The sequence below is a fragment of the Citrobacter sp. TBCP-5362 genome (assembly GCF_005406305.1).
Lineage (GTDB): Bacteria > Pseudomonadota > Gammaproteobacteria > Enterobacterales > Enterobacteriaceae > Citrobacter_B > Citrobacter_B koseri.
Genome location: NZ_CP040234.1, coordinates 2,304,593 through 2,362,263, shown reverse-complemented (window position 1 = coordinate 2,362,263; position 57,671 = coordinate 2,304,593). Strand labels below are relative to the sequence as shown.

The following is a 57,671-nucleotide window of genomic DNA, read 5'->3' as shown; positions in this document are numbered from 1 at the left end:
GATCGGCATGAAACCAGCTTTCAAAGTGACGGCGATAAGAGCAGTTTGCGCGAAAGGCGTAGATATTGCTGCCATTCACGTCTTTTGCCCGCCGTACGGGGGAATGCCCATGAGGGGCGACAATCATCATCTCTTCACGGTATACCGGCATACCTTCAAGACCCGGATGAGTAATCGGGCCATCAACAAACGCTGCGTTAAGTCTGCCTTCCAGAACGCCTTCGAGCATTGTCCCGGAAGGCCCGGTAGAGAGGGCGAACTGGATTTTGGGGTAACGCTGATTGTACCCGGCAAGCGTGGCCGGGATGCGTACCGCAGCGGTGCTTTCCAGCGCGCCGAGTGAAAACAGTCCCTGAGGTTCATCACCGGCGACCACCATTCGCGCTTCATCAACCAGCGCCAGGATCTGCTGGCTGTAGCGCAGAAAGTTATGTCCGGCGGGCGAAAGGCGCAGCCGCTGACTTTCACGAATAAACAGATCCACGCCAAGATCGGCCTCAAGCTGGCGGATTCGCGTAGTGAGGTTCGACGGGACGCGATGCACCTTCGCCGCCGCCTGCGTAATACTGCCGGTTTCGGCCACGGCATTGAACATTTCCAGTTGAGTCAGATCCATAGTTTTCTCTTTTTGTGAACGCAGTGCTTAATATTATTCATTTTTCAGAAAGAGTAAATGCGCCCATTATGCAGGCATATCCCGCAACGTAGAGAGACAAACCGATGACGATGACACCTGCTACACATGCGATTTCCGTGGACCCGACAACCGGTGAAACGCTGGCGATGATGCCGTGGGCCAGCGCTGATGATATTGAAAATGCACTCACTCTGGCTGCCCGTGGATTTGAGGAATGGAAACGCACGACGGTGGCATACCGGGCGCAGAAACTTCGCGATATCGGGCAAGCGCTGCGTAACCGTACAGAAGAGATGGCGCACAGTATTTCCCGTGAGATGGGAAAACCGATCCGGCAGGCGCGCGCCGAGGTGGCGAAATCTGCGGCGCTCTGTGACTGGTATGCAGAACATGGCCCCGCGATGCTTAACCCGGAACCGACGCTGGTGGAAAATCAGCAGGCGGTGATTGCATATCGTCCGCTGGGGACAATACTGGCGGTCATGCCGTGGAACTTTCCGCTCTGGCAGGTATTACGCGGGGCGATTCCCATCCTGCTGGCGGGTAACGGCTATTTACTAAAACATGCGCCGAATGTGATCGGTTGTGCTGAACGTATTGCGCAGATCTTCGCCGATGCCGGTATTCCGGCGGGCGTTTATGGTTGGGTGAATGCCAGTAACGACGGCGTTAGCCAGATGATTAACGATCCCCGTATTGCCGCCGTGACGGTAACGGGCAGCGTGCGTGCCGGGGCCGCGATTGGCGCGCAGGCCGGGGCTGCGCTGAAAAAATGCGTGCTTGAACTGGGCGGTTCCGATCCGTTTATCGTTCTTAACGATGCCGATCTGGATCTGGCTGTTAAAGCCGCTGTCGCCGGTCGCTATCAAAATACCGGGCAGGTATGCGCGGCGGCGAAGCGCTTTATTGTTGAAGAGGGGATTGCCGGGGAATTTACTGAACGGTTTGTTGCCGCCGCCAGCGCACTGAAAATGGGCGATCCGCTGGCGGAAGAGAACGATCTCGGCCCTATGGCGCGTTTTGATCTACGGGATGAGCTGCATCAGCAAGTGGAGGCATCAATAGCAGAAGGCGCGCGTTTATTACTGGGCGGTGAAAAGCTCGCCGGGGAAGGCAACTATTATGCCGTGACGGTGCTGGGCGATGTGACGCCTGAGATGACGGCGTTTCGTCAGGAGTTGTTTGGGCCCGTGGCGGCGATTACCGTGGCGAAGAACGCCGAACATGCCTTGCATCTGGCTAATGACAGCGACTTTGGGTTGTCGGCGACGCTGTTCACTGCGCGTGATGCACTGGCTCAGGAGATGGCATCGCGCCTGGAATGCGGCGGGGTATTTATCAATGGATACAGCGCCAGCGATCCGCGTGTGGCATTTGGCGGCGTGAAGAAAAGCGGCTTTGGTCGCGAGCTCTCCCATTTTGGCCTGCATGAGTTTTGCAACGTACAAACTGTCTGGAAAAACCGTCTGTGATCATTCCGGCGTCTTCTTGAGGCGCCATGTCACATTACTGCAATAGTTCTGTCATTTTCTCTCCGTACACTCGCGCATAACGCATTGATACAGAAGAATATCATGAACTTAACGCAAATTTTTCGAGGCTTAATTCGTCGTTTCACTCCCCGCCAGTTTGGTCTGTTAACGGGAATATTTTGCATTATCGCGCTGTTTTCTATTTTGCAGGTTGCGTCATCCCTGATGCTGTCGTTTTCCGTGCGAGACGCTCAGCGTAACGAACAACGTAACCAGCAGGCACTGCTGCAACAAACGAAGGTGGATGAGGCGAGGGTAGCGCTGTTGTCCGCAAGCGATCTGCTGAACCGGGCGGGCGTTTACTTTATGCAGGATGCCGCAACGGGATCAGAAGGCAGCTGGCGCCCGTTGATGGATGAAGCTCAGCAGGCGCTGGTGCAGTCAAAAACGGCCTGGGATGCCTGGCTTGCAATGGCCCCTCATAAAGACGACGGCCTGATTGAGAGTTATCAGCATTTTTATAGCGGTATTCAGGAACAGGCGGACGGCCTGAGCCAGACTAACGCCATCGACGCGTTCTTTGCTGTTCCTGTTCAGGCGTTTCAGACAGATTTCAATGAAAACTATGCTCGCTTTCAGCAAGAGAGTGGGCGTCAGACAGAGGGTGGCAGGCAGCAGCTGATTGCCAGCCTGGAAGGGTTGCAGCACCTCTTTTTGTTCATCCCGTTTGTGCTGGTGGTGATTGCCCTGCTGGTCTGGAGCGGCATGTCTCGCTGGGTTATTTCTCCGCTGCGCCGCCTGATCGCCCATATTAATATTCTGGCCGCAGGCGATCTGTCCGAACCAATGCCGAAGGTGAGCGGGTTTAACCGCGAGGTCGCGCAACTCAGCTCACGCATTGATGCGATGCAACAGGGGCTGAGGCAGTTGGTGCAGCAGGTGAGCGATGCCACCACCGCAATGGTCGGCAACATCGATCAGCTTGCGCAGAGCAACAAACAGCTTTATCAGCAATCGGCGAAACAGAGCGAAGAGTTAAGTAGTGTCACCTCGCATATCTCGTTTCTGGAAACGCATGTCGAGGACAATAGCGGCTTTGCCAGACTGGCTAATCAACGTGCAGCCGAGGCGCGTCAGGTAGCGGCTGGCGGCGATCGTATGATGGAAACCGTTAACCGTTCGATGCAGGCGATTGTTGAACGATCGTCAGAAATGCGCGGGATCATCTCTCTGATTGACAGCGTCGCGTTCCAGACCAATATCCTGGCGCTGAACGCGGCTATCGAAGCGGCCCATGCCGGAGAACAAGGTCGCGGATTTGCCGTGGTGGCAAAAGAAGTGGGGCTGCTGGCCCGTAAAAGCAGTCAGTCCACGCAGAACATACAGGAACTTATCCACCACTCCTTGCAGGGAATCGAGGAGGGTTCACATGCGGTTAATCGGCTGGAAGAAAATTTACAGCAGGTGATTTCGTTAGTAGACAATCTGGGCATACTGTTGAATGACATCTCTGGCGCCACGTTAAGCCAGGGGGACAGCATCCACCAGATGACGGGGCAGCTACAGGCGCTTAACCGTGCGGCGCAAGAGACCAGCAGCCTGGTGAATACTGCATCGGAGTCATCGCTGCAACTGCATCATGAATCTCATCAGCTTCTGAACGCGGTGGCGCGATTTCGTCTTTCTGCCTGACGCCGCACATTCAGCTCTGTTATACTCGCAGGCCTTTTCAGACCTGCGAGCAAGGAGCACATTGTGGCCAGGGCCATGGACAATTCAATTTTAGAGACCATCCTTCAGCAGGTGCGCCCGTTGATTGGACAGGGGAAAGTGGCTGATTACATCCCTGCGCTGGCCTCTGTCGATGGGTCAAAACTGGGGATCGCCATTTGCACCGTTGACGGGCAATACTATCAGGCTGGTGATGCGCAGGAGCGCTTCTCAATACAATCCATATCAAAGGTGCTGAGTCTGGTGGTGGCGATGCGTCACTACCCGGAAGAGGAAATCTGGCAACGTGTCGGAAAAGATCCCTCCGGGTCGCCATTCAATTCCTTGGTGCAACTGGAACTGGAGCAAGGGATACCGCGTAACCCCTTCATTAATGCCGGCGCGCTGGTGGTTTGCGATATGCTGCAAGGGCGACTGAGTGCGCCACGCCAGCGTATGCTGGAAGTGGTCCGGGCGCTTAGTGGCGTGTCGGATATTGCGTATGACATCACAGTTGCCCGTTCTGAATTTGAGCACTCCGCACGCAATGCCGCTATTGCCTGGCTGATGAAGTCATTTGGTAATTTCCAGCATGATGTCACTACCGTTTTGCAAAATTACTTTCACTACTGCGCGTTGAAAATGAGCTGTGCAGAACTGGCGCGTACATTTGTTTTTCTGGCCAGACAGGGGCAGGCGTTTCACCTTGATGAACCGGTTGTCACGCCGATGCAGGCCCGACAAATCAACGCGCTGATGGCGACCAGTGGAATGTACCAGAACGCAGGCGAATTTGCCTGGCGAGTAGGATTACCTGCCAAGTCAGGCGTTGGCGGCGGGATTGTGGCGATTGTCCCGCACGAAATGGCGATTGCGGTATGGAGCCCTGAACTGGACCCGGCGGGCAACTCCCTGGCGGGTATTGCGGTACTTGAACAACTCACCCAACAATTAGGTCGTTCGGTTTACTGATGAACGCGCTTGATCCACTTTTTTCTCGCCTGTCACGCTCGCCATTTCGCGCGCGGTTTCGTCTTGGCGCAAAAGAAAGGCAGTATTGCTGGGATAAAGGCGCGCAGGTTATTGATCAACATGCCGCCGAGTTTATTGCTAAGCGGCTGGCCCCGGCTTTTCCGCGCAACGATGGTAAACAAACGCCGATGCGCGGCCACCCCGTATTTATTGCCCAACACGCGACGGCGACCTGCTGCCGTGGTTGTCTGGCGAAATGGCACAACATTCCCCAGGGAGAATCGCTGAGTGAAGAACAGCAGCAGTATGTTGTTGCCGTCATTCACCACTGGCTGGTTATCCAGATGAATCAGCCGTAAATCTCCGCGTCGTGAGAGATGTTAAAGCATAAAACAGTTTTGATTAATCGTGACTACTTGATCAAAACAGGGTTTCAATATCATAAAGTTTGCTAACCTGTTCTACCAATTCAAACAGGTTGTATGACTAATTAAGAAGGGAACCCATTGTGAAAACTCTAAACCGTCGCGATTTTCCCGGTGCCTGCTATCCTGAGCGCATCATTCAGTTTGGTGAAGGAAACTTCCTGCGCGCCTTTGTTGACTGGCAAGTTGATCTGCTGAACGAACATACCGATTTGAACGCCGGAGTGGTCATTGTTCGCCCTATCGAAAGCACGTTTCCGCCGTCATTGAGTACCCAGGACGGGCTCTATACCACGATTATTCGTGGTTTGAATGAAAAGGGCGAGGCGGTTAGCGACGCGCGTTTGATCCGTTCTGTTAACCGTGAAATCAGCGTCTATGAGGATTACGATGAATTCCTGAAACTGGCGCATAACCCGGACATGCGTTTTGTTTTCTCTAATACCACAGAAGCCGGTATTAGCTACCATGCCGGTGACGCATTTGATGACACGCCCGCGGTCAGCTACCCCGCGAAGCTGACGCGGCTGCTGTTTGAACGTTATACCTGTTTTGACGGCGCGCTTGATAAAGGCTGGATTATCATTCCTTGTGAACTGATTGATTACAATGGCGAGGCGTTGCGCGAGCTGGTACTGCGTTACGCTCAGGAGTGGAGCTTGTCCGCTGCGTTTGTGCAGTGGCTGGATCAGGCGAACACCTTTTGTTCCACGCTGGTTGACCGGATTGTGACCGGATATCCGCGTGATGAAGTGACGCAACTTGAAGCGGAACTTGGCTATCACGATGCTTTTCTCGATACTGCGGAACATTTTTATCTGTTTGTGATTCAGGGGCCAAAAAAGGTAGCGTCTGAGCTGCGTCTTGATAAGTATCCGCTCAACGTGCTGATTGTTGATGACATCAAGCCGTACAAAGAGCGTAAGGTCGCGATCCTGAATGGTGCGCATACGGCGCTGGTGCCCGTTGCGTTCCAGGCCGGGCTGGATACCGTTGGTGAAGCCATGAATGACCGCGACATTTGCGCCTTTGTTGAAAAAGCCATCTATGAAGAGATTATTCCGGTGCTGGACTTACCTCGCGACGAGCTAATGTCGTTCGCCAGTGCGGTGACGGGGCGTTTCCAGAATCCGTATATTAAACACCAGTTGTTGTCGATTGCGTTAAATGGCATGACTAAATTTCGCACCCGTATTTTACCGCAGCTACTGGCAGGGCAGCAGGTCAGCGGCGTTTTACCGGCGCGCCTGACGTTTGCGCTTGCGGCGCTGATCGCATTTTATCGTGGTGAACGTCGCGGCGAGACGTATCCGCTCCAGGATGATGCGCACTGGATTGAGCGCTATCAACAGTTGTGGCATCAACATAGCGACGGTCTTATCAGCACACAGGATTTGGTTCATACCGTGCTGGCCGTGGACGCGCATTGGGAGCAGGATCTGACACACGTTGCAGGTCTGGTCGAACAGGTCACGACCGACCTGGATGCAATCCTGACGAAAGGGATGCGTGAAGCGGTAAAACCGCTGTGCTAATCATCTGACCCGGCTGCGGCCGGGTTTTGTTTTCATGTTATTTAGTTACAACATACTTTTGAGGGGAAAGTTAATCGCTGTCTGAAACTTCCGTGCGTTTACCCGTCAGGCAGAAAAGGGAGGACTGGCGAAACAGGCAGACAGGGTGAGGGCGATGCGCTTAATGCGCATGAAGATCTTCATCCTGAGGCTCGTCAAATACACCAGTTAACAACGCAACGGTAGGCGCATCATCAATTGCGCCTACTGAACTTCCGCAGTGAGAACAAAATGCCCGACTGGAGATACCCGAAGAGCGCCAGACCGCAGGCTTGTCTCCTTGTCCTGTCCACGTCACATCCTGAGCATCGAATTCGATCCAACTGACCAAATATGCACCTGTATGTTTTTGGCAAATCGAGCAGGAACAGGTATGTGGATTTTTCGGCGCTACCGCCGAAAAACGGATAAAACCGCACAGACAGCCGCCAGTATAGACTTTGCTCATCGTCATTTCCGTTAAACATTCATTTCCCGACACTATCAGATGATCCCACACTCAACCAGTGATGAATGGCAGAAAGGAGAACAGACGCAGGATCATAATGACAAAGCGGGATCTGTGTTACAACGGAGGCTAAACAGATATCTCAATGGCTGGAAAACCGTGTCTATCTGTCTATTGGAATTTGCCAGCGACAGCGCATTTGTTGCGTTTTTCCGTCAACACACGGGATTAACGCCAACGCGTTATCCACAGAAAGTTTTGGACGGAATGAGTGGATAACTCAGTTACAATAGAAGTAACGTAAGCATAATGAGTGGAAAATAATGTCTGCTATCGTCACGGAAAGATTCATTTTGCGCCCTCAAGTCATCACAGATTATGATGTATGGTATCCGATGTATTCAGACCCTAAAATATTTCATCTGGTTAATGCCCCAGGCTTTACGCCAGAAGAGGCATGGAACCGCCTGTTGAGAAACATCGGGCATTGGTCTGTTTTTGGTTACGGTATATTTTCTATTTTTCAAAAGTCTGACGGCACGTTTTTAGGCGAAACAGGGCTGGCTAATTTTCATCGTGGCATTGATGAAAACTTTGAGAACTGTGTCGAGGCATCATGGGTTATTTCACGTTCAGCTCAGGGGGCTGGCGTAGCAAAGGAAGCCGCCGTCGCTGCGCATCAGTGGTTTGTCCATTTGTTTTCACCCTCGAAGACAATTTGTCTTATCGCAAAGAATAACATTCCGTCCATTCGTGTTGCTGAGCATGTGGGCTACCGTATTTATGATGAATGCTTATACAAAGGCGCTGAGTGTTTAAAACTTGAATGCTTATGGGATAAATAAAAGCATGGGCCGTCGTCACGGCCCCGTATTCCTGATTACACTTCAGGCTCCGCCAGATAGTGCCGTAAAGGGTGAATCTGATGTCCACGTTCGTCGAGATTTTCCGTTCTTAGCCAGACAGATATCGCACTGGATATCTTCGGCCACTCGGCGCTAATAATTGAATATGTTGCGATATCCACGCTCCTTGATTTTATGATTTGCTTATCACGTAAGATACCTTCTTTCCGAAACCCAATTCTTTCAGCAGCATTCATTCCAGCATGATTAAGCGTGTCTGTTTGCCACTCACAACGACGATATTTAAGGACATCAAAAACATACATCAGTAAAAGATAAATTGCTTCCGTGCTTAAAAAGGTGCGTTTTATCGCTGGCGTGAGATGTACATATCCTATTTCCGCAACGCCATTATTCTTGTCTATATTAAAAAGGGCGAGGGTGCCTCGGGCTTTCGCAGATTTATTTTCTATTATGGCATAATATGAAATTCCGCCCTGACTGATGATGCGTTTGATATAGTCAAAGGTTGCTTGCCTTGTCTCGGGGCGTTCATCAGGAAGATAAGTCCAGTCCCGTGGGTCTTCTATGCTATGCCAGCCCTGATAAAGATCATCACAGTGGTAAGTCGCAAGGGGTTGTAAGTGACAGTAACGGCCTGACAACTGGCGCGTGTCAGGTAAAATAAAATCAAGGTTACCCTCAAGATGTCTGCCTACATATTGACCGAAGATATTAAGCTCTTTCATACTCTTCTCCTTAAAATAATAACGACAAGGATTTAAACGAGTAATATCGGTATGTTTATGTGAGTAAGCGACAGGTTCCTTAGTATGTTAACAACAACTGATGGATGTACCCGATGAAAACATTATATATTAACCATAGCATATTTTAATCTTGCTACAGCACTTCTGAGCGCTTTGTGATAAATATCATATTCAGCATTATGTTGTGCGTTAACTTAAATTTAAGCCATTTCAGGAGAGTGTATGAACTTGACCATACGTTATGCTGTACCTGCCGATACCCCGATATTGCAAACGCTGGGGAAGTCAAGTTATTACCATCATTTCAAAGAGTTATGGGATTGTCCTGTAGAGCTTCGACAATTTATTGACAGTGAGTACGCGCCGGACCAACTTGAAAATAGTTTAAATGATCCGTCAGTCACCTGGCTCATTGCGGAAAGCGATAAGCCAGTAGGTTTTGCAAAGATAAGCTGGGACCGTCCAGTTAGCGGTGGTAATCACTCAGGAGCGCTCTTAAACAAACTGTATTTTGCACCCGGAGAAACCGGGAAAGGATATGGCCGAATTCTTTTCGAAAAAGCTATCGAGATAGCAAGGCATAAGGAGCAGCATTTTTTCTGGTTGCAGGTTCTTAAGGGTAACGACAGCGGGCGTCGGTTTTATGAATCCCTGGGGATGCAGCATCTTGCGGATGAGGAATTCACAACGCCTAAGCAAAAAAGCGTGTTACATGTATTCGGAAAATGTATTTAGACATCGCGGGAAGTGCCGGAGCTGTGAAACAGAGCCCCAGAATCAACGGAGTCGTGCTGGAGAAAGTGCTTCAGAGACTATAGCGACCAGCACAAGGATGACTACAAAACCACAGATTCTCCCTTTATTCTCTTTGGTGCGCATAATGTATATTATGTTAAATTGAATTTATGACGCCCAATACGGGCTTACTCCCTTGACTCATAATGCATCCCTCGCCTTTTTCTGCATGCCTTCCATCGTGTCCTGTGTGAATTCTGCAAACTGTTGGCGGTTATCCTGCGTCAGATTTCATGTAGCGCATGCATTAAAAACCCGGCCACTGTGACCGGATAAGCCAATGGGATCTGCGTTTTTCACTATCTGGCGGCAATTACCGCATCTGCAATTTCCACAAAACCAGCACCTCCCGGGCCACGGGTAATCCACTGCGGAGGTTTCGGGATTTGATCAAGGTAATCTGATACCGTGCTCACTCCAACCGTATGTTCAAAGAATGAAAACATCGGCGCATCATTCGTCGAGTCGCCGCTATACAATACGGCAGAACGTTCGGCATCAATGTCGAGATCGTAAAAATCCCTGAGCACTCGTCGGGCCATAGATAACTTGTCATATTCTCCAGACCAGCCAAGAATCCAGAGATTGTTTACGGTGGTTGTAGCGCCTGCTTGCGTCAATGCGTTAAGTATTAATGAACACTGATGGGCTTCTGGCGGTTTAGCAAAGGCAATGGACGTCATCCTGAAAGGTTGATCGTCGGCAAAATGAGCGGCAGGAATTTCCCTTTTTATCTGTTCCCCAATTTGCGTCAGGCGCTCAGCGACGTCAGGATATTTTTCTGTGCCGTGCCAGAAGAAACGCTCAATGCCATGACCGTCATTTCGCCTTCTGAAAAACACACCGCCATTTTCACCAATGACGCCATCAACTGGCCACATCCGTGCCATCTGGTCGCACCAGCCTGCGGGCGCGGCTGTGACCGGTATCACTTTTACTCCCGCGTTCTGCAACCGTTCCAGCGCCAGATAGGTTTCAGCCGCAAGGCGCCCCTTGTAAGTCAGCGTTTCATCCATGTCTGTGAGAACAAAACGCACATGTTTAAATGTTGACGAATCTGCGGAACAGATCTCTTTCATAAGCACACTCGAAGACTTGTAGATACAATAACTGTCTATAATTAAACGACTTATGGAATTGTTAAAGTCAAAATCGTACTAAGTTATAATTTTTATTGCGTTATTTCCGCCGCAGATTTCGTTGACTACCCTCTCCTTCTTCGCGATCCATGCGCAACAGATTTACTTCTCATTGATTTCCGCCTGAACCTGCTATACGCTTATTCACAAGGTGATGGTGTTCCACCTTTCCCAACCGCCGGTTCGCTCGAATCGGATGATGACGCCTGATATACAACTGTTGCTGTTTTTCTTAGGCATGTATGTCGGGTATCGCTATGAATAGTAAAACAACCACTTCATTACTTCCTGAATCTCATCTTTTTGAAAAGAAAGATGTTATCCATGCCTTTGACTATCACAACATCAGTAACAACGTAGCGCTCACCGGCTCTTGTTATGTCCATCGGCCCGTCTGCAACACATTGTTCATTTGCGATGCTGAACGTTTCTCATTACTTGAGAGGTGGCGTATGCATATGTACAAACACGCATTATTACTGGTCCAGAATGAAATCGATGGTGTGCTGTTGCTGCACCATGCTGAACGTCTGGCAAAAGAAATGGGGACTCAGATCACCCTCGGGCATATCAGTTCTGATTACCGGGAGCTGGATTACACGAGTGATGCTTTAACCCGGGATCGGCAATCACATGAAGTGATCGAGGCCAAAGCGATGCTCAGTCGCCTGGCGGAATCCAGCAGTATTCATGTGCAAGTGAAATCAATTATCAGTATTCAACGTTTCAAAGATGTTGAAGCGGTTATCCAACATGAGGATATCGACCTGGTCATGCTGGGTCATAAGAATCGCCTGTTTGGGGTTTTTTCCTCGTTCTCTTTTGAGTTCATCAATCATCTCTCGGTTGATGTGCTGATTAAACATATATCCACTCCATAAAATAAGGTCATTTCTATGAGCTATGAAATTGAACGTGTGATCGCAAGAGAAATTCTGGACTCCCGAGGTAATCCGACCGTTGAGGTCGAAGTCTCCGCCATCGGCGGCGGTGTTGCGCGCGCGTCAGTCCCTTCCGGTGCCAGTACCGGTTCGCGCGAAGCCATTGAGCGCCGTGATGGAGATAAGTCACGTTTTGGCGGCAAAGGTGTATTGGGCGCGGTTCAGAGTATCAATACTGAGATCGATAATGCGCTACGGGGATATGATGTCCGCCGCCAGAAAGATATCGATAACTGCCTGATAACTCTTGATGGTACGGAAAATAAAAGTCGTCTCGGGGCCAATGCTATTCTCGGGGTATCGCTTGCCGTGGCGCGTCTGGCCGCGCAGCTATCAAACACTCCGCTGTATCGTTACCTCGGCGGCGTTGGCGCTAACCTCCTCCCGGTTCCTTGTATGAATATCATCAATGGCGGCGTTCACGCTCGCTGGCAAGGCGCCGATTTTCAGGAGTTCATGATTGCCCCCTGGGGCGCAAGCTCTGTTCGGGAAGCCATTCTCTGGGGTAGCGAGGTGTATCAGAATTTACGTCAGGTCTTACTGGAGAAAGGCTTGTCTACTGGCGTGGGCGATGAAGGTGGATTCGCGCCAGCCGTCTCGTCAAACCGGCAACCGCTGGAATTGATTGTCGAAGCGATCGAAAAAGCCGGTTATAAATCCGGCGAGGATATTGTTATTTGCATGGACCCTGCATCCAGCGAATTTTATTCAGATGGAAAATACACCCTGCGCAGCGAAAATGCGCAATTCAGTGCGGAAGAGATGACGCGCTATTATGAGCGGCTGGTCAACGAATTCCCCATTGTTCTGATCGAAGATGGCCTGGCCGAAGATGACTGGGCTGGCTGGCGAATTCTGAGCGATACGCTTGGCAATAAGATTGAACTGGTGGGTGACGATCTTTTTGTGACTAACGTGAAATATATCCAGCGAGGAATTGATGAAAATCTGGCGAATGCCGCACTGATCAAATTGAACCAGATTGGTACGTTAAGCGAGACAATCGAAGCGGTTCAATTGTGTCATGATCATCACTGGGGCAGCTTTATCTCACACCGTAGCGGAGAAACAATAGACAGTTTCATTGCTGATATGACGGTAGGCTTACGCGCTGGACACCTCAAAACGGGAGCGCCAAGCCGTGGAGAACGCATCGAAAAATACAATCAGCTAATGCGTATTGAAGATGAACTTGGTGATGCCGCCGTTTTCGCCGGTAAATCTGCCTTCAGAAAAGGTTAACGCTCTGAAACCTCTCCCGTATTCCGGTATACGGGAGAGGCATCAAAAACATCCCGGTACAGATCTTCGCCATAACTGATATCCAGAGGCACGCCTTCTGCTATTTTGTATGTCCTTTCTCCATCGTCGCGTCGTTCGGCGCACAGGTATACCGTATCCTGGCGATCCTCCTGATAAAACGAACATGCAAATTCCGCAGTATGCGTAACAAAAAAGAGCTTCACGTTGCTTTCTGCCAGTGCGGTTACCACGCCTCTGATGATTTCGGCCCCTTCCCGACTGTTTGTCGCAGAGAACGATTCGTTAAACAGCACCAGGTCATCACGTTGTAGAGAATCAACAATGTCACTCATTCGTCGGAGCTCTTCATCCAGCTTTCCGCTGACCATATGGCTGTCTTCTTCACATTTGTAATGCGTGAATATCTGTCGACAAAGATCTGCGCTATAACATTCAGCAGAAACGAACATCCCCGTCTGCATCATTATCTGCGCCAGCCCGATACTGCGTAAAAACGTGGATTTCCCTCCCTGGTTTGCGCCAGTGATGATAAAAGTATTTTTATTATCCGTTTTTAATGTGTTGCTAACGATTTCCCGATCCGATGTCAGTGCAAGACAGGGATCAAAGAGCGCCTCAAACACATGATGGCGCTCTCTTTGATATATCGGGACAGGAAAGCACAGTGGAATATTGCGTTTGTTTAAGGCCTGCGCAAGATTAAGGCATGAAATATAAAATCCTAATTCAGTGCGCAGTGACTTTAGAAAATTAAGCAAATGCGCGGTGGATTGCGCCATTGCATTGGCGATCAATACGAGCCCTTCGTCCTTTAAGTCGCTTAATGCCCTGAAGCCATTTTCATCACGCGCGGCTAGCTGTACGGTGTAATGCGTTGGCCTTTTTGTCCAAAGACGCCGAAACCATCCTTTTTGCGGGGGATTGGGCCGCCTGAGTACATAGTCTTTGCCCTGATTACCCTGCCCTAATCGTGCGCTGATTAATACGCCTTTTTTGAAAGTCATCTGCTTCAGATGTCTTTCAATAGTGCTCATATAATCATCGTTTAACTCCTGAACAAGCATCGAGAAAAGACGAACCATTCCCGGAGATTCAACGTGATGGATATTTTCTTGTGCGATAATTTTTATTTTCTGTAAATAGGTCATCAGGAATTGGGTAAACGAAAGAGACTGATGCAGCACAGCGGAAGGATAATGACCAAAAACCCCGTAGTGAAGTTTCTCCTTTTCCATTTGCAGACATTCAACCACCACGTTATAGAATGTTCTGATAACGTCCTCATTATACAGGCAATCCCGCAGAATAGCCTGCCTGTACTCAATGTCAGGAATGCCCGATAGCAGCACAGAACATGCCTTCCTGACGACGGAATAAAGAAAATCATCTCCATCAGACAACGCATTAAACAACACCGCCAACTCCAGATCTTTCATGGCAAATTTGATGTTCTCTGGGATATTATCGTCAACGATAAAATCGTTATCTTTATACATCAGATACGCGTTCATCCGTTTAACCTCGTTTTTATCTGCTCATATGTCAGCCCATGCTTTATCACCAGCGTCGTTGACCATGCGATGCCATCGGCCGGTTTCCTGGTGATTTTATAGGTTCTTAATGCCGCATTATTATGCTCAACCGTACTCATTAAGCTGACGATGGACGGGTCTAATGCCGTAAGCTCGTCGATAAACGTTACGCAGACACAAAGCGCATCGAGCATGACTATTTTCTTGATTACCCGTGTTCCCAGATAAATGGCGTCCCGCGATGTGGTTGACGTAAAAATCTCATTCATGATAATCAAACTGTGTGATGTGGCAGCATCAAGGATCGCTTTTATTCTCACCAGGTCGTCATACAGTTTTCCCCGAAGGTTATAAATATTTTCGCTTTTCTCAAAATGCGTAAAAATAGTGTCTGTCAGAAAGAGCTTTGCCCGCCTGGCAGGGACATAAATGCCCAGCAAGGCAAGAAAATGCAGTTGCCCTATCATGCGGGCAAAGGTGGTTTTCCCACCCTGGTTGGGGCCCGATATGACGAAAATACGTTCATGCTTCTGGAAGCTGAAATCATTGCAGACAACCTTCTCCTTTTTCTCAAGGATGACCTCTGCAAGCGCGAGATCGAAAGCCGCAACAGCCGAAATAGCTTTTTTATCTCGTTGTACCTCCGGGATACAAAATGGCAGCCCTTTCTGCCGAAATTTTTCAATGTATTCCACAACAGCCAGATAAAACTGCACTTCACGTTCAAAAAGATCCAACGTGTTATCTCTGTAGCGTTTGTTGGCATCTATAAACACATCAAGTTGATGAAACTCGGTGGGAAATAGTCTGGCAACACAATCCAGAACTTGTGCTTCAATATGGTTCATCCCGAAGCTGTGATGTCTATTCTCCATCTCGACATTCACATCATGCTGCTTAAACTTTGAGAACACATCGAGGATCTCATCGCTATAGTTTTTCTCGTGGTGATACTGTTCAACAATAATGGTGTCGCCTTTAATTTTCAGGCCGTACTGAACCGCCTCCAGACTTTTTCTTATCATAGTGGCGGTTGAATATAACCCGGTAAAATTTTCACTCTCGATATACTGACGAAGATAATGCCTGAAATTAATCATACCGTCGGAAGACAAAGACAGCGGCGCTATACGCTCATACAGCGCCGTAACGGCCTGGCAATACAACAAAATGCACTCAAGCTCCCAGCGCCGCTGTTGATAGAAGTAAAACCGGTTTGTTTTTTCTTCTGAAATCTCCCTGATATTCTTCATCTCTGCGGAATATGCCATTAGCGCCTTATAGAGCGCGTGTATTGTCACATCCTGAATAATTTCCTGTCGATAGAGGATATCCTCCAGACATTCGAGCGGTGAATAAAAGAAAGCACTGATGCCGTACTCTTCCCGCCCCTGAACAATGCGATCGACGATTTTATCAAGATTCAGATCGACAAAATATGCAGGAGCACGATCGCCCGAAGGGGGTGTATGACGACGACCAGAGGCATACAAAACGGTAATAAATTGCAGCAATGTTGTTGAGGTACGGCGCATAATGACTCCTACACAATACACGTTGACTTGTCCACGCGGGGCAACGTCCAGAATGTGCAGGCATCATCAGCCAGAGGGCGGTTATGAGGAGGAATGCCATCTCCTGTAAAAAACGTAGCAATGAACTCTGTAATTAGCCAGATCTCGTGTAAGATTTTTTGGATTAACCAAACGGAAAATTGGCAAATATGATCATCAGCTCTCGTCACGCTCGTCTTGTCAGCAAAGTAAAAAAACGGGCTACGCTTGTCGCCACCGCGTTTTTACTTGCCAGTTGCGCCTCAAAACCTCCCGTTTCTCTGGTTACGCCCCCTTCTTCCGCGACGCCAGCTTCATCCCAGAAAAATCAGCAGCCGGTTCGTGGTATCTGGCTGGCAACCGTTTCGCGTCTTGACTGGCCTCCGGTCAGTTCCGTGAATACGAGTAATGCGGCGGTTCGGGTGCGTCAACAACAGAACGCGTTGATCGAAAAGCTGGATAAGCTAAAAAGTCTGGGAATCAATACCGTGTTTTTCCAGGTCAAGCCGGATGGAACGGCGCTCTGGCCGTCAAAAATTTTACCGTGGTCAGATATGCTGACCGGAAAGATTGGTGAAGATCCGGGCTACGATCCGCTACAGTTTATGCTTGATGAAGCGCATAAGCGGGGAATGAAAGTACACGCCTGGTTTAACCCCTACCGCGTATCGGTAAACACCAAACCAGCAACGGTGGCGCAGTTAAATGCGACGGTGACGTCAAATCCGGCGAGCGTGTTTGTGCTGCATCGCGACTGGGTGCGCATCTCTGGAGACCGTTTTGTTCTTGATCCCGGCATTCCTGACGTCCGGGACTGGATCACCAGTATCGTGGCGGAAGTGGTCACACGTTATCCCATCGATGGCGTACAGTTTGATGACTATTTCTATACCGAAACGCCTGGCTCCACGCTTAACGACAATTCCACCTTTGCCCGATATGGTCAGGCGTTTGCCTCAAAAGCGGACTGGCGGCGACACAATACGCAACTGCTGATTGAGCAGGTGTCCCGCACGGTCAAAAACCTGAAACCGGATGTTGAATTTGGCGTCAGCCCCGCTGGCGTATGGCGTAACCGCTCGCATGATCCGGCAGGTTCGGATACGAGGGGCGCGGCGGCGTATGATGAATCCTATGCCGATACTCGCCGCTGGGTGCAACTGGGATTACTGGATTACATTGCGCCGCAGCTCTACTGGCCCTTTGCGCGTGACGCGGCCCGTTATGATGTGCTGGCGAAATGGTGGGCGGATGTGGTGAAACCCACGAATACCCATCTCTATATTGGCGTGGCGTTGTATAAAGTCGGCGAACCGTCAAAGAATGAGCCGGACTGGATGATTAATGGCGGCGTCCCGGAGCTTAAGAAGCAACTGGATCTGAATGAATCCGTCTCACAAATTAAAGGCACAATCCTGTTCAGAGAAAGCTATCTTGATCGGCCGCAAACCCAGCAAGCGGTGAACTATCTGAAAAGCCGGTGGGGAAGCTAACCTCCCCACACCCTCTTGTTCCGTGAGACTGACTCAGCCGTCATCCCTTCAGGCGGCTGATATTCCCATCAATTTGCTTTTGGATATAGTTCAGCGTGTCGCTCGTGATTTGCCCCGGGTAGAGGTCGGTAGCAATTGCGCTGAACGTCGCCGCAACGTCGCAAATAGTCGCGATGATCTCCGCGACTCTGGTTGCTGGTAATTCGGCTTCTTGTTCGCCCAGCGCCTGAAGATGCTTTCTTTCAATATCCAGTGCTTCACCCATCACATCCATCTGGTGATAGCCGCCAGGCCCATCGCAATAGGTCACATCATAGGCGGGCGCCAGGGTCCATTGTCCATCTGCGGACATCAGATAAGCGAAGTTCTTAGGATGATCGTCCCGGTTGTTGAACACGACATTAAAGACCACTCGCTCGAAGGCAAGCGCTTTTTCCCGAATATCGTTGGTGCATATTTGCGTCGCACGTAAAAAACTTCGGTAGTCGAGCGAACCCGGCGTCTGGTAATTCGCGCCAGTGAAGGCGGCCAGACTTTGCATGGGCACGCGCATCCCTTGTTCACGATCAAAACGGCGGGTGGCGAATGCCGCTTGCCCTTCCGGCAAGGCGAAATACGTAACGTCAGGCGTCTGGATGCCGCATTTGCGCAGACACGCTGAATAGACGGCTTCGATGGCGCAGACCTCGGCATGTTCCTGTCTGGCCGGGAATTTGACCAGCCAGCTTTCCGCGCCTGCTAACGGCGAGGTTGTGAATTTTGACGTGACAGTGTCACGATAGAGTAATGCTTTTGGCCGTGCCCCCTGTGGTGAACCGCCCATCTGCAATAATTTTTGCAGGAACTCCCCGCCTTCTCCGCTCAGAACCTCCTGCACCTCTGCGGCTAGCTGCACCAGCGGGATCTCTTCTTGCGAGGTAAGTTCGGCCTCAGCCTGTACCGGCTGGAATGTCATTGCCCCCATTGCGTTGCCGCCTACCCAGGTGAGCCGCTCCAGGGGGCCAATTCGGGCGGCATTGAGTCCTCTGCGTTTGAATAAGCGATCCATCAGCAGCATTCCCCAGCCATCAGGCAGAGCGTCGTAAACCGGCCCCGGAAGATGTAATTGATGAGCCGGAAAGTCCCTGCGTAATCGCGGCCCCTCAAGCGGTAATGTTAAGCGGGACAGCTCAAAACCTTTGCGAACGGCCTCGTCACTGTATTCAAAGGCGATGACTGGCCGACCGGTCAATGCCGTTGAGGAGACCAGCTTGCCCCAGAGCCATCGTTCCCCCCATCCTTCATAGAAGACGTCTATCTGCTCAGGCATCGCTATTTTTCCTCTTCACCCGCTGACGCGTCGCGCTCTTCTCATAACGTAAGATATCATCCAGGCTATCAATTTTGGGCTTGAACAGCGCTTTCAACGCGTCGCCATAACCTAATACCACCGCCACTCTGACCAGATTCTCGAAGCCCACATTTTTGCCTGCTTCAAGGTTTGAAACCGTATTGACGCCAACCCCCGCCCGGGCGGCCACGTCAGCCTGAGTCATCTGTTTTGCCAGGCGTTCTTTGCGTAACCGGTCGCACAGCAGCGTAACAATCTCGGCTGGAGAACTAAGGGTTAAATCCATCATAGTGTCCCTTATCGCAATATTTCTGACGTAATACACAATATTATAGAGTTAATGTGCAACGAAGGCAAAAAGCATAAACCACTATATAATGGATTTAGTTATCTGACTGACACAAGCAGAACGTCTGCAATTTGCAGACGTTCTGTGAGGGAGAGAGAGAATTATGCCGCAGTGGGTTCAGGCAATCTGAATGAAGAGACCAGCAGCGCCAGTTGTTCAGCCTCCTCTTTCAGGACTTGGGTTCGCGCAGCGGCATCATCAATCAGCGACGCGTTCTGCTGAACCGTACTGTCCATTTCGGTTACCGCCAGCGTGACCTCAGAGACACCTTTACGCTGTTCTTCACCCGCCACGCGAATTTCACCCATCAATTGTCTGACCTGACGCACGTTGCCGACCAACTCGCCAAGACGATCCCCGGCGTTATGGATCTGCTGACTGCTGCTGTCTACGTGTGAGACCGACTCATCGATTAACGCCTTGATCTCCTGCGCGGCAGTGGCGCTGCGCTGTGCCAGCGTGCGCACTTCAGAGGCGACGACGGCAAATCCGCGACCGGCATCACCCGCTCGTGCGGCTTCCACCGCCGCATTCAGCGCGAGAATGTTGGTCTGAAACGCGATGCTGTCGATAACGGCGACAATTTCCACCATCCGGCCGGACGACGCGCTGACGTTATCCATCGTGGAAATCACGCCCTGCATGACATCGCCACAGCGGTTAGCCGTTTGCGCCGTGTTTTCGGAAAGCTCATCGGCTAACTGTGTATTCCCGGTATTTTGATGAACGGTCGCATTTAATTGCTCCATCGCCGACGCGCTTTCCTCCAGCGCGGCTGCCTGCTGCGTTACGCGGGAGGATAACTCCATATTACTGTCAGCCAGACTGACGGCGTTATTCGCAACCACCACGCTACTGCTGCGAACGGTAATCAGGATTGCGGATATTTTGTCCACAAAGAGGTTAAAGGCCTGAGCAATATCGGAAATCTCATCTTTACCCCGGACGTCCAGGCGGCGAGTCAGGTCGCCTTCGCCCTGGGCGATATCATCCAGCGCGCGACGCGTATCGTCCAGACGAGAGATAAGACGGCGCACCACCAGCCAGGAACCCACCAGCAGAATGGCCATGATCGGAATCAGCACTTCCAGTACATCCTTCATCATCACTTTTGCCAGTCCGACAACGCGTTCTTCAGGCGTCACCAGCCCAACGATCCACCCGGTATCCGCCATCGGGAAAAGCATCACCCGGGAAGGCCCGTCCAGTATGCCGTCGTGTGCAAGGGGAATGGTGGCGACATCGGCCGAGGCATTCAGCGTTTTCAGCGATCCGGCTACCGGGGCGAGCCAGTCAGAGGCTTTGACCAGGTCAGTAAACGTTTTAAACTGCGCGTGATCGGCCTGCGGGAAATAGAGGATTTGCCCCTGTTTATCCACCACAAAGGCATAACCGCCTGTGCTGTTCCCCTGCTGTTGCATAAAGGTGGCGACGTTATCCAGTCGGATATCAGTTGTGGCGACGCCGGCAAATTTCCCTGCCAGTTGATAAGGAATGCTACAGGTCACCATGTTAACCCCGGAAATCGTATCCTGGTAAACATCAGACCAGACGCAACTGTTCTGTGAGTGCCCTTTCGCCTGGAGGTACCAGCTTTCGTTATGATAACCGCTTCCACCGGCAACGTTGTAGTCGTCGGAAAAGATCAATTTCCCTTCTGCATCACGCGCCCAGAAGAAACTGCGTCGTTCAATGCCGGGCGTAAAGGCATCCGGCTCCGGCCAGATGCCGCCGCCGGTAATGATGGAATCATTCTGTTCGCCAATAAGATGCGGAACGACATGCTGATATAGCGATTCGTCGTTTGGCAGCACTTCGGCAAGGCGCGACAGGCTTACCGTTTCACCTTCAATACGCGATAAAACAGTACCTAACTGGCGAGTCAGTCCTTGCCCTGTCTCCTCTATCAGGGCGGAGTTGATCTCAACAACGCGCGGCTGACCGCGCCAGAGCATAATGGCAACAATAACCAGCGTGGTCACTGCAAGCAGCGCAATCCCCCCAATCGTCAGACGGGTGGAAATGCGTGATGGATACCAGACCATACAAACCCCTTATGTAAACGACTCTCTTTTATTCAGTATCGGCACACAAATTTATATCTTTATGCAGTTTTATGGTTCGTTAAGAAATATTAACACGCTCTTAAATGTGACGTTGTCACTAATAACAAAATCCTGCACTTTCAGATGATTTAAATAGCATGATAAGTTTATTTTGAATATTATTTTTAATGCGTTGCTTTAATCACTTACGCGCCAGGCCTTGTGTTCTCCTGGTTGTAGCGCACTTCACAAGTCAGGGGGTTTTACGCTTCACCGCCTTCATACGTTGCTACAAACCTGTCTGTTATAAAAGAATAATTAATATCGTGTTGTATTTTAATGCGTAAAATGAACAGATTACTTGCCTGCTGAATATTTATTAAATCTACAAAAATAATACACTGTTCTTTCCGCCGATAAATAATGTGTCTCGCGCTTTTATATTTTTCTGCTATCCACGCTGGCGTTTGTCATTTTTGACCCTGCAATTTCTGGCATCACAATGTGATCCCTGCGACGGATTCGACACATTCATGCCCTCTCTGACGATCGCTGCACCAAAAGTGAACTAATCTGCACAAATGTTGATCATTCGTTAATTAAATATCACCTCAATTTAACAAAAAAGACGGCAATGCCGCGATCTCCAGGTTGGCATGCGTCCTGCATTGTTAATTCAGTAACAGCGGAACGTTCTCTGACAGCTTACTAACAGCGAGACGGTAATGACATCAAAACCTGAGTTATTTGCCCGAATTGAGAAGAGTTTTAGCCAGCATACGCCCAGCGAAAAGCGCGTTGCAGGCTGGCTGTTAGCGCACGCGGCGCAGATACCGTTTGAAACGGCAGACGGTATCGCCAGAGCGACAGGCACCAGCGGCATCACGGTGGGACGTTATTTACGGAAGCTTGGTTTTCGTAATCTTGAGGACGCCAAGGCCAGCCTGCGGGAACTGCCATCCGTGCCCTATCAGCCTTGGGGGATGAATGAACGCCTTGACTCCTGGCAACAGCAGCAGCGACTGCCCGACAGAGCGCGTCAGTCGCTGTCGCTGGAAATTGATGCCATCACCCACGTCTATCAGCTGGCGCAAAGTGAAACGTTCTTGCGAATCGCTCAGCAACTGGCGCATGCGGAGGCCGTGTATGTTCTGGGGATTCAGTCCACGCGCGGCATTGCTAACGCCTTTTTCAGCCACCTGGAATACCTGCGGCCCAAAGTCAGTTATTCCGAAGGGTTATCCGGGAGCTGGGTTGAGTCGCTGAATTCCGGGTTCGCACGGCCATATGTGGTGATCACGGATACCCGCGCCTATTCCGCCGCTGCCCGTCAGTATTGTCGCGTTGCCAGCGAGCGGCGCATTCCGCTGGCGTTAATCACTGATGTCTGGTGTCCGTGGGCCAGAGACTACGCCATCGACTTATTGCAGGTAAAAACCGACACCGGGCACTTCTGGGATTCACTCGCCCCCGTGAGCTGCCTGTTCAACTTATTGCTGTCAGGCGTGGTGGATCAACTGGGCGATACGCTTGCTGAACGGCTGCGAACCAATCGCCAACTGCAACAAGAGTTTGGTCAATTCGAACAATAAACAGGAAACGTGCTATGTCAGAAACCCCTGAACTGGTCGATCTGTCAGTGATTTTCCCCTCGCTGCATATCGATCTCAAATACGCCACCGCCGATAACCTCACCGGCGCGCCCATTTACCGGGAGGCCCGTTGCCTGCTGCATACGGATGCCGTCACCGTGCTGGCGAAAAGTATCAGCATCGCGCAGCTGGCAGGGCTGTCTCTGGTGGTATACGACGCCTATCGTCCCCAGCAGGCGCAGTCGGTTCTATGGCATGTCTGTCCCGATCCGCAATACGTGGTGGATGTAGCCATCGGTTCAAACCATAGCCGTGGTACGGCAATTGACGTCACTCTGATGGATGAGCATGGCAACGTGCTTGATATGGGGGCCGGTTTTGATGAAATGCACGATCGCTCGCACTCGTATCACCCTTCTGTTCCACCCGCAGCGCAACGTAATCGATTGTTATTAAACGCCATTATGTTTGGCGGTGGTTTTGTCGGCATCAGCAGTGAATGGTGGCATTTCGAATTGCCGGACGCGGCCAGCTACCCCTTGCTCGACGACTGCATTGCCTGTTTCCCGGCATCACGCACAACAACACAACCCTCCCTGTAAATGATGGAGCACGGTCATGAAGACAACACACGCTTTAACTTCGCTGTTTCGTCCCGCCCTGATTGCCGTGGCACTGGCTGTTGCCCTGCCCGCCGCTCAGGCGGCTGTACCCAAAGATATGCTGGTGATTGGTAAAGCGGCCGATCCGCAAACGCTTGATCCTGCCGTCACTATTGATAACAACGACTGGACGGTGACCTACCCGTCTTATCAACGCCTTGTGCAGTACAAAACCGAGGGAGGTAAAGGTTCCACGGAGGTTGAAGGCGATCTGGCGAGCGACTGGAAAGCCTCTGACGATCAGAAAGAGTGGACGTTTACCCTTAATAAAGATGCCCGATTCGCTGATGGCTCGCCCGTTACGGCAGATGCGGTGCAACAATCTTTTGCGCGTCTGCTGAAAATTGGACAAGGCCCGGCAGAAGCCTTTCCAAAAGATTTGAAAGTCGAAGCCGTCGATGACTATACGGTGAAATTTACGCTGAGCCAGCCGTTTGCGCCCTTCCTGTACACGCTGGCGAATGACGGCGCCTCCATTATTAACCCGGCGGTTCTGAAAGAACATGCCGCAGATGATGCGCGCGGTTTTCTGGCGCAGAATACCGCAGGTTCCGGCCCGTTTATGCTGAAAAGCTGGCAGAAAGGACAGCAGCTGATTCTGGTGTCGAATCCACATTATGCGGGAGCCAAACCTGCCTTTAAGCGCGTGTCGGTAAAAATCATTGGTGAGAGCGCTTCCCGCCGCCTGCAACTGTCGCGGGGAGACATCGACATTGCCGATGCTCTCCCGGTAGACCAGCTCAACGCGTTAAAACAGGAAGGGAAAGTCAACGTGGCGGATTACCCTTCGCTGCGCGTGACTTATCTCTATCTGAACAACAGTAAAGCGCCGCTGAATCAGGTGGATTTGCGCCGGGCCATTTCATGGTCAACGGACTATCAGGGTATGGTGACGGGTATCCTCAGCGGTAACGGCAAGCAGATGCGCGGCCCGATTCCTGAAGGTATGTGGGGCTATGACGCAAAGGCAATGCAGTACAGTTTTGATGAAGCGAAAGCCAAAGCCGCCTGGGAGCAAGTCGCGACCAAGCCCGACAGCCTGAGCTTCCTCTACTCTGATAACGATCCAAACTGGGAGCCGATTGCGCTTTCCACGCAGGCCAGCCTCAGCAAGCTGGGCATTAAGGTGAAGCTGGAAAAACTGGCGAATGCCACCATGCGTGACCGGATTGGCAAAGGTGATTACGACATTGCCATCGGCAACTGGAGCCCGGACTTCGCCGACCCGTACATGTTCATGAACTACTGGTTTGAGTCTGATAAGAAAGGCCTGCCGGGTAACCGTTCGTTTTATGAAAACGCCGGGGTCGATAAACTTCTGCGCAGCGCGCTGACCACCACCGATCAGGCGGCCAGAACGAAGGATTACCAGCAGGCGCAAACCATCGTGATTGATGAGGCCGCCTACGTCTATCTCTTCCAGAAAAACTACCAGCTGGCGATGAACAAAGAGGTCAAAGGCTTTGTCTTCAACCCCATGCTGGAACAGGTCTTTAACATTGGCGCCATGAGTAAATAAGCCACGTTGATGCGGGGCCGTTATGGCTCCGCAAGGGGAAGCCTATGACGTTCTGGAGCATTTTACGCCAGCGATGCTGGGGACTTATTCTGGTGGTCGCCGGTGTTTGCGTAATTACGTTTATTATTTCTCACCTGATTCCTGGCGACCCTGCGCGACTGCTGGCCGGCGATCGCGCCAGCGATGAGATTGTCGAAAACATTCGCCAGCAGCTGGGGCTGGATCAGCCGCTGTATGTGCAATTTTTTCGCTATGTCAGCGACGTTTTTCACGGTGATCTGGGCACGTCTATACGCACTGGCCGCCCGGTAATGGAAGAGTTGCGCGTGTTTTTCCCCGCCACGCTTGAACTGGCCTTCTGTTCCCTGCTGCTGGCGTTGGTGATCGGGATCCCGCTGGGGATTTTATCCGCCGTATGGCGAAACCGCTGGCTGGACCATCTGGTGAGGCTGATGGCGATAACCGGCATTTCCACCCCGGCGTTCTGGCTGGGGCTGGGCGTTATTGTTCTGTTTTACGGACATCTGCAAATTCTGCCCGGCGGCGGAAGGCTTGATGACTGGCTGGACCCGCCCGCCCACGTTACCGGGTTCTACCTGATTGACGCGCTGCTGGAGGGAAATGGCGAGGTCTTTTTCAACGCGTTACAACACCTTATTTTACCGGCGCTGACTCTGGCGTTTGTCCACCTGGGAATTGTCGCCCGTCAGATTCGTTCCGCCATGCTGGAGCAACTCAGCGAGGACTACATTCGCACCGCGCGTGCCAGCGGTCTGCCTGGCTGGTACATCGTGCTCCGCTATGCCTTGCCTAACGCCCTGATTCCGTCGATTACCGTTCTGGGGCTGGCGCTGGGCGATTTGCTGTATGGCGCTGTGCTTACCGAAACGGTCTTTGCCTGGCCGGGAATGGGGGCGTGGGTGGTCACCTCTATTCAGGCGCTGGATTTTCCGGCGGTGATGGGGTTCGCCGTAGTGGTCTCTTTGGCTTATGTGCTGGTAAACCTGGTCGTCGATTTACTCTATTTGTGGATCGATCCCCGAATCGGTCGCGGAGGTGCTGAATGATGTTAACGCAAGAGACGCCCGCCCCGTCGCAGACCGCCCGCCGCCGGATCGACTGGGCAAAACTCTTCTGGCTGATGAAAAGCAGCCCGCTGACGCTGACCGGCGGCGTGATTATCATCCTGATGTTGCTACTGATGGTGCTGTCGCCCTGGATAACGCCTTACGATCCCAATGCCATCGATTTGAGCGCGCGCCTGCTTGCGCCCTCTGCGACGCACTGGTTCGGCACTGACGAAGTGGGACGCGATCTGTTCAGCCGCGTACTGGTCGGCAGCCAGCAATCCATTGTCGCCGGGCTGGTCGTCGTAGGGATTGCCGGTGGAATCGGCTCCTTGCTTGGCTGTCTGTCCGGCGTCATGGGCGGGCGCGCCGACGCTATTATTATGCGCCTGATGGATATTATGCTGTCGATTCCTTCGCTGGTGCTGACGATGGCGCTGGCCGCCGCGCTGGGGCCGAGCCTGTTTAACGCCATGATGGCGATCGCCATTGTCCGTATTCCTTTTTATGTGCGCCTGGCGCGAGGGCAAACGCTGGTCGTGCGCCAGTTTACCTATGTACAGGCTGCCCGAACGTATGGCGCTTCCCGCTGGCACCTTATCAGCTGGCATATCTTACGTAATTCGCTGCCGCCGCTTATCGTGCAGGCGTCGCTGGATATTGGCAGCGCGATCCTGATGGCCGCCACGCTGGGCTTTATTGGCCTTGGCGCACAACAGCCCTCCGCTGAATGGGGCGCAATGGTGGCTATTGGTCGTAACTATGTCCTCGACCAGTGGTGGTATTGCGCCTTTCCTGGGGCGGCGATCCTGATTACCGCTGTCGGGTTTAACCTGTTTGGCGATGGTATTCGCGATCTGCTTGACCCTAAAGCCGGAGGAAAACAGTCATGACCCAACCCGTGCTGGAAATTGAGGATTTACACCTGAGCTTTCCGGGTTACAAAGCCGATGTTCACGCCCTTAACCACGTATCGTTGCGTATCGACCGGGGCGAAATCGTCGGCGTGGTCGGCGAGTCCGGGTCGGGTAAATCCGTCACCGCTATGCTGGCAATGCGGCTGCTGCCGGAAGGCAGCTATCACATTCATCAGGGCCGCGTATCGCTGCTGGGCGAGGACGTGCTGAATGCCAGCGAAAAGCAGATGCGTAAATGGCGCGGCGCGCGCGTGTCGATGATCTTCCAGGAGCCAATGACGGCGCTGAATCCCACCCGGCGCATTGGGCAACAAATGGTGGAAGTCATTCGCCATCATCAGGCGGTGAGCCGCCAGGCGGCGCGGGAAAAAGCCATCGCCCTGCTGGAAGAGATGCAAATTCCCGATGCGGCGCAGGTTATGGCGCGATTTCCGTTTGAGCTTTCCGGCGGGATGCGCCAGCGGGTGATGATCGCGCTGGCATTCTCCTGCGAGCCGGAGCTGATTATTGCTGACGAACCCACTACCGCGCTGGACGTCACGGTGCAGCTACAGGTTCTGCGTTTGCTGAAACTAAAAGCGCGAGCCAGCGGTACTGCGGTGCTGTTTATCAGTCATGATATGGCGGTGGTATCGCAGTTGTGCGATCGGCTGTATGTCATGTACGCCGGAAGCGTGATTGAGAGCGGCCCCACGCAGACGGTTATTCGCCGCCCCACGCATCCCTATTCCATTGGTTTGTTGAAATGCGCGCCGGAACACGGCGAACCTCGCGCGCCGCTGCCCGCGATTCCAGGGACAGTGCCTAACCTGACCTGTCTGCCAACCGGATGCGCCTTCCGCGAACGCTGTTTTGCCGCCGGGACGCTGTGCGAGGCTGTCCCGGCGCTGGAGAATCATGGCGAACCTGAACAACAATCCGCCTGCTGGTATCCACAACAGGAGATGACGCATGTCTGACATATTGCTCTCGTTACGGGATGTCCATATCACCTTCCCCGCCCGTAAAAACTGGTTGGGTCGGGTGACGGAGCGCGTACATGCCCTGAACGGTATGGATTTGCAGATTCGCCAGGGAGAAACGCTTGGCATCGTGGGGGAATCCGGCTGCGGGAAAAGTACGCTGGCGCAACTGCTGATGGGAATGTTAAAACCCAGCCACGGCGAGTGCTCGCGGCCTGGCGTTGCGCGCACCGGTGCCAACAGCGGGATGCAGATGGTCTTTCAGGACCCGCTCTCTTCGCTGGACCCCCGATTACCCGTCTGGCGGATTATCACCGAGCCCGTCTGGCTCCAGAAGCATAACAGCGAACGCGAGCGGCGGACGCTGGCGGAGGAACTGGCCTTACAGGTTGGCATCCGGCCTGAGTACCTTGACAGGCTTCCCCATGCGTTTTCCGGCGGACAACGCCAGCGCATCGCCATTGCCCGCGCCTTATCGTCCGAGCCGGACGTTATCGTGCTTGATGAACCGACTTCCGCGCTGGATATCTCCGTGCAGGCGCAGATCCTGAATCTGCTGGTTGCGCTACAGACGCGCCGTAAACTGACGTATGTGTTGATTTCACACAACGTGTCGGTTGTGCGGTACATGAGCGATCGGGTTGCGGTGATGTATCTCGGGCAAATTGTTGAACTGGGCGACGCGCAACAGGTGTTGACCACGCCTGCGCATCCCTATACCCGGCTGTTGCTGGATTCCGTGCCGAAAACGGGTGCGCCGCTGGCAGAAGATCTGGTGCTGCGCAAAACGGAATTACCGGGGAACCGCCACCTGCCGCAAGGGTGTTATTTTCGCGATCGCTGTCCGCTGGCAACCCGTGGCTGTGAAAAACCGCAGGCATTATTGACGCGGGGATCGGAGAGCGACGTTCGCTGCTGGCGAGCGGTGGAGTAAGAGCCTGACAATCGCCCGGTGGCGCTGTCGCTTACCGGGCCTACAGAGTGTTTTGTGGAGCCGACCCGACGCTCAATCACCGGGCCGTCGAGATTGATGCCGTTATGACGTCAACTGATAATCCAGCGTGATTTCTGCTTTCAGCACCTGCGAAACCGGGCACCCGGCTTTCGCTTTCTGAATAATGCCGTCAAAGGTGGACGCATCAATGCCAGGTACGGCCACTTCACTGTGCAACGCAATTTTCGTGATCGCAAAACCCGCGTCGACTTTATCCAGCGAGACATCGGCTGTCGTGTCGATTGACGATGGGGTAAAACCCGCCTCGCCCAGCATCAGCGAAAGCGCCATCGAGAAACAGGCCGCGTGGGCCGCGCCGATCAACTCTTCCGGGTTGGTTCCTTTTACGCCTTCAAAGCGTGTATTAAAGCCATAGGGTTGTTGATTCAACACGCCGCTTTCGGTCGATACCGTACCTTTTCCACCTTTAATATCGCCTTCCCAGTGTGCCTGACCTTTCTTATGGATTGTCATTCTTGCTCTCCTGTTGGCTCAAAACAGAAAGTATAGACCAACTCTGTTACACGCGTTCGGTCGCCTTCCCGGGAAAACCTGCTATGCTGTACCAGCAACCTAAGGGGTTACGTTTCTTTCGCAATTGCGAATTTGTCCTTAAAACTAGCAACAGGATTGAGGAGTTAAAATGAAATCGAACCGTCAGGCCCGTCATATTCTTGGACTGGACCATAAAATTTCCAACCAACGCAAACTCGTGACCGAAGGCGACAAAGTCAGCGTGGTCAACAACCCTACTGGCAGAAAACGTCACGCTGACAGCCAAAAGTAAGCGCCCCGTTCTGATATGACGATAAACACCATTGCAACCGCAATGGTGTTTTTGCTTACAAAAGCCTGGATTCATTCACAATGCTTTATACTCTTTGCCCGACGCCCTGGTGAAAACCTAAGTACGCCCATAAAACAGCACCAGGAACGGATATTCGAAAAAGAGTGAGTGACATGGAAACCAAAATCAAGAAACAGCGTTCCCTTTATATTCCTTACGCTGGCCCTGTGCTGCTGGAATTTCCTCTCCTGAATAAAGGAAGCGCTTTCAGTATAGAAGAACGCCGTAACTTCAACCTGCTGGGGTTACTGCCGGAAGTGGTCGAATCGATTGAAGAACAGGCGGAGCGCGCCTGGATCCAGTATCAGGGATTCAAAACGGAAATCGATAAACATATCTATCTGCGCAACATTCAGGATACCAACGAAACCCTGTTCTACCGACTGGTGCAAAACCATCTCGATGAGATGATGCCGGTTATCTATACCCCAACGGTGGGCGCCGCCTGTGAGCGCTTCTCTGAGATCTACCGCCGCGCGCGCGGCGTGTTCATCTCTTATCAGAACCGCCACAACATGGACGATATCCTGCAAAACGTGCCTAACCACAATATCAAAGTGATTGTGGTGACGGACGGGGAACGCATCCTCGGTCTTGGCGACCAGGGCATTGGCGGAATGGGGATTCCAATCGGAAAACTGTCGTTGTACACCGCCTGTGGCGGCATCAGCCCGGCCTATACCCTGCCGGTGGTGCTGGACGTCGGCACCAACAATCAGCAGTTGCTGAACGATCCGCTCTATATGGGCTGGCGTAACCCGCGCATCACCGATGACGAATACTATGAATTCGTCGATGAGTTTATTCAGGCGGTGAAACAGCGCTGGCCGGACGTCTTGCTGCAATTCGAAGATTTCGCGCAGAAAAACGCGATGCCGCTGCTTAATCGCTATCGCGATGAAATCTGCTCTTTCAACGATGATATTCAGGGAACGGCAGCCGTGACCGTCGGTAATCTGATTGCCGCCAGCCGTGCGGCGGGCAGCCAGTTGAGCGAGCAGAAAATCGTCTTCCTTGGCGCAGGTTCTGCCGGTTGCGGGATCGCTGAACAGATCATCGCGCAGACCCAACGCGAAGGGCTCAGCGAAGAAGCCGCTCGCCAGAAAGTGTTTATGGTGGATCGCTTTGGTCTGTTGACGGACCAGATGCCTAACCTGCTCTCATTCCAGACGAAGCTGGTGCAAAAACGCGAGAACCTGCAACACTGGGACAGCGAAAGCGAAGTGCTCTCCCTGCTTGATGTCGTGCGCAACGTGAAGCCGGACATTCTGATCGGCGTGTCGGGGCAAACCGGGCTCTTTACTGAAGAGATCATTCGCGAGATGCACAAGCACTGCCCACGTCCGATCGTGATGCCGCTGTCTAACCCGACGTCCCGCGTTGAAGCCACGCCTCAGGACATCATCGCCTGGACCGAAGGCAATGCGCTGGTCGCGACCGGCAGTCCTTTCGCGCCGGTGGCCTGGAAAGATAAAATTTACCCTATTGCGCAATGTAATAACGCCTACATCTTCCCGGGGATCGGCCTGGGCGTGATTGCGTCCGGCGCGTCGCGTATTACTGACGAAATGTTGATGTCGGCAAGCGAAACGCTGGCGAAATACTCTCCGCTGGTGCTCAACGGCGAAGGTCTGGTATTGCCGGAGCTGAAAGATATTCAGACCGTGTCGCGAGCGATTGCCTTTGCCGTGGGTAAAATGGCGCAGCAACAGGGCGTGGCGGTAAAAACGTCCGCAGAAGCGCTACAGCAAGCCATCGACGAGAATTTCTGGCAAGCGGAATACCGCGATTACCGCCGTACCTCTATCTGAGTGTTTGCCCGGTGGCGCTACGCTTACCGGGCCTGCGTTTTATACGGTTGTCGGCCGGATAAGCGCAGCGCCATCCGGCATTCTGTTGGCAAAAAAAAAGCGCTACAGACGTAGCGCTTTTGTCTTTTGAAAGCGGGTTATTGTAATCCCTCTTTGCTTTCCTTTTTCGCTTCGACCTTCTCGACGTCGCGATACCAGCGCGGGTGGTGTTTCTTCGCCCAGCGACGACTCACCTTACCTTCGATCATCCCTTTAATCGATCCTTTCACCCAGAATGCCATATACATATGGATGAGGATGGCGTGCATCAGGATGATGCCTGCCGCCGCATGGATCAGCAGGCTGTAACGCACGACCTGCATCGGGAAGAACTGCGCAAAGTACGGACGCCAGATAATCACGCCCGTCACCAGCAGCACGAAAATCATGCTCATGATCGACCAGAACATCATTTTCTGCCCGGCATTGTACTTACCGACATCGGCGACTTTGTGTTCATTGCCCTTCAGTACTTCCACAATATTCTTCAGCCACGGAAGATCTTTCTTGTCCGGGATGTTGTGGTGTACAAAGCGCACAAACATGAACATCAGTGCGACAAAAATCGCTACGCCGAAGAACGGGTGCAAAATACGCCCCATCTGCGGCGTCCCGAAGGTTTGCGTCAGCCATTGCAGCGTCGGGAAGAAAAACGCAATTCCCGACAGCGACACCAGGAAGAAGCAAATCACCACCGTCCAGTGACAGGCGCGATCGATAAATTTCGTGCGCACAATCATTTTCGACTTACTCATGATGGTCCTCCTCTTCATCGTCCACTTCCTTGTTCGGGCCAATACCAATGTAGTGATAGATAAGCCCGGCGAAGGTGGCGATAAACCCGGCGGCAGCCAGAGGTTTCAGCGCCCCTTTCCACAAGTTGATAGAGGTATCGATCTGTGGATCTTTCGGTAAGCCGTGATACAGCTCCGGCTGGTTCGCGTGATGCAGAACGTACATGACGTGCGTACCGCCCACACCTTGTGGGTTGTAAACACCGGCATGTTCGAAACCGCGCGCTTTGAGTTTCTCCACGCGCTGCTCCCCCATCTCCAGCATCTCTTTCTTGGTGCCGAAATGGATTGCCCCGGTTGGGCAAGTTTTCACGCAAGCCGGTTCCTGACCGATACTGACGCGATCCACACACAGCGTACATTTATAGACGCGGTTGTCCTCTTTATTGAGGCGCGGAACATTAAATGGACACCCGGCGATGCAGTAGCCGCAGCCAATACAATGTTCGGACTGGAAATCAACAATCCCGTTAGCGTACTGGATGATCGCGCCGGCAGACGGGCATGCTTTCAGGCAGCCCGGATCTTCACAGTGCATACAGCCGTCTTTACGAATCAGCCATTCCAGCTTGCCGTTCTGTTCGGTTTCGCTAAAACGCATCACCGTCCAGGATTTCGCGCTAAGATCGGCCGGGTTGTCATACACCCCGACGCAATGACCTACCTCGTCACGAATGTCATTCCACTCGGAACAAGCCACCTGGCAGGCTTTACAGCCTACGCAGGAGGAGACGTCGATCAGTTTTGCGACTTCCGCTTTATAATCACGCGCCTGGGGAGGCGGCGTGATCGGGTTTGTTGCAGACCGTTTGATGATGTCCTGCGTTTCCAAAGACATATGTTCGCCTCCCTTACGCCTTCTCGATGTTAACTAAAAACGCTTTATATTCCGGCGTTTGCGAGTTGGAATCACCGACATTTGGCGTCAGGGTGTTCGCGATATAGCCTTTACGCGCAACCCCTTCAAAGCCCCAGTGCAGCGGAATACCCACGGTTTCAACCTGCTGACCATTGACGTTCAGCGTTTGCAGACGTCGGGTCACCACGGCAACCGCCCGGATGAATCCACGTTTGCTGCTGACTTTCACTGCGTCGCCGTTGGCAATCCCTTTCGAGGCCGCCAGGTTTTCGCTGATTTCCACAAACTGCTCTGGCTGAGCAATCGCATTCAGCAGTGCGTGCTTGGTCCAGGTGTGGAAATGTTCGGTCAGACGATAGGTTGTACCGACATACGGGAACTGATCTTTCTTGCCCATACGCCGCGCATCTTCTTCGTACAGACGAACGACCGGGCTGGAGATCACGTTCGGGTGCAGCGGGTTGGTGCCCAGCGGCGTTTCCATCGGCTCGTAGTGTTCCGGGAACGGCCCTTCCGCCAGCTTATCGATGGCGAACAGACGTCCCAGCCCTTCCGGCTGCATGATAAACGGCCCGGTTGCGCTACCCGGTGCGGCGGTGTTGAAGTCCGGGATATCGTTCCCCGTCCACTTCGACCCGTTCCACTGAATCAGCATCCGTTTCGGGTCCCACGGTTTACCCTGCGGGTCTGCCGAGGCGCGGTTATACAGTACGCGGCGGTTCAGCGGCCATGCCCATGCCCAACCCAATGTATTGCCGAGACCTGACGGGTCGGCGTTGTCACGGTTAGCCATCTGGTTGCCCTGCTCGGTCCAACTGCCGGTATAAATCCAGCAGGAGGAAGACGTCGTTCCGTCATCGCGTAACTGGGCAAAACTGCTCAGCAACTGGCCTTTCTTCGCCAGCAGGACGCCGTTGGCGTCATAGAGATCTTCCAGCGCGTAGCCGTTGTTCTCTTTCGCAATCTCTTCAGACTCAGGATGATCCGGCTGTTTGTAGTCCCAGCTCATCTTCAGTAGCGGTTCAACGCCTTTACCCCCTTCGCTGCGATACATCTCACGCAGACGGTGGTAAATACCGGCCAGAATTTGGCCGTCGTTGCGGGCTTCGCCCGGCGCATCCTGACCTTTCCAGTGCCACTGCAACCAGCGGCCAGAGTTGGCGATAGAGCCATCTTCTTCGGCAAAACAGGTTGACGGCAGACGGAAGACTTCAGTCTGGATCGACGCCGGATCGACGTCGTTAGACTCGCCGTGGTTCTGCCAGAACGTGGAGGTTTCCGTCACCAGTGGGTCAATGACCACCATGTATTTCAGCTTGCTCAGCGACTGCACCACTTTGTTTTTGTCCGGGAAGGACGCAACCGGGTTAAAGCCCTGACAGATGTAGCCGGTCACTTTACCGCTATCCATCATGTTGAAGTATTTAATGACGTCGTAGGCCTGATCCCACTTCGGCAGCCATTCAAAGCCCCAGTCATTCTCTTTCTGCGCCGCATCGCCGTAGAACGATTTCATCAGACTGACGAAGAACTTCGGATAGTTGCCCCAGTAGTTCACCTGGTCAGCCAGCGTGGCTTTCGGCGTGTTTGCGCTCAGATAGGTTTGCAGATCCGCCTGCTTCTCAGACGGCAGAGTCAGATAACCGCTCAGGCTGGTGGAAAGCAGACCTAAATCCGTTAACCCCTGGATGTTAGAGTGGCCGCGTAAGGCGTTGACGCCGCCGCCTGCCATCCCCATGTTGCCGAGCAGCAACTGGATCATCGCCATCGTACGGATGTTCTGCGCGCCAACGGTATGTTGCGTCCAGCCCAGCGCGTACAGGAAGGTAGTGGTACGATCGGCGGCGCTGGTGGAGGCCAGCACTTCACACACTTTCAGGAAATCGGCTTTTGGCGTACCGCAGATGTTTTCGACAACATCCGGTGTATAGCGGGAAACGTGTTGTTTCAGCAGATTCCATACGCAGCGCGGATGGCTCAGCGTCTCATCACGTTTTGCATAGCCGTTTTCGTCGAACTGATAGTTCCAGGATGACTTGTCATACTGGCGTTTTTTGGCGTCGTAGCCGCTAAACAGACCATCATCGAAAGCAAAATCGTCCCGCACCAGCAGGCTGGCGTTGGTGTAATGCTTAACGTATTCGGCATTGATTTTATTGTTTTCAATCAGATACAGCAGTACGCCGGACAGGAAGGTAATGTCCGTACCGGAACGAATAGGCGCGTAAATATCCGCGACCGAGGCTGTACGTGTAAAACGTGGATCGACGACAATCAGCGTGGCGTCGTTGTTGTTTTTCGCTTCTATCGCCCAGCGGAATCCCACCGGATGTGCTTCAGCGGCGTTACCGCCCATCACCATAACGACGTTGGCGTTTTTGATATCAACCCAGTGGTTGGTCATCGCACCGCGACCAAATGTTGGAGCAAGACTTGCTACCGTTGGTCCGTGTCAGACGCGTGCCTGGTTGTCTACTGCCAGCATGCCGAGGGAACGCGCGAACTTCTGCGTCAACATGCCTGTTTCGTTACTGGCGGCGGAGGCGCAAAGCATCCCCGTGGAAAGCCAGCGGTTTACCGTTACGCCCTGTTCGTTCTTTTCAATAAAGTTGGCGTCACGGTCGGCTTTCATCAGCTTTGCGATGCGGGTGAACGCGTCATCCCAGCTAATGCGTTGCCATTTATCTGAACCGGGCGCGCGATACTCCGGGTAACGCAAGCGGTTTTCACTGTGTACATAGTCCAGCAAACCTGCGCCCTTCGGACACAATGCGCCACGGCTGACCGGATGATCCGGGTCCCCTTCGATGTGATAAATTGCTTCTTTTGCGTTTTTTGCTCCATCGCCCAGGCTATACATTAATAGCCCGCAACCTACGGAACAGTATGTGCAGGTGTTTCGGATCTCTTTAGCGCGTAACAGCTTATAATTTCGCGCTTGAGCCAGTGCCATTTTGGGTGCAAAACCCAGAGCAGCGACTGTTGTTCCCGCCATACCGCCCGCGCAGATTTTAAAAAATTGTCTGCGGCTGACGTCCATTGCTTTCCTCTTTTTTCCAGGGATGTAACTTCGCGAGGAAACTAACAGCAATATCCATAACTTTTTTGCGTCAAATCAATAACGAATCGGTTCCGCTACTAAATAGTTCTTTTTGTCGAGTTTATATACCACCAAAGGAGTATCAGAAAGACAATGAATTAGCGCGGGAAGGTGTAAAAGTGCTATAAATTTCAGCGATATTTTTTTGACCAGGAATGGGGATAAACGGAGAGAATGACGACACAAAAAGCAACGTTAATTGGACTTATTGCTATCGTACTCTGGAGCACGATGGTCGGGCTTATTCGTGGGGTAAGTGAAGGACTTGGGCCTGTTGGCGGCGCCGCCGCTATTTATTCGCTAAGCGGATTATTGCTCATCTTTACCGTTGGGTTCCCCAATATTCGTCGTTTTCCTGTTCGTTATTTAATCGCTGGCAGCGTACTGTTTGTCAGTTATGAAATATGTCTGGCGCTCTCGCTGGGATATGCAGCAACGCGTCACCAGGCGATTGAAGTCGGCATGGTCAACTATTTATGGCCCAGTCTGACGATTCTTTTTGCTATTTTGTTCAATGGACAAAAAACAACCTGGCTGGTTGTTCCAGGATTAATTGTCGCGTTAACCGGCGTCTGTTGGGTTTTAGGCGGTGAACATGGACTCCATGCTGATGAAATTATCAGCAATATTGCAACCAGCCCATTAAGCTATTTTCTCGCTTTTCTCGGCGCGTTTATCTGGGCAACCTACTGTACCGTCACTAACAAATATGCCAGAGGGTTTAATGGCATTACGATATTTGTCCTCCTCACTGCTGCAAGTTTATGGGTACATTATTTTCTGACGCCGCAGCCGGAGATGATTTTTAGCACGCCTGTCGTTATCAAACTGTTTTCTGCTGCCCTGACGTTAGGATTTGCTTATGCAGCATGGAACGTGGGTATTTTGCATGGCAACGTCACGATTATGGCTGTGGGGTCCTATTTTACCCCGGTACTGTCATCTGCGCTGGCCGCTGTCCTGTTAAGCGCGCCGCTGTCATTTTCATTCTGGCAAGGTGCAGTTATGGTGTGTGCGGGTTCCCTGCTTTGTTGGTTAGCGACGCGTCGCGCCTGAAGTCAGTGGTTGGGGCGGATTATCTTTCGAGTTCTGTGGCTGCCCCGACTCTCTTCCTGCTGTATTAATTTCGGTTAAATGAATATTGCGATCGGCGTTATTTCTTCGAAAATTCTTATTTGCTTTTTTTTTGGCTTCTTGCCATATAGTTATTTAAATGAAAATTTGTTGTTGCTGATGAATGGCGAACGGAGTGTATAATACTTCATCACTTGTTTTGTTTTTGTTAAAATTATGATATTCAATTGATAAAATAAAGCATTTTATGTTCATTTGTAACTGTATTTTCGTATATAGTCAGCAAGCGTGACTAGAGACAATAAAACCATCACCCGCAAAACAATTCCTTTTGAAAATATATTATCTCAGGATATACCCATCTAAAATTAATACCATGAGATCTATTATGTAGATCTGGATCACACAACTTCAAATAATTTGTAATCTTATGAAACTTATTATTGAATTAGTACCACGACGTCTATTAAAAATAGTCTGCCATTGACAAGCAGCCTCGTTTAGAAATGGTTTAGGAAACACGCTAAGAAAATTATAAGGATTAATTAAAATGAAACTTAAATTAGTTGCAGTGGCAGTGACTACCCTGTTGGCAGCAGGTGCGGTAAACGCAGCTGAGGTATATAACAAAGACGGCAACAAACTGGATCTGTACGGTAAAGTTCACGCTCAGCATTACTTCTCTGATGATACCGGTAGTGATGGTGATAAAACTTATGCGCGTCTGGGCTTCAAAGGTGAAACTCAGATTAACGACCAACTGACCGGTTTCGGCCAGTGGGAATATGAATTTAAAGGCAACCGTTCTGAAAACCAGGGTTCTGACAAAGACAAAACTCGTCTGGCATTTGCAGGCCTGAAATTCGCTGAATTTGGTTCCTTCGATTACGGTCGTAACTACGGTGTTGCATATGACATCGGCGCATGGACCGACGTTCTGCCTGAGTTCGGTGGCGATACCTGGACCCAGACTGACGTGTTCATGACTGGCCGTACTACCGGCGTTGCAACTTACCGTAATACTGACTTCTTCGGTCTGGTTGAAGGTCTGAACTTTGCTGCTCAGTACCAGGGCAAAAACGACCGTGACGGTGTTCAAGAAGCTAATGGTGATGGTTTCGGTCTGTCTGCAACTTATGAATACGAAGGCTTCGGTGTAGGTGCTACCTATGCGAAATCTGACCGTACTGACAAACAAGTCAATGCAGCAAGCAATTTTAACGCTAACGGTAAAAATGCAGAAGTATGGGCAGCAGGTCTGAAATATGATGCAAACGACATCTATTTGGCTGCAACTTACTCTGAAACGCTGAACATGACCACTTTCGGTGACGATCATATTGCTAACAAGACTCAGAACTTTGAAGCTGTTGCTCAGTACCAGTTCGACTTCGGTCTGCGTCCGTCCATCGCTTACCTGAAATCCAAAGGTAAAGACATCGGTAGCTGGGGCGACCAGGATCTGGTTGAATACATTGATTTAGGTGCGACCTACTACTTCAATAAAAACATGTCTACCTTCGTTGATTACAAAATCAACCTGCTGGACGATACCAACTTCACTAAAGATGCTCGTGTGAGCACTGACAACGTGGTTGCTGTTGGTCTGAACTACCAGTTCTAAGTCTGTTGTAGCGTAATTCTAAGCCAGTCCATAGCGGGCTGGCTTTTTATCTTGTTTTGTATGCCTCGGTCATAAGGAGTATGCCGTGCAAACGTTCACAGGACGTTGCCTCTGTGGGCAGAGTCATTTTACCGTTGACGTTGAAATGCTCGATGTTTATGCCTGTCACTGCACGCTGTGTCAAAAATGGTCTGGTGGTATTGCGATGTACCTGGAAGCCTGCGGTCGTCCGCTTATGGCTCCCCATTCACCAGAACCCTCTCACTTCTCTTCTTCTTCGCGTGGCGAACGCTACTTCTGTTCAGGTTGTGGGTGTCCGCTGTGGTTCCGGCTGACGGAAAGCAACCGCTATTTTATGCCCTGGACGCTGTTGGAATTAACCGAAGATGAACGGCGTCGTCTGATCCTGGCAGCCGAAATCTATACCGAAACGCAACCTGCGTTCTGGCGGTTGACGGGGCAATACGCTCGCCTGAGCGGTAAAGAGATCGAAGCGATGGATTACCCCTGTCAATTAGCACATTAGGTTAGCCGCGTTTTACTTTTGCCAGACTAAACCACATCCCTACCGCTAACAGAATTAACATGCTTCCGGCACTGCTCAGCGCCACGCTGTGCGACCAGGTAAACGCCTGTCTGGCGGCGTCCAGTATCGCCTCACCAAGTGAAGGCGAGAGCGTATCCGCCAGTTGCACCGCTTCTCCCATTGACGACGATGCGCGTTCGATTTCCTCTGCGTTCAGGCCGGAAGGAAGCAGGATAGATGCGGAAAAGCTGCGGCTTAACAACAAGCCAAAGATCGCAATGCCAAGCCCGGCGCCCAGTTCATAGGCCATGGTTTCTATCGCCCCGGCCGCCGCCGCTTTTTCTGCGGGCGCGGCGGCCATAATGGCGGCGGTAGAGGCGAGCAACGCGCTGGCGGCGCTAAAACCCAACAGCGCCATCAGGCACCAGGCCTGCCATTGCTGCGTGCTGAAATCCGTCATTGCCAGGCCATAAAAGCTCAGCGCGCTTAGCGCCATGCCGCCAGTCGCCACTGTTCGCAATCCCAGTCGTGAAACCAGCATCCCGGCAAGGGGGCCGCTGAATCCACTTGCGAGCATCACCGGCAGCATAAACAGCCCTGCTTCATACGGCGTTAAGCCATGAACAAACTGAAGCTCCTGCGCCATCAGCAACTCGAAGCCGACCAGCGTGATCATCGCCGTCATCGCCATCACAACGCCGCTCAGAATGATGCGATGCGTAAACAGACGCATATCGATCATCGGGCGCGCTGCGGCGAGCTGCGTGCGGATAAACATGCCCAACAACAGCGCGCCGATCATCAGCGTCAGGGCGATAACGCCGCTGGCCAGTTGCCCTTTCAGCGCGGTTTTCGCGCTGTATACCAGCAGCAGGATGGCGATAATCAGCATGACCGCATGGCTAAAGTTCAATGGCTGATCGCGGCGACCGGGCTGGCGAGGCACAAAGCGCGCCGTTAACGCCATCACCACCAGGACAATGGGCACATTGATCAGGAAGACCGATCCCCAGTAAAAGTGCTCCAGTAACATACCGCCGACCAGCGGGCCGAACGCGGCGCCGCCCGACCCTACGGCCGCCCAGACGCCAAGCGCCATATTACGGTGACGGGCCTCAGAAAACGTGGCGCGGATACCGGCCAGCGTCGCCGGAACAATCATCGCCGCGCCGATAGCCAGAATCGCGCGGGTAGCAATCAGCCAACTGGCGCTGTGGGCGAACGCTGCCGCCAGCGACGCAAGACCGAATAAGCCTCCCCCCAGCAACAGCAGGCGTTTAAAGCCGATTCGATCGCCCAGCGCGCCCATCGGCAATACCATCCCTGCCATCACCAGAGAATAAATATCAATGATCCACAACAACTCGTTGCCACTGGCGCCCAACGTCATGCTCAGCGTGGGTGCGGCAACGTGCAGCACCGTTGCATCAATCGCAACAGGGATGTAGACCAGTACAATAATCATTAACGTTAACCACTGACGAAACATAAAACGTCCTTTGAAAGCAAAAACTGAACACATGTTCAACTCTCGCGATCCTACGGAAAGTTGAACGCATGTCCAGCTTTTTGTTACACTGCGCCAACTGCGAAAATGGGAGAAAGCCATGAGTTATCTGAATCGGGATGAGCGCCGTGAGGTGATCCTGCAAGCGGCAATGCGCGTCGCGCTGGAAGAGGGATTGAGCGGCATGACGGTAAGGCGAATCGCGCAGGAAGCCGGCGTCGCGACCGGGCAACTCCACCACCATTTCAGCAGTTCGGGCGAGCTTAAATCTCAGGTATTCGTTCGTCTGATTCGCACCTTGCTGGATGCCAGCCTGGTGCCCGAGCACTGCACCTGGCGCATGCGGCTGCACGCCATGCTGGGGAGTGACGATGGCGGATTAGAGCCCTACATTAAACTCTGGCGGGAAGCGCAGATCCTGGCGGATAACGACCCGGAAATTAAAAGCGCCTACCTGCTGACCATGCAAATGTGGCATGAAGAAACGACTGCCATCATTGAAGGCGGTCAGGAAGCGGGTGAATTTTCATTGGCCTCAGCCGCCGCTGATGTCGCCTGGCGATTAATCGCATTAGCCTGCGGACTGGACGGCATGTACGCCCTCGGTATGCCTGAAATGACCGACCCTGCCTACCAGCAGCATCTGGACCGCATGATTACGCTGGAGTTATTTCGCTGATGTTATACGTTAGTTAACAATACATCTTTTGCGTTTACATTTGGTAACACTTAAGCAACTTATTAACCGCCCTTCACTCCTCGTGGTCTCGCTTTTTTATCTATCCTTTCAATCAATATTCTTAAAAGTCTTCAATAAATTCTAAAAAGGGCCCGCGCGCCCTTCCTGGACTTATTTCTTTTTTTTCATGAACGACGTGTGCGTGTGAGGGCAATATGGCGCTACAAAATGAGAAAAATAATCGTTATCTTTTGAGTGACTGGAGGCCAGAACAACCCGCTTTCTGGGAAAACAAAGGTAAACACATTGCCCGAAGAAATCTTTGGATATCAGTGGCTTGTTTATTGCTCGCATTCTGCGTCTGGATGTTGTTTAGCGCCGTCGCCGTTAATTTGAATAAAATTGGTTTTAATTTCACCACTGACCAGCTCTTTTTATTAACCGCCTTACCTTCTCTGTCCGGGGCTATATTACGCGTGCCCTACTCCTTTATGGTACCTATATTTGGCGGGCGTCGCTGGACGATTTTTAGCACAGTTATTCTGATTATTCCCTGTATCTGGCTCGGTTTTGCGGTGCAAAACATATCCACCCCTTTTGGAGTATTTATTATCATTGCGCTGCTGTGCGGTTTTGCTGGCGCTAACTTTGCCTCCAGCATGGGCAACATCAGTTTTTTCTTCCCGAAAGCAAAGCAAGGTAGCGCCCTCGGCGTGAATGGCGGTTTAGGCAACCTTGGCGTCAGCGTGATGCAACTTGTCGCCCCGCTGGTGATTTTCCTGCCCATGTTCACTTTTCTGGGCGTACAAGGTGTGCCGCAGCCCGATGGCTCGCTGCTTTCGCTGACGAACGCCGCGTGGATCTGGGTGCCGTTATTGCTTATCGCGACCCTCGCAGCCTGGACCGGGATGAATGATATCGCCAGTTCGAAAGCCTCTGTCGCGTCTCAACTGCCGGTGCTGAAACGCTTTCACCTTTGGCTGCTCAGCCTGCTCTATCTCGCCACCTTCGGTTCTTTTATCGGTTTCTCCGCAGGATTCGCTATGCTGGCGAAAACCCAGTTTCCCGACGTCAATATTCTGCAACTGGCCTTCTTTGGCCCGTTTATCGGCGCGCTTGCGCGTTCTGCGGGCGGCGTTATTTCTGACAAGTTCGGCGGCGTTCGCGTCACGCTGATTAACTTCGTTTTCATGGCGCTGTTTACCGCCCTGCTGTTTCTGACATTACCGGGCTCCGGCTCAGGAAGTTTTATCGCCTTCTATCTGGTGTTTATGGGGCTTTTCCTGACGGCGGGCCTGGGAAGCGGCTCGACCTTCCAGATGATTGCGGTCATTTTCCGCCAGATCACGATCTACAGGGTGAAACTGCGCGGCGGCTCAGATGCGCAGGCCCAGCGTGAAGCCGTGACCGATACGGCCGCCGCCCTCGGTTTTATCTCTGCGATTGGCGCAGTCGGCGGTTTCTTTATCCCTAAAGCTTTTGGTTCTTCTCTGGCGTTGACCGGCTCGCCGGTTGGCGCAATGAAAATCTTTCTGGTGTTTTACATCGTTTGCGTACTGGTGACCTGGCTGGTTTATGGTCGCCGTAAACCGGCAGCAACAAAAAAATAAAACATATTCATCACAGGTTCGGACGTAGGCCGGATAAGACGCCGGGCGTCGCCATCAGGCAATCGCGCAGCGCCTTATCCGGCCTACAAGACCGCCTGACACATTATGGAGCAGGAGAAATGTCATGAGTAAACTGTTGGATCGCTTTCGCTATTTTAAGCAAAAAGGCGACACTTTTGCGGACGGTCACGGGCAGGTGATGCACACCAACCGGGACTGGGAGGACAGTTATCGTCAGCGCTGGCAGTTCGATAAAATCGTGCGCTCCACGCATGGCGTGAACTGCACCGGCTCCTGTAGCTGGAAAATCTACGTTAAAAATGGTCTGGTGACCTGGGAAACGCAGCAGACGGACTACCCCCGAACCCGCCCGGATCTGCCTAATCATGAACCGCGCGGCTGCCCACGCGGCGCCAGTTATTCCTGGTATCTCTATAGCGCTAACCGCCTGAAGTATCCGCTGGTGCGTAAACGCCTGATTGAACTGTGGCGTGACGCCCTTTCCCGCCAGCCTGATCCGGTGCTGGCGTGGGAGTCGATCATGAACGATCCGCAAAAGTGCCAAAGCTACAAGCAGGTGCGCGGACGCGGTGGGTTTATTCGTTCTAACTGGAAAGAACTTAATCAGCTGATCGCGGCGGCCAACGTCTGGACCGTCAAAAACTATGGGCCTGACCGTGTCGCCGGGTTCTCGCCGATTCCGGCGATGTCGATGGTCTCCTACGCCGCCGGAACCCGTTATCTCTCGTTGCTCGGCGGAACCTGCCTGAGTTTCTATGACTGGTACTGCGATCTGCCGCCCGCATCGCCGATGACGTGGGGCGAGCAAACCGATGTCCCGGAATCCGCAGACTGGTACAACTCCAGCTATATCATCGCCTGGGGCTCTAACGTGCCGCAAACGCGCACGCCGGACGCGCACTTCTTCACAGAAGTGCGTTACAAAGGCACCAAGACGATTGCCATTACGCCGGACTACTCAGAAGTCGCCAAGCTGTGCGACCAGTGGCTGGCGCCGAAGCAAGGTACTGACAGCGCGCTGGCGATGGCAATGGGCCACGTCATCCTCAAAGAGTTTCATCTCGATAACCCCAGCGACTATTTCCTGAATTACTGTCGCCGCTATACCGACATGCCGATGCTGGTCATGCTTGAAGCGCGCGAAGACGGCAGCTATGTGCCGGGTCGCATGATGCGGGCGTCCGATCTGGTCGACGGGCTGGGTGAAACCAATAACCCGGAATGGAAAACCGTCGCTTATAACCGCGCGGGTGAACTGGTGGTGCCAAACGGTTCCATCGGCTTTCGCTGGGGCGAGAAAGGCAAGTGGAATCTTGAGCCGCTGGCGGCAGGCAACGAAACGGAACTGACCCTCTCCTTGCTGGGCCAGCATGATGATGTCGCTGGCGTGGCGTTCCCTTACTTTGGCGGTAATGAGAACCCGCATTTTCGCAGCGTGAAGCAAGAACCGGTTCTGGTGCGCCAGTTGCCGGTGAAGCGTCTTACCCTGGCCGATGGCAGCCTCTGCCCGGTCGTCAGCGTCTACGACCTGGTGCTGGCGAATTATGGCCTGGATCGTGGTCTGGATGACGATCACAGCGCCAAAGATTACGCGGAAATTAAGGCCTACACTCCCGCCTGGGGCGAACAGATTACCGGCGTACCGCGTCGTCACATCGAAACGATCGCCCGGGAATTTGCCGATACCGCGCATAAAACGCATGGCCGTTCCATGATCATCCTCGGCGCCGGTGTGAACCACTGGTATCACATGGATATGAACTATCGCGGGATGATTAACATCCTCGTGTTCTGCGGCTGCGTGGGGCAAAGCGGCGGCGGCTGGGCGCACTACGTGGGGCAGGAAAAGTTACGCCCGCAAACCGGCTGGCTGCCGCTGGCGTTTGCGCTGGACTGGAACCGCCCGCCGCGTCAGATGAACAGCACGTCGTTTTTCTATAATCACGCCAGCCAGTGGCGTTATGAAAAACTGACCGCGCAGGAACTGCTGTCGCCGCTGGCTGATTCCTCACGCTTTACCGGCCATTTAATTGATTTCAACGTGCGAGCTGAACGTATGGGCTGGCTGCCCTCCGCGCCTCAGCTCAATCTCAACCCGCTCACGCTGAAAAACAAAGCGGAACAGGCCGGATTATCCCCTGCCGATTACACCGTACAGGCGCTGAAGTCGGGGGATATTCGTTTTGCCTGCGAGCAGCCGGACAGCGGTAAAAACCACCCGCGCAACCTCTTCGTCTGGCGCTCGAATTTGCTGGGTTCATCCGGCAAGGGGCATGAATACATGCTCAAATACCTGCTGGGCACTGAAAGCGGCATTCAGGGAGAGGCGCTGGGGTCCAGTGACGGCGTCAAACCGGAAGATGTGGAGTGGCAAACGGCCGCCATTGAAGGCAAGCTCGACCTGCTGGTGACGCTGGATTTCCGCATGTCCAGCACCTGCCTGTTCTCGGATATTGTGCTGCCGACCGCCACCTGGTATGAAAAAGACGACATGAATACCTCGGATATGCATCCGTTTATTCATCCGCTGTCTGCTGCCGTTGACCCGGCGTGGGAATCGAAAAGCGACTGGGAAATCTATAAAGGGATCGCCAAAGTGTTCTCCGACGTCTGCGTGGGGCATCTTGGCAAAGAAACCGATGTGGTGCTGCAACCGCTACAGCATGACTCCCCGGCGGAGCTGGCGCAGCCGTTTGATATTCTCGACTGGCGCAAAGGTGAATGCGATCTTATCCCCGGTAAAACCGCGCCGAACATCGCGGTGGTGGAACGCGACTATCCGGCGACGTATGAACGGTTCACCTCCCTCGGCCCGTTGATGGATACGCTGGGCAACGGCGGGAAAGGCATTTCCTGGAATACGGAAAACGAAGTCGATTTCCTCGGTAAACTCAATTACACCAAACGCGAAGGCCCGGCGAAAGGTCGTCCGCTGATTGACACCGCGCTGGACGCCTCTGAGGTCATTCTTGCGCTGGCGCCGGAAACCAACGGCCAGGTGGCGGTCAAAGCCTGGGAGGCGCTGGGCGCGATGACCGGGCGCGATCATACTCATCTGGCGCTGAACAAAGAAGACGAGAAAATCCGCTTCCGGGATATTCAGGCCCAGCCGCGCAAAATTATCTCCAGCCCGACCTGGTCCGGTCTTGAAAGCGAGCATGTCTCTTACAATGCCGGGTACACCAACGTTCATGAGCTGATCCCGTGGCGCACGCTGTCCGGTCGTCAGCAGCTCTATCAGGATCACGCCTGGATGCGCGCCTTCGGGGAAAGTCTGGTGGCCTACCGTCCGCCGATTGACACCCGTAGCGTCAGCGAAATGCGCGAAATCCCGCCGAACGGTTTCCCGGAAAAAGCGCTGAACTTCCTCACGCCGCACCAGAAATGGGGCATTCACTCCACCTATAGCGAAAACCTGCTCATGCTGACGCTGTCGCGCGGCGGGCCGATTGTCTGGATCAGTGAAACCGATGCCCGTGAGCTGGGCATTGAGGATAACGACTGGATCGAGGCCTTCAACGCCAACGGCGCCCTCACCGCGCGTGCGGTGGTCAGCCAGCGCGTGCCGCCGGGTATGACCATGATGTACCACGCTCAGGAACGCATCATGAATATCCCCGGTTCTGAAGTCACGGGAATGCGCGGCGGGATCCACAACTCCGTTACGCGCGTCTGCCCGAAACCGACCCATATGATCGGCGGCTATGCGCAGCTGGCCTACAGCTTTAACTACTACGGTACGGTCGGATCGAACCGCGACGAGTTCATCATGATTAGAAAAATGAAAAATATTAACTGGCTGGATGATGAAGGTCGGGATCAGGTACAGGAGGCGAAAAAATGAAAATACGCTCACAGGTAGGCATGGTTCTCAACCTTGATAAGTGCATCGGCTGCCACACCTGCTCCGTCACCTGTAAAAACGTCTGGACCGGGCGTGAAGGTATGGAGTACGCGTGGTTTAACAACGTTGAGACAAAACCTGGTATCGGCTATCCGAAAAACTGGGAAGATCAGGAGGAGTGGCAAGGCGGCTGGGTTCGCGATGTCAACGGCAAGATAAGACCGCGTCTGGGCGGCAAGATGGGCGTTATCACCAAAATCTTCGCCAACCCGGTGATCCCGCAAATCGATGATTACTACGAACCGTTTACCTACGATTATCAGCATCTGCACAGCGCGCCGGAGAGCAAAAACCAGCCCACCGCCCGCCCGCGTTCGCTGATTGACGGCAAAAGGATGGACAAAATTGTCTGGGGGCCAAACTGGGAAGAACTGCTCGGCGGCGAATTTTCAAAACGTGCCCGCGATCGTAACTTCGAGAAGATGCAAAAGGAGATGTACGGCCAGTTCGAAAACACCTTCATGATGTATCTGCCGCGTCTGTGCGAGCACTGCCTGAACCCAAGCTGTGTGGCGACCTGCCCGAGCGGCGCGATTTATAAGCGTGAAGAAGATGGCATTGTGCTGATCGACCAGGACAAATGTCGCGGCTGGCGTCTGTGCATCAGCGGTTGTCCGTACAAAAAAATCTACTTCAACTGGAAAAGCGGCAAATCAGAAAAATGTATTTTCTGTTATCCGCGTATCGAATCCGGTCAGCCGACCGTCTGCTCGGAAACCTGTGTTGGCCGTATTCGCTATCTCGGCGTGTTGCTGTATGACGCGGACCGCATTGAAGAAGCGGCCAGCACCGAACACGAAACCGATCTCTATGAGCGCCAGTGCGACGTGTTCCTTGACCCGAACGATCCGGCGGTGATTGAAGAAGCGTTGAAACAGGGTATTCCGCAAAACGTGATTGAGGCCGCTCAGCGTTCCCCGGTCTACAAAATGGCGATGGACTGGAAGCTGGCGCTGCCGTTACACCCGGAATACCGCACCCTGCCGATGGTCTGGTACGTGCCGCCGCTGTCGCCAATTCAGTCTTATGCCGATGCTGGCGGCCTGCCGCAAACCGAAGGTGTGCTTCCGGCGATCGAAAGCCTGCGTATTCCGGTGCAGTACCTTGCCAATATGCTGAGCGCAGGCGATACCGGCCCGGTGCTGCGCGCCCTGAAACGGATGATGGCGATGCGCCACTATATGCGTTCGCAGACGGTGGAAGGCGTTACGGACACCCGCGCTATTGAGGAAGTCGGCTTAAGTGTGGAACAGGTGGAAGAGATGTATCGCTACCTGGCGATCGCCAACTACGAAGATCGTTTCGTGATCCCAACCAGCCACCGCGAAATGGCGCGTGACGCCTTCCCTGAGCGTAACGGCTGCGGCTTCACCTTCGGCGATGGCTGCCACGGTTCCGACACCAAATTTAACCTGTTTAACAGCAGCCGCATTGACGCCATCAACATCACCGAAGTACGCGATAAGGCGGAGGGCGAATAATGCAGATCCTCAAGATTATCGGCTTGCTGATGGAGTACCCGGATGAGCTGTTGTGGGAGTGCCGTGACGACGCCATCGCGCTTATTCGCCATGACGCGCCAATGCTCACCGACTTCACCACTGAGCTGTTAAACGCCCCGCTGCTGGATAAGCAGGCGCAGTGGTGCGAAGTCTTTGATCGCGGGCGCGCGACGTCGCTGTTGCTGTTTGAACACGTTCATGCGGAATCGCGCGATCGGGGTCAGGCGATGGTCGATCTGCTGGCCCAGTATGAAAAGGTGGGACTGCAACTTGACTGCCGCGAGTTACCCGACCATCTGCCGCTCTATCTGGAGTATTTGAGCGTGCTGCCGGAAGCAGAAGCGCGGGAGGGATTGCAGAACATCGCGCCGATCCTCGCGCTGCTGGGCGGGCGTTTAAAACAACGGGAAACGCCGTGGTATCAGCTGTTTGACGCCCTGCTGTCGCTGGCGGGCAGTCCACTTTCAAGTGACAGCGTCACGCAGCAAATCGGCGGCGAGGCGCGTGACGATACCCGTCAGGCGCTGGATGCCGTCTGGGAAGAGGAACAGGTGAAGTTTATCGAAGATAACGCCACCGCCTGTGACAGTTCTCCGTTACAACACTATCAACGACGCTTTAGCCAGGACGTGGCGCCACAGTATGTCGACGTCAGCGCGGGAGGCCCGAAATGATACAGTACCTGAACGTCTTTTTTTACGACATCTACCCCTACCTCTGCGGCACGGTGTTTATTCTCGGCAGTTGGTTGCGCTATGACTACGGACAGTACACCTGGCGCGCCTCGTCCAGCCAGATGCTGGACAAACGCGGCATGGTGCTATGGTCAAACCTGTTCCATATCGGCATCCTGGGGATCTTCTTCGGCCATCTGTTCGGTATGCTAACGCCCCACTGGATGTACGCCTGGTTTCTGCCCATTGCGGTGAAACAGCAAATGGCGATGATTCTTGGCGGAGTCTGCGGTGTGCTGACGCTGGTCGGCGGCGCTGGTCTGCTGATTCGGCGCCTGTTTAATCAGCGCGTGCGCGCCAGCTCATCCACGGCGGATATTTTGATCCTCTGTATCCTGCTGATCCAGTGCATCCTCGGGCTGACAACAATACCGTTCTCCGCGCAACACCCGGACGGAAGCGAGATGCTGAAACTGGTCGGTTGGGCGCAGGCGGTTGTGACGTTCCAGGGCGGTGCTTCGGCGCATCTGGACGGCGTGGCGCCAATTTTCCGCGCGCATCTGGTGTTGGGAATGACCATCTTCCTGATTTTCCCGTTCACGCGTCTGGTGCATGTCTGGAGCGCGCCGTTTGAGTATTTCACTCGCCGCTACCAGATTGTCCGCTCACGTCGCTGACCTGACCCCATGCCCGGTGGCGCGACGCTTACCGGGCCTACAAAATACTCCCTGTAGGCCGGATCAGGCGTAAGCCGCCATCCGGCGCAAAACGTTATTTCCCTGCCTCCGGGTGGGTATCAAACGCCGCCATGACGGCCGCTAATTCCGCCTCGGTAAACCCGTGCTTCGCATCATCGATCCCCAGCCCAAACTGCTCCTGCAATAGCGCGTAAAGCGACGCCACATCCGGCACATTACGCTGTTCTATCGCATGGCCTTCCTGATAATGGGTGAAATGGAAATTGGTCAACGTCAGTTTACCGCCATCCGGTAAATGGCGGCACATCAACAGGTGATGGCGAAAATGCGACTGCGGCCAGTGCGCTGACCAGAAGTTGCCCATCACGTAATCGCTCTGCTGCTGAACTCCCAGATCGAAGCAATACATCGACTGCCAGTGATCGTGATGGCGGAACTGCAAAATCCAGTTATTCCCCTCTTGTCGCAAACGGTATTTGCCATGCGGCGTCTGTTGTTCACATTCTGCCTGCAAACGGATGGGCGCGGTCAATGTCTGCCCGCCAAATCCGACGTCTGCAATCCACGGTTCGCCTTGCAGTTCGACCAGTAACAGCCGGTGCGTGCGTGGCGGCAAGCTGGTCGGGTTTGTTAGTACGACGCGCCCCAGCAGGCTGCGCACGGTAAAGCCTGTCTCCCGTAAAGCACGTTCAAACAGCCCATTTTGTTCGAAGCAATAGCCGCCGCGACGGGCGGTCAGCAATTTTTCTTCCAGCGACAAATCGTCGAGCTGAATTTCGCGCGGCAGTAAGACATCCAGATTTTCAAACGGAATGGTGCTGTTATGCTGCAAATGCAGCGCTCGTAAAGTGTCAAGATTAGCTTCGGCAGCGCCCGACCAATTTATGCGGGCAAAATAGGCGGTCAAAAAAGACGTCATAAGGCATTCCTGTCTGTAGGGGTTCACGCAAAAAAGCTGATTCTACGCTGATGGCGGCAATCTGTTACCCTGCCGCCTGACGTAATATGTCACGGATGCGGTTCTCAACCTGGAGTATGATTGATTTTTGGCGGTATTACGTACAATAACGTGCGTTGCACATGTATCTTTTAGCCACTATTTTCAATAGTGTCGTTACGATAAGACGATAATCCCCCTGAACGAGGCATACCTATGAGTCGTTTTCGTCCTGTAGAGCTACATCATGCCAGCCGTCTGTTAAATCACGGCCCGACGGTTCTGATCACCAGCCGGGACGATCGCACGGAGCGGCGGAATGTTATGGCGGCGGCGTGGTCTATGCCCGTCGAGTTTGAGCCTCCCCGTCTTGCCATTGTGCTGGATAAAACTACCTGGTCGCGCGAGCTTATAGAACGCAGCGGTATGTTTGGCATTGTGATTCCCGGCGTAGCGGCAACGAACTGGACGTATGCGGTAGGCAGCGTCTCTGGCCGCGAAGAAGATAAATTCAACTGCTATGGCATCCCGGTGGTAAAAGGCCCGGTGCTCGGTTTACCCATGATCGAAGAGAAATGCCTCGCCTGGATGGAATGCCGACTGCTGCCCGCAACGTCGGCACAGGAAAAATATGACACGCTTTTTGGCGAAGTGGTTTCGGCGGCGGCGGATGAACGTGTTTTTATTGAAGGCCGCTGGCAGTTTGATGACGATAAACTGAATACTCTGCATCATTTAGGCGCGGGAACCTTCGTTACCTCGGGCAAAAAAATTACCGCGGGCTGAAGGCGAAATGCCCTCCGGCATCCCCGTTTATCATCCACTCTTCAGATAACGCTATGGCTCAGGATAACAGAAAAGCGAAACATACCATCTGGACCACTCGCGAGGATATGGTGAGACGAGGAATGGCTCTCAGCCTGCCGTGGTTTGCTTTTGTGAATATCAGTTTTGCGCTGATGATCTTTTTTCGTGACGCGTTATTCCACGATACCCACGCGCGCTATCTGGCAGAGATGCGTATTGTCCGCACTATTGATGACGCTGTTATCGGCATTATGCTGGTCTGTGCCCTGCTGTTGATGACCTCCCGGCGGCAATCCTGGCTGACGCAGGGATTATTAATCACCCTTAGCCTGTTCTGGTCCTGGTGCAGTTATTATTTCATCAGCCACTGGCAATTAACGTTCGCCTATCCTCTCTGTGCGGTGTTATTACTCAGCGCCGTGATCGCACTTTATTTTCATACGCCGAGCGTACTCGCTTTTCTGCTCCCGCTATGGCTGACCGTCCCCGTCGCCAGCGTTGTTTTGAATCAGAAAGTGAATATTCATTTCGCGGTGATCTGGGGCATTTTCTCGCTTATTTTGCTGGGCGGCCGTTTTATGCTGATTCGCTGGTTTGATGAAGCCTGGCGACAGAACCAACACAACAACCTGCTTATTTCGCGCCTGGATAACCTTGCGCATCGCGACCCGCTCACCGGTACGGCAAACCGGCGCGCAATGGAAAAACTGCTGCATAGCGCAACGGCACAGCAAAATGCGTTTGCGCTGATCATGCTCGATGTCGATTTTTTTAAACGCTATAACGACGCCTACGGGCACCCGGCCGGCGATGCCTGCCTGAGTCAGGTCGCGGATATATTCGCTCAGTCGGTGCGTAGCCCGGAAGATGTGGTCGCCCGCTATGGCGGCGAAGAGTTCGCTGTTATTTTGTTTGACGCGACGTTGCAAGACGCAGAGCGCGTGGCGGCGAGAATACAAAAAGCGCTGGAAGCGGCGGCGATCCCCCACCCGGCGTCAACGATAAGTGACACTGTCACGGTAAGTCAGGGTATCGCCTGCTCAGAGAAAGGAAAAACCGCTGAACAGACGATCGCGGATGCCGATGCCGCGCTGTACCGGGCCAAAGAGGCCGGACGGAATCGTTGGGGGCGCTGACGGCCATCATCGGCGCCGCCGTGCTAAATAATGTCGTTATTTTTCAGCACCGTCTGGAGCGGTGGATGCTGGCAGACCGCATCGGCAATCGCGCTAATGTTCGGGGCGTTGTCCTGAAACCAGTCATGGCCCGGCCCCCAGGTGCGCATCACGCACAGATAACAGTCCAGCAGCGTTAGCTGTCCGCCAAAGGCGTAGGGTTCCGCTATCAGCCGATCGTTGAGCCACATATACAGCGCCTTACGGTATTCAAGGCAGCTTTTCTTCAACTGCTCCGGGGCATTTTGCACCCAGCGTTCAGGGTAATCAGCATATGTGAATGTGGGATAAACGTTCGCTACCAGCCAGATTAACAAACGCTGAAACTGCTGACGCTCGGCGTGTCCGACCGGCGGCGCGAGATCGGGACGGCGATCGAGGATCATCAGCGCAATGGCGGCGCTCTCCGTCATGATTTCTCCGTTTTCCAGCGCCAGCGTTGGAATCTGGCACAGCGGGTTGAGCTTCTGGAGCAGATCCCGCTGCGGCCCCTCGGCATCAAACCCCTTCACATCGATAAATTGATACGGAATCTCCGCCAGAGTCAGCATGACTTCGCTAATTGCCGAGCCCCAGCCGGGTACGCCATAAACTTTGATCATGCGGCCTCCACAACGTGTAAAACGCTAAGTGTAGTTGATTCACCGTGCTGCTGGCTGAATCGTGACCACAGCGCGGCTGAGCTGACCACACGTAAAAGCACGACGTCTTAACGCTGCGTTTCCGGGTATGTTTTGCGTCGTTTAACAATTGCAGGTAGGATGCTCCGCCGATGGTTTTATCCCTACCACAGAATGATGGGAAAAACCGTTTCAGCGTTAGCCAGGCAATCGTTTGGTTAGCAAAAGGTGCGGCACAAAAAGTATCTCTTCTGTCCGACAGGTCAACAGGTAACACAATGAAAACACACAATACAAACGCGCTTGAACAACATGCCGCGAAACGACGCTGGTTGAACGCCCATGAAGAGGGTTATCACAAGGCGATGGGCAACCGACAGGTACAAATGATTGCCATTGGCGGCGCAATTGGCACCGGATTGTTTTTAGGGGCTGGCGCACGACTACAAATGGCTGGCCCTGCCCTGGCGCTGGTTTATCTGGTATGCGGTATTTTCTCATTCTTTATTCTTCGCGCGCTCGGCGAGCTGGTTTTGCATCGCCCTTCCAGCGGCAGCTTCGTCTCCTACGCCCGTGAATTTTTAGGCGAGAAAGCGGCATACGTCGCAGGCTGGATGTACTTCATCAACTGGGCGATGACCGGGATCGTCGATATCACCGCAGTGGCGCTGTATATGCACTACTGGGGCGCATTCGGTGACGTTCCGCAATGGGTGTTTGCCCTGGGCGCGCTGGCGATTGTGGGCACAATGAACATGATTGGCGTGAAGTGGTTCGCCGAGATGGAGTTCTGGTTCGCGCTGGTAAAAGTGCTGGCGATTGTCCTGTTTCTGGTTGTCGGCACAATCTTTTTAGGAAGCGGTAAACCGCTGGATGGCAACACAACAGGCTTCCATCTGATCACCGATAACGGCGGGTTCTTCCCGCATGGCCTGTTGCCTGCTCTGGTGCTGGTTCAGGGCGTTGTCTTCGCCTTCGCGTCGATTGAGCTTGTTGGTACGGCGGCCGGAGAGTGCAAAGATCCGCAAACGATGGTGCCAAAAGCGATCAACAGCGTGATCTGGCGTATTGGTCTGTTCTATGTCGGTTCCGTTGTCCTGTTGGTGTTGCTGCTGCCGTGGAACGCGTATCAGGCCGGTCAGAGCCCCTTCGTGACCTTCTTCTCAAAACTGGGCGTGCCTTACATCGGCAGCATTATGAACATTGTGGTGCTGACGGCGGCCCTCTCCAGTCTGAATTCAGGCCTGTACTGCACCGGCCGTATTTTACGTTCGATGTCGATGGGCGGTTCCGCGCCGAAATTTATGGCGAAAATGAGCCGTCAACAGGTGCCGTACGCCGGCATTCTGGCGACGCTGGGCGTGTATGTCATCGGGGTGTTGCTCAACTATCTGGTGCCTTCTCAGGTTTTCGAAATTGTCCTTAACTTCGCATCGCTGGGTATTATCGCCTCCTGGGGCTTCATCGTGGTGTGCCAGATGCGTTTGCGTAAGGCGATTAAAGAAGGCAAAGCGGCAGACGTCAGCTTTAAGTTACCGGGCGCGCCGTTTACCTCCTGGCTCACCCTGCTGTTCCTGCTGAGCGTTCTGGTGCTGATGGCGTTTGATTACCCTAACGGCACCTATACCATCGCTTCACTTCCGCTGATTGCCATTCTGCTGGTCGCTGGCTGGTTTGGCGTGCGCAACCGCGTGGCGGAAATTCACCGCACCGCGCCGGTTGTGCCGCAGGAAGAGAGTAAGCAGGACATGGTATTACGAGAAGAGACGGCGAGTTAACACTGGCAGCCCGGTGGCGTGACGTTTATCGGGATGTTGTTACGCAGTAAAAAGGAGGGGCAAGCCCCTCCTTTTTACTTAATGCTTACAGCGTTATTTAACCGTTACAGCGCGATGCGGATAACATCATCTGGCTGAGTGGCTTCCTGCTCACGGGTTGATTTCTGCTTCACGCTCACGAACAGCGTTTGCCCGTCCGCAGACAGCGCCAGGCTATTCGGGAATGTCGGCGTGTCGTAAGTTTTCACGACCTTATAGCTTTTCGCGTCAATCACGCTCACTTTACCGGCCTGGCGGTGCGTCACATAGGCTTCGTTGCGGGTCGGGTTGAACAGCACGGCCAGTGATTCCGGCGCGGCTACTTTTGCCAGCACATTGCCATTACGGGTATCCACCACCAGAACTTCAGCCGCTTTGGAGTCGGTGATAAAAGCGCGATGGCCTGCGGTGTCGAGGCTCAGGTTGATAAAGAAGTGCTCTTTCCCGTCATCCAGCAATGTCTTGCGGCTCAGGATCTTGTTGTCCGCAGTATCGATGGTGATGAACTCGCCGTCTGCGTTAGTGGTGTAAAGACGCTTCGCTTGACTGTCAATGGCCAGACCCGTGCTCATTTTACCGGTATTCTGGATGGTCGTTTTCAGGGCGATTTTTTCACCGTCAACCACCCAAATCACGCTCTCTTTACCAATGCCGCTGATATATACGGTGTTAGTCGCATCATCGCTGACCAGTTCGCGTGGTTGCAGCGGACGGACATCTTCGGAACGCTTGCGCTCATCCAGCACCAGACGCCCTTTTACATCACCTGTTTTGGCATCGATTGCCGTCAGCGCGCTGTTTACGGTGTTACCAAACCACAGCGTTTGCGTCGCGTTGTTGATGGTCGCGCCAAACGGTTTGAGATCGTTATGGATGGCCTGCGTCACCTCAAGGGTAACCGGGTCGAGGCGATAAACTACCCCACCTTTGTCCGTTTTGCGGCTTTGCGAAGTAGCCAGCCACAGCGCATTTTCCTGCTGGCTATAGGCCATTTCATAAGCGCCCTTGCCGACGGCTTTACGCAGCATTTCTTCTGCCGCCTGCGTGCTAAATGAAGACGCGACCAGCAGTGAACCTAACAGTAAAGAACCACGCAGGCGCGGCGAAAACAGATGACGTAAATGCATGACGACTCCCTTTGATAAACACGTTTGTAGCTGCTTCACATGGCTTCGGCGAGTGAATCCGTGTCCCACTCGCTGTACGTAGATGCGAATAGTAATCATTATTTAGTGCAAAGTGGAGCGTTTCTTTGCAGGCAGTCTACAATTTCTTTAATTTTTTCATGTTCCATTAACGCATCGTGCTATTAAATTTTTCATATATTTACAAAGTAATTAAAGTATTCATTAAATTTCATTTGGCACGTTTACTCGTGATTGGTTTTTTTTCATGAAGATCATTACCGCTCGTCAGGCCGCATTTCCCGCCCTTTTATTCCCTTTCGTTTTCTCGCCGGTGAGCCAGGCGGCCACGGCTGAAGATGAACAAACGATGATTGTTAGCGCGACGCCGCAAACGGTGTCTGAACTGGACACGCCCGCCGCCGTCACCGTGGTTGAAGGGGAAGATATGCGACTGGCGACGCCGCGTATTAACCTGTCTGAATCCTTAAACGGCGTGCCAGGTTTGCAGGTGCAAAACCGTCAGAACTATGCGCAGGATTTACAGTTGTCAATTCGCGGATTTGGCTCCCGCTCTGCATACGGCATTCGCGGTATTCGTCTGTATGTTGATGGCATCCCTGCCACCATGCCGGACGGACAAGGGCAGACGTCCAATATCGATCTGAGCAGCGTCCAGAATGTGGAAGTGCTGCGCGGCCCCTTCTCCGCGCTGTACGGCAACTCTTCCGGCGGCGTGATGAACGTGACGACGGAAACCGGACGCCAGCCGCCGACGATTGAAGCCAGCAGCTATTACGGCAGTTTCGGGAGCTGGCGCTATGGCATGAAAGCTACGGGGGCGATGGGTGACGGAACGCAGGCGGGTGACGTGGATTACACCGTCTCCACGACCCGATTCACCACCCACGGTTTT

At 52.9% G+C, this 57,671-nt stretch carries 49 protein-coding genes and 2 riboswitches (2 of these 51 running past the window's edge); of the genes, 32 read left to right on the top strand and 17 right to left on the bottom strand.

Annotation, left to right across the window (positions count from 1 at the left end; all coding sequences use genetic code 11):
* On the bottom strand, window positions 1-616 hold the 5' portion of the coding sequence (locus FD428_RS11235) for a LysR family transcriptional regulator (protein WP_047457132.1). Its footprint begins 251 nt before the window's first position; only the first 616 of its 867 coding nucleotides appear in the window; the start codon lies at window positions 614-616; its stop codon lies off the left edge, out of view.
* A gap of 104 nt (window positions 617-720) precedes the next feature.
* Here FD428_RS11235 and sad point away from each other — a divergent pair, with 104 nt between their 5' ends.
* The 5 genes from sad (at window position 721) to FD428_RS11210 (ending at window position 6,751) form a co-directional block, all read left to right on the top strand.
* Window positions 721-2,109, top strand: coding sequence for a succinate-semialdehyde dehydrogenase (gene sad / locus FD428_RS11230; protein ID WP_071258314.1), 1,389 nt, complete (start codon window positions 721-723; stop codon window positions 2,107-2,109).
* A 102-nt stretch (window positions 2,110-2,211) separates the two neighbouring features.
* Window positions 2,212-3,801, top strand: a complete 1,590-nt coding sequence (locus FD428_RS11225; RefSeq protein WP_114847914.1) for a methyl-accepting chemotaxis protein — start codon at window positions 2,212-2,214, stop codon at window positions 3,799-3,801.
* Window positions 3,802-3,864: 63 nt separating this feature from the next.
* Window positions 3,865-4,791: a glutaminase B gene (gene glsB, locus FD428_RS11220; protein ID WP_114847913.1), complete on the top strand. Its 927-nt coding sequence runs from the start codon at window positions 3,865-3,867 to the stop codon at window positions 4,789-4,791.
* Window positions 4,791-5,150 carry a DUF4186 domain-containing protein gene (locus FD428_RS11215; RefSeq protein WP_049010515.1) on the top strand — a complete coding sequence of 120 codons (360 nt, stop codon included), beginning with the start codon at window positions 4,791-4,793 and terminating at the stop codon, window positions 5,148-5,150. Before glsB ends, FD428_RS11215 begins: the two co-directional genes overlap by 1 nt.
* Window positions 5,151-5,299: 149 nt before the next feature.
* Complete coding sequence (locus FD428_RS11210) at window positions 5,300-6,751, top strand: tagaturonate reductase (protein WP_114847912.1); 1,452 nt, start codon at window positions 5,300-5,302, stop codon at window positions 6,749-6,751.
* A gap of 160 nt (window positions 6,752-6,911) precedes the next feature.
* Here FD428_RS11210 and FD428_RS11205 read toward each other — a convergent pair whose 3' ends face one another.
* Window positions 6,912-7,238 carry a GFA family protein gene (locus tag FD428_RS11205; protein ID WP_114847911.1) on the bottom strand — a complete coding sequence of 109 codons (327 nt, stop codon included), beginning with the start codon at window positions 7,236-7,238 and terminating at the stop codon, window positions 6,912-6,914.
* Between the two features lie 323 nt (window positions 7,239-7,561).
* Between FD428_RS11205 and FD428_RS11195 the strand changes: the two genes are divergently transcribed.
* Window positions 7,562-8,083, top strand: a complete 522-nt coding sequence (locus tag FD428_RS11195; RefSeq protein ID WP_114847910.1) for a GNAT family N-acetyltransferase — start codon at window positions 7,562-7,564, stop codon at window positions 8,081-8,083.
* Window positions 8,084-8,118: 35 nt separating this feature from the next.
* Here FD428_RS11195 and FD428_RS11190 read toward each other — a convergent pair whose 3' ends face one another.
* Window positions 8,119-8,832: a GNAT family N-acetyltransferase gene (locus FD428_RS11190; protein ID WP_012132412.1), complete on the bottom strand. Its 714-nt coding sequence runs from the start codon at window positions 8,830-8,832 to the stop codon at window positions 8,119-8,121.
* Between the two features lie 243 nt (window positions 8,833-9,075).
* Here FD428_RS11190 and FD428_RS11185 point away from each other — a divergent pair, with 243 nt between their 5' ends.
* The gene (locus FD428_RS11185; RefSeq protein WP_012132411.1) at window positions 9,076-9,588 is read left to right on the top strand and encodes a GNAT family N-acetyltransferase; all 513 of its coding nucleotides are present in this window, start codon (window positions 9,076-9,078) and stop codon (window positions 9,586-9,588) included.
* 359 nt (window positions 9,589-9,947) lie between these two features.
* On the opposite strand, the gene FD428_RS11180 is transcribed toward FD428_RS11185, so the two are convergent.
* A complete protein-coding gene (locus tag FD428_RS11180; protein ID WP_058669171.1) occupies window positions 9,948-10,727 on the bottom strand; it encodes an HAD-IIB family hydrolase in 780 nt (259 codons plus the stop codon).
* Between the two features lie 201 nt (window positions 10,728-10,928).
* Window positions 10,929-11,003: riboswitch (Fluoride riboswitch) on the top strand.
* A 236-nt stretch (window positions 11,004-11,239) separates the two neighbouring features.
* Between FD428_RS11180 and FD428_RS11175 the strand changes: the two genes are divergently transcribed.
* Together FD428_RS11175 and eno are read left to right on the top strand one after the other, a co-directional pair.
* Window positions 11,240-11,668, top strand: coding sequence for a universal stress protein (locus FD428_RS11175; protein ID WP_012132409.1), 429 nt, complete (start codon window positions 11,240-11,242; stop codon window positions 11,666-11,668).
* 15 nt (window positions 11,669-11,683) lie between these two features.
* Window positions 11,684-12,970 carry a phosphopyruvate hydratase gene (gene eno / locus FD428_RS11170; protein ID WP_114847909.1) on the top strand — a complete coding sequence of 429 codons (1,287 nt, stop codon included), beginning with the start codon at window positions 11,684-11,686 and terminating at the stop codon, window positions 12,968-12,970.
* Here eno and FD428_RS11165 read toward each other — a convergent pair.
* Window positions 12,967-14,502: a DNA mismatch repair protein MutS gene (locus tag FD428_RS11165; protein ID WP_114847908.1), complete on the bottom strand. Its 1,536-nt coding sequence runs from the start codon at window positions 14,500-14,502 to the stop codon at window positions 12,967-12,969. The genes eno and FD428_RS11165 overlap by 4 nt on opposite strands.
* Window positions 14,499-16,058 carry a DNA mismatch repair protein MutS gene (locus FD428_RS11160; protein WP_114847907.1) on the bottom strand — a complete coding sequence of 520 codons (1,560 nt, stop codon included), beginning with the start codon at window positions 16,056-16,058 and terminating at the stop codon, window positions 14,499-14,501. The genes FD428_RS11165 and FD428_RS11160 overlap by 4 nt, the downstream gene beginning before the upstream one ends.
* Before the next feature lie 50 nt (window positions 16,059-16,108).
* Window positions 16,109-16,171: riboswitch (Fluoride riboswitch) on the bottom strand.
* A 75-nt stretch (window positions 16,172-16,246) separates the two neighbouring features.
* Here FD428_RS11160 and FD428_RS11155 point away from each other — a divergent pair.
* Window positions 16,247-17,569, top strand: coding sequence for a glycoside hydrolase family 10 protein (locus FD428_RS11155; RefSeq protein WP_047463675.1), 1,323 nt, complete (start codon window positions 16,247-16,249; stop codon window positions 17,567-17,569).
* Window positions 17,570-17,609: 40 nt separating this feature from the next.
* Here FD428_RS11155 and FD428_RS11150 read toward each other — a convergent pair whose 3' ends face one another.
* From FD428_RS11150 to FD428_RS11140, 3 genes are all read right to left on the bottom strand, one after another.
* Entirely contained in the window at window positions 17,610-18,878 is a 1,269-nt protein-coding gene (locus FD428_RS11150; protein WP_114847906.1) for a type II toxin-antitoxin system HipA family toxin, read from the bottom strand.
* The gene (locus tag FD428_RS11145) at window positions 18,871-19,185 is read right to left on the bottom strand and encodes a helix-turn-helix domain-containing protein (RefSeq protein WP_047463672.1); all 315 of its coding nucleotides are present in this window, start codon (window positions 19,183-19,185) and stop codon (window positions 18,871-18,873) included. The genes FD428_RS11150 and FD428_RS11145 overlap by 8 nt, the downstream gene beginning before the upstream one ends.
* Window positions 19,186-19,349: 164 nt before the next feature.
* Window positions 19,350-21,293, bottom strand: coding sequence for a methyl-accepting chemotaxis protein (locus tag FD428_RS11140; RefSeq protein WP_012132402.1), 1,944 nt, complete (start codon window positions 21,291-21,293; stop codon window positions 19,350-19,352).
* Between the two features lie 725 nt (window positions 21,294-22,018).
* Between FD428_RS11140 and FD428_RS11135 the strand changes: the two genes are divergently transcribed.
* Genes FD428_RS11135 through FD428_RS11105 form a run of 7 tightly spaced genes read left to right on the top strand, consistent with a single transcriptional unit; the run spans window position 22,019 to window position 28,946 of the window.
* Window positions 22,019-22,885 (top strand): MurR/RpiR family transcriptional regulator, encoded by an 867-nt coding sequence (locus FD428_RS11135; protein WP_012132399.1) that lies wholly within the window; start codon window positions 22,019-22,021, stop codon window positions 22,883-22,885.
* 14 nt (window positions 22,886-22,899) lie between these two features.
* The gene (ddpX, locus tag FD428_RS11130; RefSeq protein WP_114847905.1) at window positions 22,900-23,487 is read left to right on the top strand and encodes a D-alanyl-D-alanine dipeptidase; all 588 of its coding nucleotides are present in this window, start codon (window positions 22,900-22,902) and stop codon (window positions 23,485-23,487) included.
* Between the two features lie 16 nt (window positions 23,488-23,503).
* A complete protein-coding gene (locus tag FD428_RS11125) occupies window positions 23,504-25,066 on the top strand; it encodes an ABC transporter substrate-binding protein (RefSeq protein WP_114847904.1) in 1,563 nt (520 codons plus the stop codon).
* Between the two features lie 44 nt (window positions 25,067-25,110).
* Entirely contained in the window at window positions 25,111-26,133 is a 1,023-nt protein-coding gene (locus FD428_RS11120) for an ABC transporter permease (RefSeq protein ID WP_047463667.1), read from the top strand.
* Complete coding sequence (ddpC, locus tag FD428_RS11115; RefSeq protein ID WP_114847903.1) at window positions 26,130-27,026, top strand: D,D-dipeptide ABC transporter permease; 897 nt, start codon at window positions 26,130-26,132, stop codon at window positions 27,024-27,026. The genes FD428_RS11120 and ddpC overlap by 4 nt, the downstream gene beginning before the upstream one ends.
* Window positions 27,023-28,009: an ABC transporter ATP-binding protein gene (locus FD428_RS11110; protein WP_047463664.1), complete on the top strand. Its 987-nt coding sequence runs from the start codon at window positions 27,023-27,025 to the stop codon at window positions 28,007-28,009. Before ddpC ends, FD428_RS11110 begins: the two co-directional genes overlap by 4 nt.
* Window positions 28,002-28,946 carry an ABC transporter ATP-binding protein gene (locus tag FD428_RS11105; RefSeq protein WP_047463662.1) on the top strand — a complete coding sequence of 315 codons (945 nt, stop codon included), beginning with the start codon at window positions 28,002-28,004 and terminating at the stop codon, window positions 28,944-28,946. The genes FD428_RS11110 and FD428_RS11105 overlap by 8 nt, the downstream gene beginning before the upstream one ends.
* Window positions 28,947-29,048: 102 nt before the next feature.
* Here the strand turns inward: FD428_RS11105 and osmC are convergent, their stop codons facing one another.
* A complete protein-coding gene (gene osmC / locus FD428_RS11100; protein ID WP_012132392.1) occupies window positions 29,049-29,480 on the bottom strand; it encodes a peroxiredoxin OsmC in 432 nt (143 codons plus the stop codon).
* Window positions 29,481-29,649: 169 nt separating this feature from the next.
* Here osmC and sra point away from each other — a divergent pair, with 169 nt between their 5' ends.
* A complete protein-coding gene (gene sra, locus FD428_RS11095; RefSeq protein ID WP_024130331.1) occupies window positions 29,650-29,793 on the top strand; it encodes a stationary-phase-induced ribosome-associated protein in 144 nt (47 codons plus the stop codon).
* A gap of 173 nt (window positions 29,794-29,966) precedes the next feature.
* On the top strand, window positions 29,967-31,664 hold the full coding sequence (gene maeA, locus FD428_RS11090) for a malate dehydrogenase (protein WP_114847902.1): 1,698 nt from the start codon (window positions 29,967-29,969) through the stop codon (window positions 31,662-31,664).
* A gap of 137 nt (window positions 31,665-31,801) precedes the next feature.
* On the opposite strand, the gene fdnI is transcribed toward maeA, so the two are convergent.
* Genes fdnI through fdnG form a run of 3 tightly spaced genes read right to left on the bottom strand, consistent with a single transcriptional unit; the run spans window position 31,802 to window position 36,396 of the window.
* Window positions 31,802-32,458: a formate dehydrogenase-N subunit gamma gene (fdnI, locus tag FD428_RS11085; protein ID WP_012132388.1), complete on the bottom strand. Its 657-nt coding sequence runs from the start codon at window positions 32,456-32,458 to the stop codon at window positions 31,802-31,804.
* Window positions 32,451-33,335, bottom strand: coding sequence for a formate dehydrogenase subunit beta (gene fdxH / locus FD428_RS11080; RefSeq protein WP_012132387.1), 885 nt, complete (start codon window positions 33,333-33,335; stop codon window positions 32,451-32,453). Before fdxH ends, fdnI begins: the two co-directional genes overlap by 8 nt.
* A 13-nt stretch (window positions 33,336-33,348) precedes the next feature.
* Window positions 33,349-36,396: a formate dehydrogenase-N subunit alpha gene (fdnG, locus tag FD428_RS11075; protein WP_077956900.1), complete on the bottom strand. Its 3,048-nt coding sequence runs from the start codon at window positions 36,394-36,396 to the stop codon at window positions 33,349-33,351.
* Between the two features lie 234 nt (window positions 36,397-36,630).
* Between fdnG and yddG the strand changes: the two genes are divergently transcribed.
* The 3 genes from yddG (at window position 36,631) to FD428_RS11060 (ending at window position 39,680) form a co-directional block, all read left to right on the top strand.
* Window positions 36,631-37,512 (top strand): aromatic amino acid efflux DMT transporter YddG, encoded by an 882-nt coding sequence (yddG, locus tag FD428_RS11070; RefSeq protein ID WP_012132385.1) that lies wholly within the window; start codon window positions 36,631-36,633, stop codon window positions 37,510-37,512.
* 568 nt (window positions 37,513-38,080) lie between these two features.
* A complete protein-coding gene (gene ompD / locus FD428_RS11065; protein WP_012132382.1) occupies window positions 38,081-39,154 on the top strand; it encodes a porin OmpD in 1,074 nt (357 codons plus the stop codon).
* A gap of 145 nt (window positions 39,155-39,299) precedes the next feature.
* Window positions 39,300-39,680: a GFA family protein gene (locus tag FD428_RS11060; protein WP_114847931.1), complete on the top strand. Its 381-nt coding sequence runs from the start codon at window positions 39,300-39,302 to the stop codon at window positions 39,678-39,680.
* Between the two features lies 1 nt (window position 39,681).
* On the opposite strand, the gene FD428_RS11055 is transcribed toward FD428_RS11060, so the two are convergent.
* The gene (locus FD428_RS11055; protein WP_114847901.1) at window positions 39,682-41,169 is read right to left on the bottom strand and encodes an MFS transporter; all 1,488 of its coding nucleotides are present in this window, start codon (window positions 41,167-41,169) and stop codon (window positions 39,682-39,684) included.
* A gap of 118 nt (window positions 41,170-41,287) precedes the next feature.
* Here FD428_RS11055 and FD428_RS11050 point away from each other — a divergent pair, with 118 nt between their 5' ends.
* The 6 genes from FD428_RS11050 (at window position 41,288) to narI (ending at window position 50,254) form a co-directional block, all read left to right on the top strand.
* Complete coding sequence (locus tag FD428_RS11050) at window positions 41,288-41,866, top strand: TetR family transcriptional regulator (RefSeq protein WP_058669179.1); 579 nt, start codon at window positions 41,288-41,290, stop codon at window positions 41,864-41,866.
* A 215-nt stretch (window positions 41,867-42,081) separates the two neighbouring features.
* Entirely contained in the window at window positions 42,082-43,476 is a 1,395-nt protein-coding gene (locus FD428_RS11045; protein ID WP_114847900.1) for a NarK family nitrate/nitrite MFS transporter, read from the top strand.
* Between the two features lie 124 nt (window positions 43,477-43,600).
* A complete protein-coding gene (locus FD428_RS11040) occupies window positions 43,601-47,341 on the top strand; it encodes a nitrate reductase subunit alpha (RefSeq protein ID WP_114847899.1) in 3,741 nt (1,246 codons plus the stop codon).
* Window positions 47,338-48,882, top strand: a complete 1,545-nt coding sequence (gene narH / locus FD428_RS11035; protein WP_012132376.1) for a nitrate reductase subunit beta — start codon at window positions 47,338-47,340, stop codon at window positions 48,880-48,882. The genes FD428_RS11040 and narH overlap by 4 nt, the downstream gene beginning before the upstream one ends.
* On the top strand, window positions 48,882-49,577 hold the full coding sequence (gene narW, locus FD428_RS11030; protein ID WP_012132375.1) for a nitrate reductase molybdenum cofactor assembly chaperone: 696 nt from the start codon (window positions 48,882-48,884) through the stop codon (window positions 49,575-49,577). The genes narH and narW overlap by 1 nt, the downstream gene beginning before the upstream one ends.
* Window positions 49,574-50,254 (top strand): respiratory nitrate reductase subunit gamma, encoded by a 681-nt coding sequence (narI, locus tag FD428_RS11025; RefSeq protein ID WP_012132374.1) that lies wholly within the window; start codon window positions 49,574-49,576, stop codon window positions 50,252-50,254. The genes narW and narI overlap by 4 nt, the downstream gene beginning before the upstream one ends.
* A gap of 94 nt (window positions 50,255-50,348) precedes the next feature.
* Here narI and nhoA read toward each other — a convergent pair whose 3' ends face one another.
* Entirely contained in the window at window positions 50,349-51,194 is an 846-nt protein-coding gene (gene nhoA / locus FD428_RS11020) for an N-hydroxyarylamine O-acetyltransferase (RefSeq protein ID WP_114847898.1), read from the bottom strand.
* A 234-nt stretch (window positions 51,195-51,428) separates the two neighbouring features.
* Here nhoA and FD428_RS11015 point away from each other — a divergent pair, with 234 nt between their 5' ends.
* Window positions 51,429-51,998 carry a flavin reductase family protein gene (locus FD428_RS11015; RefSeq protein WP_049009885.1) on the top strand — a complete coding sequence of 190 codons (570 nt, stop codon included), beginning with the start codon at window positions 51,429-51,431 and terminating at the stop codon, window positions 51,996-51,998.
* Window positions 51,999-52,105: 107 nt separating this feature from the next.
* On the top strand, window positions 52,106-53,155 hold the full coding sequence (locus FD428_RS11010) for a GGDEF domain-containing protein (protein WP_168190573.1): 1,050 nt from the start codon (window positions 52,106-52,108) through the stop codon (window positions 53,153-53,155).
* A 23-nt stretch (window positions 53,156-53,178) separates the two neighbouring features.
* Here the strand turns inward: FD428_RS11010 and FD428_RS11005 are convergent, their stop codons facing one another.
* The gene (locus FD428_RS11005) at window positions 53,179-53,796 is read right to left on the bottom strand and encodes a glutathione S-transferase family protein (RefSeq protein ID WP_049009879.1); all 618 of its coding nucleotides are present in this window, start codon (window positions 53,794-53,796) and stop codon (window positions 53,179-53,181) included.
* 296 nt (window positions 53,797-54,092) lie between these two features.
* Between FD428_RS11005 and ansP the strand changes: the two genes are divergently transcribed.
* Complete coding sequence (gene ansP / locus FD428_RS11000; RefSeq protein WP_024130324.1) at window positions 54,093-55,592, top strand: L-asparagine permease; 1,500 nt, start codon at window positions 54,093-54,095, stop codon at window positions 55,590-55,592.
* 104 nt (window positions 55,593-55,696) lie between these two features.
* On the opposite strand, the gene FD428_RS10995 is transcribed toward ansP, so the two are convergent.
* Entirely contained in the window at window positions 55,697-56,758 is a 1,062-nt protein-coding gene (locus FD428_RS10995) for a YncE family protein (protein WP_024130323.1), read from the bottom strand.
* Window positions 56,759-57,023: 265 nt separating this feature from the next.
* Here FD428_RS10995 and pqqU point away from each other — a divergent pair, with 265 nt between their 5' ends.
* Window positions 57,024-57,671 carry the beginning of a TonB-dependent receptor PqqU gene (gene pqqU / locus FD428_RS10990; RefSeq protein WP_012132367.1) on the top strand. The gene runs 1,476 nt beyond the window's last position, so 648 of the gene's 2,124 nt are visible here — the first part of the coding sequence; it begins with the start codon at window positions 57,024-57,026; the stop codon falls past the right edge of the window.

Excerpts from the sequence above, each read along its gene's own strand:
- sad (WP_071258314.1), top strand. The coding sequence starts at position 721 with ATGACGATGACACCTGCTACACATGCGATTTCCGTGGACCCGACAACC.
- FD428_RS11225 (WP_114847914.1), top strand. The coding sequence starts at position 2,212 with ATGAACTTAACGCAAATTTTTCGAGGCTTAATTCGTCGTTTCACTCCC.
- FD428_RS11215 (WP_049010515.1), top strand. The coding sequence starts at position 4,791 with ATGAACGCGCTTGATCCACTTTTTTCTCGCCTGTCACGCTCGCCATTT.
- FD428_RS11205 (WP_114847911.1), bottom strand. The coding sequence starts at position 7,238 with ATGAGCAAAGTCTATACTGGCGGCTGTCTGTGCGGTTTTATCCGTTTT.
- FD428_RS11195 (WP_114847910.1), top strand. The coding sequence starts at position 7,562 with ATGTCTGCTATCGTCACGGAAAGATTCATTTTGCGCCCTCAAGTCATC.
- FD428_RS11190 (WP_012132412.1), bottom strand. The coding sequence starts at position 8,832 with ATGAAAGAGCTTAATATCTTCGGTCAATATGTAGGCAGACATCTTGAG.
- FD428_RS11185 (WP_012132411.1), top strand. The coding sequence starts at position 9,076 with ATGAACTTGACCATACGTTATGCTGTACCTGCCGATACCCCGATATTG.
- FD428_RS11180 (WP_058669171.1), bottom strand. The coding sequence starts at position 10,727 with ATGAAAGAGATCTGTTCCGCAGATTCGTCAACATTTAAACATGTGCGT.
- FD428_RS11175 (WP_012132409.1), top strand. The coding sequence starts at position 11,240 with ATGCATATGTACAAACACGCATTATTACTGGTCCAGAATGAAATCGAT.
- eno (WP_114847909.1), top strand. The coding sequence starts at position 11,684 with ATGAGCTATGAAATTGAACGTGTGATCGCAAGAGAAATTCTGGACTCC.
- FD428_RS11165 (WP_114847908.1), bottom strand. The coding sequence starts at position 14,502 with ATGAACGCGTATCTGATGTATAAAGATAACGATTTTATCGTTGACGAT.
- FD428_RS11160 (WP_114847907.1), bottom strand. The coding sequence starts at position 16,058 with ATGCGCCGTACCTCAACAACATTGCTGCAATTTATTACCGTTTTGTAT.
- FD428_RS11155 (WP_047463675.1), top strand. The coding sequence starts at position 16,247 with ATGATCATCAGCTCTCGTCACGCTCGTCTTGTCAGCAAAGTAAAAAAA.
- FD428_RS11150 (WP_114847906.1), bottom strand. The coding sequence starts at position 18,878 with ATGCCTGAGCAGATAGACGTCTTCTATGAAGGATGGGGGGAACGATGG.
- FD428_RS11145 (WP_047463672.1), bottom strand. The coding sequence starts at position 19,185 with ATGGATTTAACCCTTAGTTCTCCAGCCGAGATTGTTACGCTGCTGTGC.
- FD428_RS11140 (WP_012132402.1), bottom strand. The coding sequence starts at position 21,293 with ATGGTCTGGTATCCATCACGCATTTCCACCCGTCTGACGATTGGGGGG.
- FD428_RS11135 (WP_012132399.1), top strand. The coding sequence starts at position 22,019 with ATGACATCAAAACCTGAGTTATTTGCCCGAATTGAGAAGAGTTTTAGC.
- ddpX (WP_114847905.1), top strand. The coding sequence starts at position 22,900 with ATGTCAGAAACCCCTGAACTGGTCGATCTGTCAGTGATTTTCCCCTCG.
- FD428_RS11125 (WP_114847904.1), top strand. The coding sequence starts at position 23,504 with ATGAAGACAACACACGCTTTAACTTCGCTGTTTCGTCCCGCCCTGATT.
- FD428_RS11120 (WP_047463667.1), top strand. The coding sequence starts at position 25,111 with ATGACGTTCTGGAGCATTTTACGCCAGCGATGCTGGGGACTTATTCTG.
- ddpC (WP_114847903.1), top strand. The coding sequence starts at position 26,130 with ATGATGTTAACGCAAGAGACGCCCGCCCCGTCGCAGACCGCCCGCCGC.
- FD428_RS11110 (WP_047463664.1), top strand. The coding sequence starts at position 27,023 with ATGACCCAACCCGTGCTGGAAATTGAGGATTTACACCTGAGCTTTCCG.
- FD428_RS11105 (WP_047463662.1), top strand. The coding sequence starts at position 28,002 with ATGTCTGACATATTGCTCTCGTTACGGGATGTCCATATCACCTTCCCC.
- osmC (WP_012132392.1), bottom strand. The coding sequence starts at position 29,480 with ATGACAATCCATAAGAAAGGTCAGGCACACTGGGAAGGCGATATTAAA.
- sra (WP_024130331.1), top strand. The coding sequence starts at position 29,650 with ATGAAATCGAACCGTCAGGCCCGTCATATTCTTGGACTGGACCATAAA.
- maeA (WP_114847902.1), top strand. The coding sequence starts at position 29,967 with ATGGAAACCAAAATCAAGAAACAGCGTTCCCTTTATATTCCTTACGCT.
- fdnI (WP_012132388.1), bottom strand. The coding sequence starts at position 32,458 with ATGAGTAAGTCGAAAATGATTGTGCGCACGAAATTTATCGATCGCGCC.
- fdxH (WP_012132387.1), bottom strand. The coding sequence starts at position 33,335 with ATGTCTTTGGAAACGCAGGACATCATCAAACGGTCTGCAACAAACCCG.
- yddG (WP_012132385.1), top strand. The coding sequence starts at position 36,631 with ATGACGACACAAAAAGCAACGTTAATTGGACTTATTGCTATCGTACTC.
- ompD (WP_012132382.1), top strand. The coding sequence starts at position 38,081 with ATGAAACTTAAATTAGTTGCAGTGGCAGTGACTACCCTGTTGGCAGCA.
- FD428_RS11060 (WP_114847931.1), top strand. The coding sequence starts at position 39,300 with ATGCTCGATGTTTATGCCTGTCACTGCACGCTGTGTCAAAAATGGTCT.
- FD428_RS11055 (WP_114847901.1), bottom strand. The coding sequence starts at position 41,169 with ATGTTTCGTCAGTGGTTAACGTTAATGATTATTGTACTGGTCTACATC.
- FD428_RS11050 (WP_058669179.1), top strand. The coding sequence starts at position 41,288 with ATGAGTTATCTGAATCGGGATGAGCGCCGTGAGGTGATCCTGCAAGCG.
- FD428_RS11045 (WP_114847900.1), top strand. The coding sequence starts at position 42,082 with ATGGCGCTACAAAATGAGAAAAATAATCGTTATCTTTTGAGTGACTGG.
- FD428_RS11040 (WP_114847899.1), top strand. The coding sequence starts at position 43,601 with ATGAGTAAACTGTTGGATCGCTTTCGCTATTTTAAGCAAAAAGGCGAC.
- narH (WP_012132376.1), top strand. The coding sequence starts at position 47,338 with ATGAAAATACGCTCACAGGTAGGCATGGTTCTCAACCTTGATAAGTGC.
- narW (WP_012132375.1), top strand. The coding sequence starts at position 48,882 with ATGCAGATCCTCAAGATTATCGGCTTGCTGATGGAGTACCCGGATGAG.
- narI (WP_012132374.1), top strand. The coding sequence starts at position 49,574 with ATGATACAGTACCTGAACGTCTTTTTTTACGACATCTACCCCTACCTC.
- nhoA (WP_114847898.1), bottom strand. The coding sequence starts at position 51,194 with ATGACGTCTTTTTTGACCGCCTATTTTGCCCGCATAAATTGGTCGGGC.
- FD428_RS11015 (WP_049009885.1), top strand. The coding sequence starts at position 51,429 with ATGAGTCGTTTTCGTCCTGTAGAGCTACATCATGCCAGCCGTCTGTTA.
- FD428_RS11010 (WP_168190573.1), top strand. The coding sequence starts at position 52,106 with ATGGTGAGACGAGGAATGGCTCTCAGCCTGCCGTGGTTTGCTTTTGTG.
- FD428_RS11005 (WP_049009879.1), bottom strand. The coding sequence starts at position 53,796 with ATGATCAAAGTTTATGGCGTACCCGGCTGGGGCTCGGCAATTAGCGAA.
- ansP (WP_024130324.1), top strand. The coding sequence starts at position 54,093 with ATGAAAACACACAATACAAACGCGCTTGAACAACATGCCGCGAAACGA.
- FD428_RS10995 (WP_024130323.1), bottom strand. The coding sequence starts at position 56,758 with ATGCATTTACGTCATCTGTTTTCGCCGCGCCTGCGTGGTTCTTTACTG.